52 protein-coding genes, 11 tRNA genes and 1 rRNA gene (1 of these 64 only partly in view) are annotated in these 57671 nt (G+C 40.7%); 10 read left to right on the forward strand and 54 right to left on the reverse strand.

Annotation, left to right across the window (positions count from 1 at the left end):
• Positions 1 to 423: 423 nt before the first annotated feature.
• From B7E07_RS21190 to B7E07_RS21250, 13 genes are all read right to left on the reverse strand, one after another.
• A 16S ribosomal RNA gene (locus B7E07_RS21190) occupies positions 424 to 1973 on the reverse strand.
• A 104-nt stretch (positions 1974 to 2077) separates the two neighbouring features.
• Positions 2078 to 2151, reverse strand: a tRNA-Gly gene (locus B7E07_RS21195).
• A 33-nt stretch (positions 2152 to 2184) separates the two neighbouring features.
• Positions 2185 to 2261, reverse strand: a tRNA-Pro gene (locus tag B7E07_RS21200).
• Between the two features lie 6 nt (positions 2262 to 2267).
• Positions 2268 to 2344: transfer RNA gene (locus tag B7E07_RS21205), tRNA-Arg, on the reverse strand.
• Positions 2345 to 2408: 64 nt separating this feature from the next.
• Positions 2409 to 2495: transfer RNA gene (locus B7E07_RS21210), tRNA-Leu, on the reverse strand.
• Positions 2496 to 2571: 76 nt separating this feature from the next.
• Positions 2572 to 2653: transfer RNA gene (locus tag B7E07_RS21215), tRNA-Leu, on the reverse strand.
• A 15-nt stretch (positions 2654 to 2668) separates the two neighbouring features.
• A tRNA-Lys gene (locus B7E07_RS21220) sits at positions 2669 to 2744 on the reverse strand.
• A 10-nt stretch (positions 2745 to 2754) separates the two neighbouring features.
• Positions 2755 to 2829, reverse strand: a tRNA-Gln gene (locus B7E07_RS21225).
• Between the two features lie 9 nt (positions 2830 to 2838).
• Positions 2839 to 2914: transfer RNA gene (locus tag B7E07_RS21230), tRNA-Asp, on the reverse strand.
• A gap of 25 nt (positions 2915 to 2939) precedes the next feature.
• Positions 2940 to 3011, reverse strand: a tRNA-Glu gene (locus B7E07_RS21235).
• Positions 3012 to 3024: 13 nt separating this feature from the next.
• A tRNA-Ser gene (locus B7E07_RS21240) sits at positions 3025 to 3115 on the reverse strand.
• 4 nt (positions 3116 to 3119) lie between these two features.
• A tRNA-Asn gene (locus B7E07_RS21245) sits at positions 3120 to 3194 on the reverse strand.
• Between the two features lie 99 nt (positions 3195 to 3293).
• Positions 3294 to 3767, reverse strand: coding sequence for a SprT family protein (locus B7E07_RS21250; RefSeq protein WP_080848782.1), 474 nt, complete (start codon positions 3765 to 3767; stop codon positions 3294 to 3296).
• 99 nt (positions 3768 to 3866) lie between these two features.
• On the opposite strand from B7E07_RS21250, the gene cmpA reads away from it, so the two are divergent.
• Positions 3867 to 3977 (forward strand): cortex morphogenetic protein CmpA, encoded by a 111-nt coding sequence (gene cmpA, locus B7E07_RS23425; protein WP_139785680.1) that lies wholly within the window; start codon positions 3867 to 3869, stop codon positions 3975 to 3977.
• A 209-nt stretch (positions 3978 to 4186) separates the two neighbouring features.
• Here cmpA and B7E07_RS21255 read toward each other — a convergent pair whose 3' ends face one another.
• The 14 genes from B7E07_RS21255 to acpS all read right to left on the reverse strand — a co-directional run bounded on the left by B7E07_RS21255 (position 4187) and on the right by acpS (position 16058).
• A complete protein-coding gene (locus B7E07_RS21255; protein ID WP_080848783.1) occupies positions 4187 to 6352 on the reverse strand; it encodes a Tex family protein in 2166 nt (721 codons plus the stop codon).
• 246 nt (positions 6353 to 6598) lie between these two features.
• The gene (locus B7E07_RS21260) at positions 6599 to 7195 is read right to left on the reverse strand and encodes a PP2C family serine/threonine-protein phosphatase (RefSeq protein WP_080848784.1); all 597 of its coding nucleotides are present in this window, start codon (positions 7193 to 7195) and stop codon (positions 6599 to 6601) included.
• The gene (sigB, locus tag B7E07_RS21265; protein ID WP_080848785.1) at positions 7192 to 7986 is read right to left on the reverse strand and encodes an RNA polymerase sigma factor SigB; all 795 of its coding nucleotides are present in this window, start codon (positions 7984 to 7986) and stop codon (positions 7192 to 7194) included. The genes B7E07_RS21260 and sigB overlap by 4 nt, the downstream gene beginning before the upstream one ends.
• Positions 7964 to 8437, reverse strand: coding sequence for an anti-sigma B factor RsbW (rsbW, locus tag B7E07_RS21270; RefSeq protein WP_080848786.1), 474 nt, complete (start codon positions 8435 to 8437; stop codon positions 7964 to 7966). The genes sigB and rsbW overlap by 23 nt, the downstream gene beginning before the upstream one ends.
• Positions 8434 to 8766, reverse strand: a complete 333-nt coding sequence (locus B7E07_RS21275; RefSeq protein ID WP_080848787.1) for an anti-sigma factor antagonist — start codon at positions 8764 to 8766, stop codon at positions 8434 to 8436. The genes rsbW and B7E07_RS21275 overlap by 4 nt, the downstream gene beginning before the upstream one ends.
• Positions 8767 to 8826: 60 nt before the next feature.
• Positions 8827 to 9837, reverse strand: a complete 1011-nt coding sequence (locus B7E07_RS21280; RefSeq protein ID WP_080848788.1) for a PP2C family protein-serine/threonine phosphatase — start codon at positions 9835 to 9837, stop codon at positions 8827 to 8829.
• A gap of 11 nt (positions 9838 to 9848) precedes the next feature.
• On the reverse strand, positions 9849 to 10250 hold the full coding sequence (locus tag B7E07_RS21285; protein WP_080848789.1) for an anti-sigma regulatory factor: 402 nt from the start codon (positions 10248 to 10250) through the stop codon (positions 9849 to 9851).
• 2 nt (positions 10251 to 10252) lie between these two features.
• Positions 10253 to 10618 (reverse strand): STAS domain-containing protein, encoded by a 366-nt coding sequence (locus B7E07_RS21290; RefSeq protein WP_066450646.1) that lies wholly within the window; start codon positions 10616 to 10618, stop codon positions 10253 to 10255.
• Positions 10615 to 11448 carry an RsbT co-antagonist protein RsbRA gene (locus B7E07_RS21295; RefSeq protein ID WP_080848790.1) on the reverse strand — a complete coding sequence of 278 codons (834 nt, stop codon included), beginning with the start codon at positions 11446 to 11448 and terminating at the stop codon, positions 10615 to 10617. Before B7E07_RS21295 ends, B7E07_RS21290 begins: the two co-directional genes overlap by 4 nt.
• 381 nt (positions 11449 to 11829) lie before the next feature.
• A complete protein-coding gene (ndoA, locus tag B7E07_RS21300) occupies positions 11830 to 12180 on the reverse strand; it encodes a type II toxin-antitoxin system endoribonuclease NdoA (protein ID WP_019156408.1) in 351 nt (116 codons plus the stop codon).
• 4 nt (positions 12181 to 12184) lie between these two features.
• A complete protein-coding gene (locus B7E07_RS21305; protein WP_066451796.1) occupies positions 12185 to 12466 on the reverse strand; it encodes a CopG family ribbon-helix-helix protein in 282 nt (93 codons plus the stop codon).
• 158 nt (positions 12467 to 12624) lie between these two features.
• A complete protein-coding gene (gene alr / locus B7E07_RS21310) occupies positions 12625 to 13806 on the reverse strand; it encodes an alanine racemase (protein ID WP_257391512.1) in 1182 nt (393 codons plus the stop codon).
• 690 nt (positions 13807 to 14496) lie between these two features.
• Positions 14497 to 15510: a LolA family protein gene (locus B7E07_RS21315; protein WP_080849325.1), complete on the reverse strand. Its 1014-nt coding sequence runs from the start codon at positions 15508 to 15510 to the stop codon at positions 14497 to 14499.
• Positions 15511 to 15704: 194 nt separating this feature from the next.
• The gene (gene acpS / locus B7E07_RS21320; RefSeq protein ID WP_080848791.1) at positions 15705 to 16058 is read right to left on the reverse strand and encodes a holo-ACP synthase; all 354 of its coding nucleotides are present in this window, start codon (positions 16056 to 16058) and stop codon (positions 15705 to 15707) included.
• Positions 16059 to 16170: 112 nt separating this feature from the next.
• On the opposite strand from acpS, the gene B7E07_RS21325 reads away from it, so the two are divergent.
• Complete coding sequence (locus B7E07_RS21325) at positions 16171 to 16755, forward strand: rhomboid family intramembrane serine protease (RefSeq protein ID WP_080848792.1); 585 nt, start codon at positions 16171 to 16173, stop codon at positions 16753 to 16755.
• A 61-nt stretch (positions 16756 to 16816) separates the two neighbouring features.
• Here B7E07_RS21325 and B7E07_RS21330 read toward each other — a convergent pair whose 3' ends face one another.
• The 11 genes from B7E07_RS21330 to B7E07_RS21385 form a co-directional block, all read right to left on the reverse strand.
• The gene (locus tag B7E07_RS21330) at positions 16817 to 18280 is read right to left on the reverse strand and encodes a PH domain-containing protein (RefSeq protein WP_306807574.1); all 1464 of its coding nucleotides are present in this window, start codon (positions 18278 to 18280) and stop codon (positions 16817 to 16819) included.
• The gene (locus B7E07_RS21335; protein WP_080848793.1) at positions 18270 to 18749 is read right to left on the reverse strand and encodes a PH domain-containing protein; all 480 of its coding nucleotides are present in this window, start codon (positions 18747 to 18749) and stop codon (positions 18270 to 18272) included. Before B7E07_RS21335 ends, B7E07_RS21330 begins: the two co-directional genes overlap by 11 nt.
• A gap of 231 nt (positions 18750 to 18980) precedes the next feature.
• Complete coding sequence (locus B7E07_RS21340) at positions 18981 to 20459, reverse strand: DEAD/DEAH box helicase (protein ID WP_080848794.1); 1479 nt, start codon at positions 20457 to 20459, stop codon at positions 18981 to 18983.
• 507 nt (positions 20460 to 20966) lie between these two features.
• Complete coding sequence (locus tag B7E07_RS21345; protein WP_176215263.1) at positions 20967 to 21677, reverse strand: alpha/beta hydrolase; 711 nt, start codon at positions 21675 to 21677, stop codon at positions 20967 to 20969.
• Positions 21678 to 22286: 609 nt separating this feature from the next.
• Positions 22287 to 23498: an ABC transporter permease gene (locus B7E07_RS21355; protein ID WP_080848797.1), complete on the reverse strand. Its 1212-nt coding sequence runs from the start codon at positions 23496 to 23498 to the stop codon at positions 22287 to 22289.
• On the reverse strand, positions 23491 to 24423 hold the full coding sequence (locus B7E07_RS21360; RefSeq protein ID WP_080848798.1) for an ABC transporter ATP-binding protein: 933 nt from the start codon (positions 24421 to 24423) through the stop codon (positions 23491 to 23493). The genes B7E07_RS21355 and B7E07_RS21360 overlap by 8 nt, the downstream gene beginning before the upstream one ends.
• Positions 24420 to 25283 (reverse strand): ATP-binding cassette domain-containing protein, encoded by an 864-nt coding sequence (locus tag B7E07_RS21365; protein ID WP_080848799.1) that lies wholly within the window; start codon positions 25281 to 25283, stop codon positions 24420 to 24422. Before B7E07_RS21365 ends, B7E07_RS21360 begins: the two co-directional genes overlap by 4 nt.
• Complete coding sequence (locus tag B7E07_RS21370; protein ID WP_080848800.1) at positions 25276 to 25683, reverse strand: GntR family transcriptional regulator; 408 nt, start codon at positions 25681 to 25683, stop codon at positions 25276 to 25278. The genes B7E07_RS21365 and B7E07_RS21370 overlap by 8 nt, the downstream gene beginning before the upstream one ends.
• Before the next feature lie 27 nt (positions 25684 to 25710).
• Positions 25711 to 26433, reverse strand: coding sequence for a hypothetical protein (locus tag B7E07_RS21375; RefSeq protein WP_080848801.1), 723 nt, complete (start codon positions 26431 to 26433; stop codon positions 25711 to 25713).
• Positions 26434 to 26748: 315 nt separating this feature from the next.
• The gene (locus B7E07_RS21380; protein ID WP_080848802.1) at positions 26749 to 28125 is read right to left on the reverse strand and encodes a UDP-N-acetylmuramoyl-tripeptide--D-alanyl-D-alanine ligase; all 1377 of its coding nucleotides are present in this window, start codon (positions 28123 to 28125) and stop codon (positions 26749 to 26751) included.
• Positions 28126 to 28292: 167 nt separating this feature from the next.
• Positions 28293 to 29372: a D-alanine--D-alanine ligase gene (locus B7E07_RS21385; RefSeq protein WP_080848803.1), complete on the reverse strand. Its 1080-nt coding sequence runs from the start codon at positions 29370 to 29372 to the stop codon at positions 28293 to 28295.
• 408 nt (positions 29373 to 29780) lie between these two features.
• Between B7E07_RS21385 and B7E07_RS21390 the strand changes: the two genes are divergently transcribed.
• Complete coding sequence (locus B7E07_RS21390) at positions 29781 to 30971, forward strand: dicarboxylate/amino acid:cation symporter (protein WP_080848804.1); 1191 nt, start codon at positions 29781 to 29783, stop codon at positions 30969 to 30971.
• Between the two features lie 167 nt (positions 30972 to 31138).
• Here B7E07_RS21390 and B7E07_RS21395 read toward each other — a convergent pair whose 3' ends face one another.
• From B7E07_RS21395 to B7E07_RS21420, 6 genes are all read right to left on the reverse strand, one after another.
• Positions 31139 to 32605, reverse strand: a complete 1467-nt coding sequence (locus tag B7E07_RS21395; RefSeq protein WP_080848805.1) for a SulP family inorganic anion transporter — start codon at positions 32603 to 32605, stop codon at positions 31139 to 31141.
• Between the two features lie 812 nt (positions 32606 to 33417).
• Positions 33418 to 33801 carry a VOC family protein gene (locus B7E07_RS21400; RefSeq protein ID WP_080848806.1) on the reverse strand — a complete coding sequence of 128 codons (384 nt, stop codon included), beginning with the start codon at positions 33799 to 33801 and terminating at the stop codon, positions 33418 to 33420.
• A gap of 61 nt (positions 33802 to 33862) precedes the next feature.
• Positions 33863 to 34441 carry a cob(I)yrinic acid a,c-diamide adenosyltransferase gene (locus B7E07_RS21405; RefSeq protein ID WP_080848807.1) on the reverse strand — a complete coding sequence of 193 codons (579 nt, stop codon included), beginning with the start codon at positions 34439 to 34441 and terminating at the stop codon, positions 33863 to 33865.
• Between the two features lie 75 nt (positions 34442 to 34516).
• Positions 34517 to 35917 (reverse strand): ABC transporter ATP-binding protein, encoded by a 1401-nt coding sequence (locus B7E07_RS21410; RefSeq protein WP_080848808.1) that lies wholly within the window; start codon positions 35915 to 35917, stop codon positions 34517 to 34519.
• A 2-nt stretch (positions 35918 to 35919) separates the two neighbouring features.
• Positions 35920 to 36969, reverse strand: coding sequence for a FecCD family ABC transporter permease (locus tag B7E07_RS21415; RefSeq protein WP_080848809.1), 1050 nt, complete (start codon positions 36967 to 36969; stop codon positions 35920 to 35922).
• 232 nt (positions 36970 to 37201) lie between these two features.
• On the reverse strand, positions 37202 to 37981 hold the full coding sequence (locus B7E07_RS21420) for a hypothetical protein (protein WP_080848810.1): 780 nt from the start codon (positions 37979 to 37981) through the stop codon (positions 37202 to 37204).
• A 399-nt stretch (positions 37982 to 38380) separates the two neighbouring features.
• On the opposite strand from B7E07_RS21420, the gene mgtE reads away from it, so the two are divergent.
• Positions 38381 to 39739, forward strand: coding sequence for a magnesium transporter (gene mgtE / locus B7E07_RS21425; protein ID WP_139785681.1), 1359 nt, complete (start codon positions 38381 to 38383; stop codon positions 39737 to 39739).
• A 604-nt stretch (positions 39740 to 40343) separates the two neighbouring features.
• The gene (locus tag B7E07_RS21430; protein ID WP_080848811.1) at positions 40344 to 41519 is read left to right on the forward strand and encodes an FtsW/RodA/SpoVE family cell cycle protein; all 1176 of its coding nucleotides are present in this window, start codon (positions 40344 to 40346) and stop codon (positions 41517 to 41519) included.
• Positions 41520 to 42121: 602 nt separating this feature from the next.
• Here B7E07_RS21430 and B7E07_RS21435 read toward each other — a convergent pair.
• Entirely contained in the window at positions 42122 to 42985 is an 864-nt protein-coding gene (locus tag B7E07_RS21435; RefSeq protein ID WP_080848812.1) for a sulfite exporter TauE/SafE family protein, read from the reverse strand.
• A 112-nt stretch (positions 42986 to 43097) separates the two neighbouring features.
• Here B7E07_RS21435 and B7E07_RS21440 point away from each other — a divergent pair, with 112 nt between their 5' ends.
• The 4 genes from B7E07_RS21440 to B7E07_RS21455 all read left to right on the forward strand — a co-directional run bounded on the left by B7E07_RS21440 (position 43098) and on the right by B7E07_RS21455 (position 46471).
• Positions 43098 to 43694: a YqaA family protein gene (locus B7E07_RS21440; RefSeq protein ID WP_080848813.1), complete on the forward strand. Its 597-nt coding sequence runs from the start codon at positions 43098 to 43100 to the stop codon at positions 43692 to 43694.
• A gap of 128 nt (positions 43695 to 43822) precedes the next feature.
• The gene (locus B7E07_RS21445) at positions 43823 to 44260 is read left to right on the forward strand and encodes a Dps family protein (protein ID WP_066450760.1); all 438 of its coding nucleotides are present in this window, start codon (positions 43823 to 43825) and stop codon (positions 44258 to 44260) included.
• 109 nt (positions 44261 to 44369) lie between these two features.
• Positions 44370 to 44996 (forward strand): pyridoxamine 5'-phosphate oxidase family protein, encoded by a 627-nt coding sequence (locus B7E07_RS21450; protein WP_080848814.1) that lies wholly within the window; start codon positions 44370 to 44372, stop codon positions 44994 to 44996.
• Positions 44997 to 45151: 155 nt separating this feature from the next.
• Positions 45152 to 46471, forward strand: a complete 1320-nt coding sequence (locus tag B7E07_RS21455; protein WP_080848815.1) for a TrkH family potassium uptake protein — start codon at positions 45152 to 45154, stop codon at positions 46469 to 46471.
• A gap of 231 nt (positions 46472 to 46702) precedes the next feature.
• Here the strand turns inward: B7E07_RS21455 and B7E07_RS21460 are convergent, their stop codons facing one another.
• Positions 46703 to 48148, reverse strand: a complete 1446-nt coding sequence (locus tag B7E07_RS21460; RefSeq protein ID WP_218970448.1) for a diguanylate cyclase domain-containing protein — start codon at positions 48146 to 48148, stop codon at positions 46703 to 46705.
• A gap of 263 nt (positions 48149 to 48411) precedes the next feature.
• On the opposite strand from B7E07_RS21460, the gene B7E07_RS21465 reads away from it, so the two are divergent.
• A complete protein-coding gene (locus B7E07_RS21465; RefSeq protein WP_080848817.1) occupies positions 48412 to 49146 on the forward strand; it encodes a YqcI/YcgG family protein in 735 nt (244 codons plus the stop codon).
• Positions 49147 to 49261: 115 nt separating this feature from the next.
• On the opposite strand, the gene B7E07_RS21470 is transcribed toward B7E07_RS21465, so the two are convergent.
• From B7E07_RS21470 to B7E07_RS21505, 8 genes are all read right to left on the reverse strand, one after another.
• A complete protein-coding gene (locus B7E07_RS21470) occupies positions 49262 to 50044 on the reverse strand; it encodes a serine hydrolase (RefSeq protein ID WP_080848818.1) in 783 nt (260 codons plus the stop codon).
• A complete protein-coding gene (locus B7E07_RS21475) occupies positions 50041 to 51051 on the reverse strand; it encodes an ABC transporter ATP-binding protein (protein ID WP_080848819.1) in 1011 nt (336 codons plus the stop codon). Before B7E07_RS21475 ends, B7E07_RS21470 begins: the two co-directional genes overlap by 4 nt.
• Entirely contained in the window at positions 51051 to 51980 is a 930-nt protein-coding gene (locus tag B7E07_RS21480) for a C40 family peptidase (RefSeq protein WP_080848820.1), read from the reverse strand. Before B7E07_RS21480 ends, B7E07_RS21475 begins: the two co-directional genes overlap by 1 nt.
• Positions 51952 to 53073, reverse strand: coding sequence for a dipeptide epimerase (locus B7E07_RS21485; RefSeq protein ID WP_080848821.1), 1122 nt, complete (start codon positions 53071 to 53073; stop codon positions 51952 to 51954). The genes B7E07_RS21480 and B7E07_RS21485 overlap by 29 nt, the downstream gene beginning before the upstream one ends.
• Positions 53074 to 53085: 12 nt before the next feature.
• Positions 53086 to 54027 (reverse strand): S66 peptidase family protein, encoded by a 942-nt coding sequence (locus B7E07_RS21490; RefSeq protein WP_080848822.1) that lies wholly within the window; start codon positions 54025 to 54027, stop codon positions 53086 to 53088.
• Between the two features lie 87 nt (positions 54028 to 54114).
• Complete coding sequence (locus B7E07_RS21495) at positions 54115 to 55743, reverse strand: peptide ABC transporter substrate-binding protein (protein ID WP_080848823.1); 1629 nt, start codon at positions 55741 to 55743, stop codon at positions 54115 to 54117.
• Between the two features lie 67 nt (positions 55744 to 55810).
• Entirely contained in the window at positions 55811 to 56803 is a 993-nt protein-coding gene (locus tag B7E07_RS21500; RefSeq protein ID WP_080848824.1) for an ABC transporter ATP-binding protein, read from the reverse strand.
• A gap of 4 nt (positions 56804 to 56807) precedes the next feature.
• Positions 56808 to 57671, reverse strand: partial view of an ABC transporter permease gene (locus B7E07_RS21505; protein WP_080848825.1) — the 3' portion only. It continues 90 nt past the right edge of the window; only the last 864 of its 954 coding nucleotides appear in the window; the start codon falls outside the window, past its right edge; its stop codon occupies positions 56808 to 56810.

Consider the following 57671-nt stretch of genomic DNA (forward strand, 5'->3'; position numbering starts at 1 on the left):
TGTCACTCTGCTCCTCACGTACGAAGTACGCTCCGGTGCTCGCTCCGTCGCTTCCTTGATCTCCTTGTCGCTCATTACCCTCATGGTTACTGCTCTTACTTCGTTACTAAAGATTAGTTTCTAAATAAGAGAGAAAAAACTAAGATGGCGATTACTTGGTAATCTTCTTCTATATTGCATTATCTAGTTTTCAAGGAACAAGGCCACTGATTTCAATCACATCGTGATTAGCCATCGCAGCTATTCTTCATGCTGCCTTGCGACGAGCTGAGGATTAACTTCCTCGAACTACTGCGGCGCAGGAGCAATGTATTTAAGTTAGTATTCTTTTTCAAAATACTAACCCAGAGAGATTGCTCTCTCAAAACTGAACGAACAAATAAAGACGTCTTTTAATGAAGATAAACTTCATTTCATCCTTAGAAAGGAGGTGATCCAGCCGCACCTTCCGATACGGCTACCTTGTTACGACTTCACCCCAATCATCTGTCCCACCTTAGGCGGCTGGCTCCAAAAGGTTACCCCACCGACTTCGGGTGTTACAAACTCTCGTGGTGTGACGGGCGGTGTGTACAAGGCCCGGGAACGTATTCACCGCGGCATGCTGATCCGCGATTACTAGCGATTCCGGCTTCATGCAGGCGAGTTGCAGCCTGCAATCCGAACTGAGAATGGTTTTATGGGATTGGCTAAACCTCGCGGTCTTGCAGCCCTTTGTACCATCCATTGTAGCACGTGTGTAGCCCAGGTCATAAGGGGCATGATGATTTGACGTCATCCCCACCTTCCTCCGGTTTGTCACCGGCAGTCACCTTAGAGTGCCCAACTGAATGCTGGCAACTAAGATCAAGGGTTGCGCTCGTTGCGGGACTTAACCCAACATCTCACGACACGAGCTGACGACAACCATGCACCACCTGTCACTCTGTCCCCCGAAGGGGAACGTCCTATCTCTAGGAGTGTCAGAGGATGTCAAGACCTGGTAAGGTTCTTCGCGTTGCTTCGAATTAAACCACATGCTCCACCGCTTGTGCGGGCCCCCGTCAATTCCTTTGAGTTTCAGCCTTGCGGCCGTACTCCCCAGGCGGAGTGCTTAATGCGTTTGCTGCAGCACTAAAGGGCGGAAACCCTCTAACACTTAGCACTCATCGTTTACGGCGTGGACTACCAGGGTATCTAATCCTGTTCGCTCCCCACGCTTTCGCGCCTCAGCGTCAGTTACAGACCAGAGAGTCGCCTTCGCCACTGGTGTTCCTCCACATCTCTACGCATTTCACCGCTACACGTGGAATTCCACTCTCCTCTTCTGCACTCAAGTCCCCCAGTTTCCAATGACCCTCCACGGTTGAGCCGTGGGCTTTCACATCAGACTTAAAGGACCGCCTGCGCGCGCTTTACGCCCAATAATTCCGGACAACGCTTGCCACCTACGTATTACCGCGGCTGCTGGCACGTAGTTAGCCGTGGCTTTCTGGTTAGGTACCGTCAAGGTACCGGCAGTTACTCCGGTACTTGTTCTTCCCTAACAACAGAGTTTTACGATCCGAAAACCTTCATCACTCACGCGGCGTTGCTCCGTCAGACTTTCGTCCATTGCGGAAGATTCCCTACTGCTGCCTCCCGTAGGAGTCTGGGCCGTGTCTCAGTCCCAGTGTGGCCGATCACCCTCTCAGGTCGGCTACGCATCGTTGCCTTGGTGAGCCGTTACCTCACCAACTAGCTAATGCGCCGCGGGCCCATCTGTAAGTGATAGCCGAAACCATCTTTCAGCTTAAGGACATGAGTCCAAAAGCATTATCCGGTATTAGCTCCGGTTTCCCGAAGTTATCCCAGTCTTACAGGCAGGTTGCCCACGTGTTACTCACCCGTCCGCCGCTGACTTCAGGGAGCAAGCTCCCATCCGTCCGCTCGACTTGCATGTATTAGGCACGCCGCCAGCGTTCGTCCTGAGCCAGGATCAAACTCTCCAAGAAAGAGTTGATTAGCTCTTGTGTACATAATGTACATTGTTGATTCCGAAGAATCTTTTTTAAACGTTGACGTTTTATTGTTCGTTCAGTTTTCAAAGAGCAATTTTTGGAGCGGGTGAAGGGAATCGAACCCTCATCATCAGCTTGGAAGGCTGAGGTTTTACCACTAAACTACACCCGCATTATAATAATGATATTTTTTAGGAAGACTCGATGGTCGGGAAGACAGGATTCGAACCTGCGACCCCTTGGTCCCAAACCAAGTGCTCTACCAAGCTGAGCTACTCCCCGTATAAATGGCGCGCCCGAAAGGAGTCGAACCCATAACCTTCTGATCCGTAGTCAGACGCTCTATCCAATTGAGCTACGGGCGCACATATTTCTAAAGCAACTTTTATATCTTATCACATCGTATTGTTCTTGTCAACAACTTTTTTTTGGTGCGGCCGAGAGGACTTGAACCTCCACGGGATTAACTCCCACTAGGCCCTCAACCTAGCGCGTCTGCCATTCCGCCACGACCGCTCATTAAGAGCGACAAGATCAATCATAACACAATGTTTTATCCAGCGCAAGCACTTTTTTAAGATTAAAGTAGAAGTGCGGGTGAAGGGAGTCGAACCCCCACGCCTTGCGGCGCCAGATCCTAAGTCTGGTGCGTCTGCCAATTCCGCCACACCCGCATATTAAATTGAAAATGGTGAGCCATGAAGGACTCGAACCTTCGACCCTCTGATTAAAAGTCAGATGCTCTACCGACTGAGCTAATGGCTCAAAAAAATAATGGCTGGGCTAGCAGGATTCGAACCTACGCATGACGGAGTCAAAGTCCGTTGCCTTACCGCTTGGCTATAGCCCATTATTAGAATGGCGGTCCCGACGGGAATCGAACCCGCGATCTCCTGCGTGACAGGCAGGCATGTTAACCGCTACACCACAGGACCATGTGATGCATCCGGTATATTAAAGTGACCCGTACGGGATTCGAACCCGTGTTACCGCCGTGAAAGGGCGGTGTCTTAACCGCTTGACCAACGGGCCAAAAAAAATAAACTGGCGGAGAAGGAGGGATTTGAACCCTCGCGCCGCTTACGCGACCTACACCCTTAGCAGGGGCGCCTCTTCAGCCACTTGAGTACTTCCCCATAATGGCTCCGCAGGCAGGATTCGAACCTGCGACCGTTCGGTTAACAGCCGAATGCTCTACCACTGAGCTACTGCGGAATAACACTAACATCTTATCGACTCTTTACATTATAATGACCGCTATTTTAAAAGTCAAGCATGTTTTCAAGATATTTTCACCTGACTGTTTTCTTAATACTATTGCTCAATTAAAGTAGTTTCCTTAACGAAGCCTAACTTCCCTTTACATTTGCCGCAAACATATTTCCGTGTGTCAATCTTTCGTCTTCTTTCATATAAGTGACCGCAATTCTGACAGCGGTACAAAACTTGCTTTCTGCTTTTGCTAGTATGCACAGGTAAAGTAGAACAAAACCGCGGAGCTCCTACTTTTTTCATCAATGCCCGGAAATCCTGATCTCGATGTTTATAACCTTTGCCTTCTAAATGCAAATGATAATGGCAAAGTTCATGTTTGATAATGCCAATTAATTCTTCGACACCGAATTGTTCTAGATACTTTTTATTTAATTCAATTCGATGATCCTTCAGCATATACCTTCCGCCTGTTGTCCGAAGGCGGTTATTAAAAAAAGCTTTATGCCGAAATGGCTTTTGAAAACTTTCAAGTGATATCGTTTCAACCAGCTTTTGCAATTCTGCTTGTTCCATTTGAAAATCCCCTTTTAAACTTGTAAACATGACAACCTATTATAGCATACATTATAAGACCCCAGAGAACTGCGAATGAAACATATTGGAGGAATCATCATGCCTGTATGGTTTCAAAATCAAATTCAGCGAGCTTTTTATGAAAAAGATCGGTACCAGATAAAGTTATTAAATCAGTGCTGGTACTTTTATCGAAAAAAGTATTTTTAATAGTACCTTGCATTCTTTTGCTATCTCAATTTTACACAGTACTAATAAATCTTAAAATTCATATAAGATAGGTATTCGAAGAGATATTCAAGCTACTAGCTGCGCTTATATCTTTTATCCTTATGTAAGCAAAAACGACAATGCTAATTCATACTATCAGAAAAGAGAGTGATTCTAAGCAAACCTGCCCAGAATCACCCTCTTTTTCATTAAGGCTTAAGCATTGTTAAAGCCACTCTGCCTTTATTTTTATCCACTGAATCAACCCAAACCGTCACAACATCTCCAACAGAAACAACATTGAGCGGATGCTTGACGAACTGTTTGCTGAGCTTTGAGATATGAACAAGCCCATCTTGTTTTACTCCGATATCTACGAACGCCCCAAAATCGACCACATTGCGGACTGTGCCTTGGAGTTCCATTCCTGTTTCCAAATCCTCAAGCTGCAGGACATCCTTTTTTAGTAATGGTTTCGCCAAATCGTCCCTCGGGTCTCTGGCAGGACGTACAAGTGCCTCAATAATATCTTTAAGCGTCGGCACACCAACCCCTAACTCATCAGCCGTTTTTTCTATATCTAATCCCTTTAATTCATCAACAAGTGCCGTTGAACCGAGATCTGCAGTAGAAAAACCTAAACTCTGCAGCAATTTCATTACTTCCGGATACGATTCCGGATGAATACTGGTGCGGTCAAGAGGCTCTGAACCATCTAAGATCCTCAAAAAACCAATCGCCTGCTCATACGTTTTCGCACCAAGACGCGGGATTTTTTTTAGCTGGCTTCGCTGCAGGAACTTCCCTTCTTCTTCTCGTTTTTTAATGATATTGTTTGCCACTGTTTTTGAAAGACCTGCAACATACTGAAGCAATGAAGAAGAGGCTGTATTTACGTTTACACCCACTTGGTTAACGGCTGTCTCAACAACGAATGTTAAAGATTCACTCAATTTCTTTTGTGAAACATCATGCTGATACTGACCTACTCCTACCGATTTCGGATCAATTTTCACCAACTCTGCCAGTGGATCTTGAAGGCGGCGTCCAATGGATACAGCACTTCTTTCTTCTACCTGCAAATTCGGAAATTCTTCCCTCGCAAGATCTGAAGCAGAATAAACACTCGCTCCGGCTTCATTTACAATGAGATAATATATCTCTTCATTTACTTCTTTTAAAATATCGGCAATAAATTGCTCTGTTTCCCTTGAAGCCGTTCCGTTACCAATTGCAACCATTTCTACACGGAATGTCTTTAAGATATCAACGACTTTAGAACTTGCTTCTTTTCTTTTAGAAACAGGCGGATGCGGATAAATGACATCTATTTTTAATACCTTGCCGGTTTCGTCAACCACTGCAAGTTTACATCCTGTCCGATAAGCCGGATCAACCGCCAGGACAACCTTTCCTTTTAGCGGCGGCTGCAGCAGTAACTTGCGAAGATTCTCTGAGAAAATTCGAATTGCCTGCTCTTCTGCTTTCTCTGTTAGCTCCGCACGTATTTCTCTCTCGATGGATGGCTGAATAAATCGTTTATAGCTGTCCTCAACTGCTTCTTTTAGATAAATTGCAGCAGGAGATCGGTCATCAGTTATCCACTTCTTCAATAAATACCCGACAACCACTTCATCATTTGGTTTAATGTTAATTCGCAGCACATCTTCTTTTTCACCACGGTTTAGTGCTAATGTACGATGGGGAACAATCTTGCTGATCGGCTCCCCGTACTCATAGTACATTTCAAACACATTTTTCTCATCGTTTTCCTGATTCTTAAGCTTAGATTCAACTTTTCCGCTTTTTGCCGTTTCCTGTCGGATCCATTTTCTGCTCTCAGCATCGTCCGAAACCCATTCTGCAATAATCTCTTTTGCCCCGGCCAGCACATCTTCAACTGTGTGCAGTTCAAATTCCTCTGACAGAAATTCATTTGCCTTATCTTCAATTTGTACATTCTGCGGCAAATCGGCAAGCCACTTTGCAAATGGCTCTAATCCTTTTTCTTTTGCAATGGTTGCCTTCGTTCTTCTTTTTTGTTTAAACGGGCGATAAAGGTCTTCTACCTCTTGAAGCTTCTCGGCTTTTTGGATCGATTGTGAAAGCTCTTCTGTGAGCTTTCCTTGCTCATCAATTAATCTGATGACCTCTGACTTACGCTGCTGCAGGTTTTGTATGTAATGCCAACGTTCCATAATGTTGCGGATTTGCACCTCATCAAGGGCCCCGGTCATTTCTTTACGGTAACGTGCAATGAAAGGAACTGTATTTCCCTCTTCTAGAAGGGCAATTGTACTGTTGACCTGTTTATTATTTAGTCCTTCTTCTTTTGCAATTTGCTGCAAGATTTCTTGTCGATTTTCCAATTCCATTCCTCCACATTTTGCTTTTAATATTTATTTTAACAAAAGATGAAGTGGATTTCATACATTCCTTCATCGGTATTAAAAGACTCAGCATATGCTTTAAATTCTATTCTCTCAATAGAGAGAGAGAATAGACCAATTGATTAGCCTCTACTCAAACTGCAAGTTTAGTTACACATATACGTTCTTCTAATGAGCAGATGTGTCTATTTCCTCCGTGACTTCCTGAAAATACAAAAAAACCCGCTCCAGTTAGAGCAGGTTGCCAATGATAAAAGTGGCATCATCGTCCATTGTTACACTTTCTTTTTTAATCGTTTCAGCGATATGGCAGAGCGGCACAAATGGTTTAAGTAAATCTTTGACTCCCGTTATATTAATGCCGTCTGAAAATACTAGAAATTTAGAGTTCTCTTCGTATTTAAAACGCTGCGTATTAAAGTTTTGTTTTCTTCCTGACAAATATCCCGTTACTGGCAATGGATACGTAAGCTTCTCTGATTGAGAATATAGAAAAAAGCGGATATTACCTACACAGCTGTATGTAAGTACTTTCTCTGCAAAAGAGAATTTAAAAATAGAAACAGCTGCCCCTCGTTTATGAACAAGAGCCTTATTACACAGATTCATTAATGAATCTATATCCATGTCATGATGTTTCTCTACAATGTCCGTTACAGCTGCAGAGGCTTCATTTGCATATTGTCCGCTCCCTAGCCCATCTGCAAGTACACAAATATAATATTCGTCAGTAGCTATATAAAAATAACTGTCCCCACAATAATCCTTGCCTTTTTTCGCCGTCTGAAACGCCAAGACCTCAACCTTGTCGTTTAACCGATCAATCATGAAAGGCACTCCGAATTATCTGTTTCTGAATGAATTGCTTCTTGAAGCTTTTTAATTGCTCGCCTTTGCAATCTCGATACATGCATTTGTGAAATGCCAAGCTTGTCCCCAGCTTCTTTTTGACTTAAGTTCTCCAAATACGTATATTGAATGATTTGTTTTTCTCGTTCAGATAGAACATGAAGGACTTTTTCAAGAACAAGCATTTGATTAACCTTTTCATATCCATCATCTTCGTTTCCGACAATATCCAGTAATGTAACGGTTCCGCCATCAGAGTCAGCTTCAATAGAATGATCAACTGATAATGCCTGATAGCTTTTCCCCATTTCCATTGCTTCTAATACTTCTTCTTCCGAAACGCCGATATAATCAGCAATTTCATCAACTCTCGGAGAACGCTGCAGCTGTACAGTTAATTCTTCAGCAGTCGTTTTGATTTTCGGGCCAAGCTCCTTAATGCGGCGCGGTACATGTACACTCCAAGTTTTATCTCTTAAAAATCTTTTGATTTCACCAATAATCGTCGGAACCGCAAAAGCTTCAAATGATTTTCCAAAAGATTCATCGTAGCGGCGTATCGCACCAAGCAGACCGATAATACCGACTTGTACGATATCTTCATGGTAAGATCTTCCCTTAGAATACTTTCTGGCAATCGACTCTACTAAATTTTTGTACTGTAATACGAGTGTATTCTGGGCAACTTCATCCTGATATTCTTGATAGGATTTAATTAGCTGATTAATTTCATCTTTTGTTCTGTGATTAGGTTGAGATTGTTTCTGCATCCCTCTCCACCTGCTCTCCCTCTAGGTACTTAGTCATAAAGACCGTCACACCCTCTTTATGATGAATTCGAACTTCATCCATCAATGTTTCAATCAGATATAGGCCCAGTCCCCCTTCACGTAAGAATTCCACTGAATCTGTCTCATGATAAGGGCCGATCCCTTCTCTCGCTTGTTGAAAATCAAAGCTTTTTCCATTATCAGCCACCATAACTTCAAGCTTGTCATTATAGAGGCCAAAACCAATTAGGACTTCACCCTCGTCAGATTGCTTATACGCGTGCTGCACTGCATTGGTGCAGGCTTCACTAGTAGCAATCTTTAAATCTTCTATTTCATCATAAGTAAAGCCTAATCGGCTTGCAATTCCAGACAACGTCAGCCTGATGATCCCAACAAATTCTGGCTTTGCAGGGATTCTCATTTCAATATAATCGAATGGTTCGTTCATTGTACTCCACCTTCAATCTGGCTGTTAATATCAATTATGTCGGCTAAGCCTGTAATTTCAAAAAGTCTTTTAAGCCTTTCTGATAAACCAACGATTTTAAATTCGCCATTATTTGCACGAACGTTCTTAAAAACTCCAACAAAAACACCTAATCCTGTACTGTCCATATAGGAAACATCCGATAAGTTCACAACCATTTGGACGCCTTCCTTTTCAGCGAGGGGAAATAGATTTTCACGAAGCTTCGGTGCCGTATATGCATCAATTTCTCCACTCACTTTTATCTCAACTAGTTTTTCATTTTCCTTTACGTCTATAGAAATATTCATACTAGACCCACCTTTATACATGTCTTCTCCATGTTTTTTATTACCCCGATCTGGGCTGCGTTAAACCTTTCTTTTGAAAATAATTAACGTAAAGTCATCGCGCAGCTGCAAATCCTGCATTTTTTCAAGCTCTTTATAAACGCTGTTAACAATATCCTGCGCATCTAGATGGATGAAAGTTTTAATGAGTTCAAGAAGCGATTCCCTTTCAATAAACCCATCCTCGGTGCGACATTCCGTTACACCGTCAGACATAAGAATGATCATATCTCCAACATCAACTTTTCGCTCATATTGGCTGTACTTCGTCTTCTTTTCAATCCCCAGCAGCAATCCCTTTGCAGGAAGCTCCGTAAACTCAGCGCTTTTGGCATTGTAAAACAAACATGGCTCATGACCAGCTGAAGCATAAGAAAACACGTGGTTTTCCGTATCATATATTCCATAAAACATGGTAATAAACATTGTTAAATCAACATTTTGTTCTACAACGCGATTTAAATTTTCAAGGACATCTTTAGGATTCTTTCTATTTTCAGGCAAACTATCCATCGCATATTTAATCATAGACATACATAATGCAGCAGGAAGACCTTTCCCAATGACATCTGCTATAGCAATACTTACACTATTGTTTTCATCCTGCACGAAATGATGGTAGTCTCCATTCATATGTTTGGCAGGCACACTAATCGCCCCTATATCAAGACAATCAATATCCGGAATGGTTGTACCTAATAACGTTTTCTGTACATTTGCAGCAATCTCCATTTCACTTCTAAGCTCCTGCTGGATATGCTTTAAATTTTGATGCTCCCGAAGCGCAAAGCCATACCCAACCATTACCTCTAAGAGAATATCAAATGAATGAGCAATCTCAGGCTGCATATCTGGAAATAGATCAACGATTAGCTGCTTATGAATACTTATAATTTCCTCAGGCGAAATCATATGTTCAATTGATTTCCGGCTGAATTTTTGACTGCTGTATAATGATTGCTCCGATTGGTCTTTAAGATAATTGACGAGAATATCTCGGTATTTATCCGCAATTATTTCTCGAAAATCCATTTACACTCCCCCTAACGGAGCCATTTGGTTGCTTTTATATCTGTACCTTTTCCAGGTTCTGAGTCAATGACAAATTCATCCATTAACCTCTTTACTCCAGGCAGTCCAGCTCCTAGTCCACCTGAAGTGGAATAACCATCTTCCATTACTTGACGCAAATCACTAATCCCGGGACCGCTGTCCGCTGCCAATATCCGCAACCCTGCTTTTCCCCCGTCAAATATCTTCTCGATGCACACTTGACCTTGGCCGGCATATAAATAAATATTCCGTGCAAGCTCACTAATCGCTGTTGTTATCCTCGCCTGATCGACCGTACCGAAGCCAAGGTCTTTTGCAACATTACGTCCCAGCTGCCTTGCTGCAACGATGTCCCATTCGTTAATGATCTTTACGCAGGATTGGTTTTCCATGGTTACTCCCCCAATTCCTGTTGTAGTTTCTCCAAACCTTTTTCTAGATCTATGGCAGTAAGGACATCATTTAATCCAATACCCAGTTCAATGAGCGTAATAGCTACAGCAGGCTGAATGCCAGTAATAACAACTTTAGCTCCCATCAGTTTGGACATATCTATGACATCGCCAAGGACTTTAGCAATAAAAGAATCTATAAAATCAATGGAGGTTAAATCAATAACAACCCCATTCGCGCTTGTGACATGGATTTTATTCAGTAAATCTTCCTGAAACTGCAGTGCTGTCTTATCATCCAGCTCCCATTGAATGGATACAAGCAGGCAATTATGCAGTTTTAAAATAGGTATTCTCGGACTTCTCACTCTGCTTCCTCCACCTTAACTATTTTTCTTTTTGTTATCTCAAGTGCCGCTTCTACACCTTTTTTTAGCGTATTTTTGGTCGTAATTTGATTTAAGTCAATCCCAAGATTTACGATCGTCTGGGCGATCTCAGGACGGATGCCAACGATCATACACTTTGCACCTACAAGTCTTACTGCATCTGCAGCCTGTATGATATGATGTGCTACCATTGTGTCTACAACAGGCACACCCGTAATATCAATTAACACCACTTCTGAACGGTGCTTAACTGTCCCTTGGAGAAGATTCTCCATAATTTGTTTCGCTCTCTCAGTATCTATCGTTCCAACTAAAGGCATTACCGTTATATTGTCAAATACCGGAATAAGCGGAGCAGATAACTCTTGGAGAGCTATTTTTTGCATTGAAACCGTTCTTTCCCATGTCGAAGAGTACATATTGACCATCTCGTTAACCATTGGGTTCATCCAGCGATCAAATTCAAAAACGGTATCCATTTGATTGTTGTTATTGACTACACCTTCATCCTGCATCTTTTTGAAAACAATTTTCCCAAAAATATTTAAGGCCTTTGTTACGAAGCTGAGCGGCCAGCCAAGACGCACTACTTTTTCCGAAAAATTCGATAGTCTAGAGGTAAATTCCTCCGTCGAGTTTTTTACACTCGCAATAATAACATCTATAAATTCATAGCTGGTTGAATTGAATACTTGATCAGAGACAACTTTTACAACACGTTCGTCGCCATTTTCCTTCAAGGACTCTATCCATTCATTAAAAATCTGGTCTTTGTTTTCTTGAATATAATTTAAGATTACGCTATTCATTATGTCCTCCCTATTTTATCATATAAAGAATATGCACTTTCCCAATACTTGGCATTGTTAAACAAACTCAAAATTTGTAAAAAAACAAACATATATGTAGTTTTTATAGCAAAGTTATTACTTATATTTCGTAAGCAGAAATAAAAAAATGATATTTATGACTTTTTTATATACCCGCTTTACTTATAGGCTAAACCTATTTGGCATAATTTTTTCGTGACGATTTTATTCAAACTGTTTTTGCTCATTCTTCTACTTACATTCTACTGAAATGGTTAAGAAATCTCTAACCATATATTCTTTTCTTCCTATTATAAAACCTTCATTTTTAAATCATTAAAAAAAAAATCGCCCCCTGCTATGGAGCGATCACATTTATAATTAAAATTCGATGAGTCCTAAACTTATTTGCAGGGCTTCATCCACTTTCTCCATCATTTCGTCATCGAGATGGGTAATCTTATCGGTTAAGCGCTGTTTATCAATTGTACGAATCTGTTCCAAGAGGATGACTGAATCCCTTTCAAACCCATAACGCTTCGCATCAATTTCAACGTGAGTAGGCAGCTTTGCTTTTTGGATCTGGGCCGTTATTGCTGCAATAATTACTGTGGGACTAAACCGATTCCCGATGTCGTTTTGGATGACCAATACTGGACGTACGCCGCCTTGTTCGGAACCAACAACTGGGGATAGGTCTGCAAAATAAACGTCACCACGTTTGACAATCAATTTATTAGCCTCCGCTTACAAGACGTTCAACTGTGTGTTCTGCCTCATATTCCGCTTGAAATGCTTCAGATGCAATCGTCAAATTTATTTTTGCCATTTCCATATAGCCGCGTCTCATGGATTCGCGAATCTGTCTTTTTTTCCGTTCACGCAAATACATTTTGGTCGCTTGATAAATGAGTTCACTCCGATTAACGTTTTCCTGCTTTACGAAGCCGTCTAACTCGGTCAAAAGCTGCTGCGGCAGCTCCACCATAATCTCTGTTGTTGTGCTGGACTCAGACACAAACATACACCTCCACCATCGCTACACCATTTTATATCTACCATTTCTAATAGTACCATTATTCCGGGCAGTTGCAAAGACTATTCATCAATTCTACTGTATTATCGGCTAAAAAAATAAGTTTTTATTCAAGAAAAACAAAAAATAACCGACACTCTCTACATTAAAATGTCATTTCTAATTTCTATGATGCTACCTTCCCGCTTATACACTCTTGGTATTCTTCTTGAGATTAAGCAAGTAACTTCATAGTTAATGGTTTCAAGTTTTGCAGCAATTTCATTGACTGAAATCACTTCATTTCCTTGTTTCCCAATTAACGTGACCGTGGTGCCAACTTTCATTCCATACGGTAGCCTCACCATACATTGGTCCATGCAAATCCTGCCTACAATTGGCACTCTAATTCCATTCACGAGCACCTCTTGCCCCTGCAATTTCCGAATCCAGCCATCTGCATAGCCAATTGGCAAAGTGCCGATCCATTCATCCTGCTCTGCTGTGTAAGTTGCTCCGTAACTTACTTTTTCCCCTTTTTGCAGCCTTTTCACGTGTATGATTTTGGTGTGCAGAGAAAATGCTTCTTTTAAAGGATATGGCAGCACCTTTTCCATTTCTATTGAAGGTGTTAACCCATACATGGCAATGCCCAATCTGGCCACATTAAAATGAGCCCGTGCAAATCTTAATCCTGCGGCACTATTACTAGAATGAATAAGTGGCGGCAGATGCTGCATCCACGAGAGCATCTTTTCAAATTGCAGGAGCTGCTTTGTGAAATACTCTGTCTCAAGTTCATCTGCCGTGGCAAAATGCGTGAAAGCTCCTTCAAAAATAAACTCATTATGTTTCAGTAAATGCTCAATCTCTGTCCATTCCTCCCTTGAACGAATGCCAATTCGCCCCATCCCCGTATCAAACTTGACATGCACCCGAAGAGAAGGACAATCAAGCAAAAAGGCTTTTGCTTCTTGCAGCCATTCACTTTGAAAAATGGTAAGAGCAATCTTTTCCTTTGCTGCTAGAGGTGCATACTCTGGTCTGGCTGCACCCATTACAAGAATCGGAGCAGTGATTCCCGATTTTCTAAGAGCAAACGCCTCATCTAACGCTGCGACAGCCAAATACTCAGCACCTGCCTGCAAGGCGGTTCTGGCAACAGCCAAATCGCCATGCCCATAAGCATTTGCCTTAACAACCGCCATAACTTTCGTACCACTTTGAACATGCTCCTTCATTGCCTCTACATTATATGTTATATCATCGAGATTTATTTCTGCCCATGTATCTCTGAAGAAATGATTCATATTCATCTCTGCACCTTCACTTCCTTCATTCATTGCAGTGAAATATTATGTTAAATTATCAGTCTCCTCAGAGTAAAATGTCAAGAAATAATAAGGGGCAACTGCAGCTGGCCATAATACGAACAGGCTGCTCTTTCACTTAAGCACTATCCAATGCAGGAACTTTGCTATTACTCTTCGACACAGCCATTGACATTTATAAGAAAAGGCGATTAGGCAAGCAATATACCATTGTCCAATCATTTTTTATAGTTATAGAAGAGAAAGATAACTTCACAACACTTGGAAAATAAGCGGACAAATTTCCTCTATTTTAGGAAAAGCTGATTTTCCAGCAAAATAAGCGGAGATTTTTTCTCCTTATTTGAGGAAAATGATTAAATTTATCTATATTTTGGGAAGTTAACCGGTATTCCTTCTCCTCCTATTTGTTCCAATCACTCCGCGAAATATACAACACTAAACATATAACAGAGCCTTTTCTTCAATCCGAAACCGATCTGCCACATCCCACCAATCCCCTCATATAACTCGATCTATAGAATAGGTGCAAACAACGGCAAAGCCTTAATATCAAAAATAAAGATGCAGCCCAATTCCCAGCTGAAATGGACTGCATCTTTGTTTGCTACCAGTTTACATAATGAAAAACGGATCTGCCCTGCTTTAAAACAGCCTGTTCACTCCTGACTGCTAAGCTAAAGGTAAGCCTGACATTCTTTCCTATTTGACTACGTCACCCTGAACGGATTGGGCAACAGATAGCATTTCTTCTTCCGTTAGGTCATTGGAAGCAAGCATATATTCAACTCCCTGATATGTCCAGGAGATGGTATTATCTGTCATCGCACCAATTGTAAAGCCTAAATCAACTGGCTCTCCGCTTACTGAAGTCGCTAAGCTGGATGTCTCCATAGCAACTGCTCTTTCTTGAATGAGTGTATATGACTTCTCGCCTTTATAAGATAGAATAATTCGTTTTCCATCCTCCGTGTCAACTTCAGTTTCCTGCATCTCGACACCTGGCAGTTCATATTCAGGATACATCACAGAAAATTCATCCGATTGATTCTCTGCTAAAACAGGTATGTTTCCAAGCTGTGCAGTAGTCATATTCTTCTTCATATCAAAGTCGCCTTTTTCTAATTTTTCATTGAACTTCATTTCTGTGAAATCAACGGTTACAAGTGCATTCCCTTCTGTATCCTTCACTTTAACACTTACAGGAGAGAGATCTGACTTTTTCAATGTAATTTCCTGCGTCGGAAGCATTTGACTGTTTTGATATCTTGTTTTTGTTTCAAAAACATATTGATCTTCTTTAGCTGTAAATTTAGCTTCTTGATCCTCTAAAATATCCTTCACAAGCGACTCATATAAATAAGCCTGGCTGCTGTTTTCTGGCCACTCACTTTGGAACTTAAAGCTTTTATTTAATGCAGGAGTTAAGACAAATACCCCTTCATCATTGCGAAGAATCATTTGGCTTTGTTCTTTTTGCGCATTTACTAGGTTTACTCGATAATAAGTTGGATCTTTATGCCAGACTTCGATGTCATATGTTTGCGGATCTGTACCCATCTGCAGTGTCATCTTCGCTTTAGCCTTATAGCTTTCAGCCTCTTCCACTTTTTTGCTAAGTTCTTTTGTAACATCCTCCTGTGATTTCGTGCCACAGGCTGCTAAAGTCAAAACAATACCTAGACCGGCAAGCAGCAGCAACAACCTCTTCTTCATTCCTTCAACCCCTTTTGTCTCGATTCGGCTTTTCGCCATATGCGTTTCCTTGGCCTTGTCTCTTCTACGCACTACGAATATATGAGACAACCTTAGGAAATATGCTAGGAGGAATGACAAGCTTTTATTTTTTCATAAAAAGAATGACAAATGAACATATCATTAAAAGGAGTTAGCATAAAGCCTTGTTTTCTTTATAAATTTTCAATAATAACTTGTGCAACAGCATACTCTTTACTATGAGAGATCGAAAGGTGGACACCTTTTTGGAGGGGTTTCATTATAGATGGCTTTCCTCTCTCATCTTTCATTATTTCTATATCCTGAAAAGAGAGATCTGTGCCGATCCCTGTCCCCATGGCTTTAGAATAGGCTTCTTTGGCAGCAAATCTTCCTGCAAGAAATTCAACTTGACGTTCACCGTGCAGCTGCTCAAATTGCTGATATTCTGAGACTGTCAGTATTCTCAGCGCGAATTTTTGATGCTTGTCTGCCAGCTTTTGAATTCTATGCAGTTCCACAATATCAATGCCGATTCCTATGATCATATTATTTCCTCCTCATCGAAATATGCAAATTAGGTGCTGAATTACCCGATTAGGGCTATTATGGTACTAAATCAATTAACGGACTCATAATGAATTTTTTAAGGGGGCTATTATGTTTGTCAGAACCGAAAGCTTTAAAGAGTTTATCCGCTACTATCCTGTCATCTCAACTATTATTGCCATTCACATTATACTGTATCTGCTGACGGCATTGCCGTTATTGCCATCCGGCTGGCTGATGGAACGTTTTGCAGGTGTAAACCTTTATATTGTAAACGGCGAGTATTGGCGTCTTTTTACGCCGATTTTTATGCATAGCGGCTTTGGTCATGTCCTTTTTAATAGCTTTTCTCTTGTACTGTTCGGACCAGTATTAGAAAGAATGCTGGGCAAAGGAAAGTTTGTGCTCTTATATTTGGCAGCAGGGCTCGCAGCCAATATTGCCACATTGCTGATTGAGCCTTTAACGTATATACATGTTGGTGCGAGCGGTGCAATTTTTGGCTTATTTGGCTTTTTCGCATCGATTATTGTATTTCGGAAGGACCTTCTCTCAAATGAAAATAAACAGCTGATTATCACCATCACTGTCATTGCCGTTATTATGACGTTTATGCAGTCAAACATTAATATAACGGCTCATTTATTCGGTTTACTTGCAGGATTCCTTATTGGAGCCGCCACTCTAAAAAAATAATAATAGTATAAAAAAAGCGCTTTTTATAGCGCTTTTTTTACTGTTTGCATAAGAACTTAGGTTACGACGAATCTTCAGTCTTTCTTAACCTCTTGTCTGTATATGAGTACCATTCATACATTTGTTGCACATCGCTCTTTTCCAGGTCAGCGACAGTACCGCCGCTCCCGCCAAATCCGGACATCACAGCCCCATCGACTGTAGCGAGATCAGCTCTTATCTGAAAATAACTTTGTTCCATCGAAAGCTTCTGAATACGATTCTTCTTCATGAATACCGTATTTTTCAGCAATCCGCGGTATCGCAAAGTTAATTGCTGCCCATCAATCCCCCATCCTGCATCTTTATATTTTAAATAAGATAGAAGAAGAGAAAACGGCAATAGGAGAAGGGCAAAGTACCCCCATGGCCGTGAAAAAAGAATCGGGAGCACGATTGGTAAAATTGAGGTCAAGAACCCTCGAAATAAGTAACGTAAACAGGATCTGCGGGGTGCCGGTCTTAATAGAGGTTCAAACGAGTAACCCTTTATGTACGGTTTGAGAATGTCTGCAATGCGGCTCTTCTTTGTTATAGGCAGCAGCAGTACACTTGAACTGCTTACATCCTGCAGTGAACCTCCCGCACTTTCCACATATACACTGGCAAATCCAAACGGCTGCCGCAATAAATTTTCCGTTATCTTAACCGCTTGTATCCGGTTAAATGGAATCGTAAATTGCCGTTTCTCCAGCAAACCTCTCGTAATAATTAAATCATTATCTACCTTTTTGACCGTAAAATCAGCATATTTAAGTAGGGAGCCAATCAGTGCAATAAGCCATGCAATAAAAAAAATAATAAAAACAATGATGCTTATAAATAAGATCCCGCTTTTAATAAAACTTTCAAATTGAGCAAAAATCCGTTCATACGGAAGAACTTCATCAAGCTGCAGAAGAAAAGCTACTACTGCGGATATAACAACACCCGCACCCCCGGAAGTGGAAGAAAGAAGCAGCAGCTCCCCAGGTGAAATTTTGTATACGATATCTGCTTTAGGCTCGATCGCCAGCTCCTCATTACCATCCTGCAAAGCTTGACCTTTGGAATGGAGAAGTGCTTGCTGGATCATCGATGCTTCCTGTTTATTAATGGCAGTTAAGATCGCTTCCGCATCTCCTTTGCCACTTGAACCAGCTGTCTCAACCTTCATTTTCACCAAGTTAAAGGGACGCTGAAGAATTCCTTCTGAAAGATCCAAGCTTTGAATCCTTTCAAAAGGGATATACCTTTTTTTGCGCACAAAAACCCCTGACTCAATGCGCAGTTCACCTTCTTCAATTCTATAGGTGAACCGCAGCCATCTCACAATGCCGGATATCAGCAGCAGGAGAATGATAAGCCCAGAAGCAATGAATTGAAAGAATACCCCTTCACCGCCAAATATGATGAGAACAAAGACGGGCAGCAGCAATTCCTTTAGGCTTTGTAAAAAATTTGCTACCGCTGCGACAGGATGAAGTCTTTTAGGTTCAGACATCATCAACCGCCACCCTTGCTAAGTTCGAAATAAAAAACCGCAGCTGCTCTGCTTCATCAACATCAAGAGCAGGAATCTCATGTACAGTCGCTGCTGTTGAAATAGCCACGGTTGCTAATCGGTATTTGCGCAAGATAGGTCCTTGTTGTGTATCCACATGCTGTACACGAATCATCGGGATCAGTGTACTCTTAATGACAAAAACACCATGCTGAATTTCTATCTCATTTTCTCTCACCTCATAGCGCCAGCGTTTCCACCTCAGGCTCGGGATTAACAGAATAAATGTATAAGCATAGGCAGCGAAAAAAATTAATGCTGCTCCAATAATCCAAAACGGCCATTCAAATATAATGGTTAAGGCAATTGCTCCCCAAGACGCGAGAAAAGCAATGACCGAATGGATGGCGCCCGCAATTCGCCATACCTTTAAACCTCTCTTTGAAATCCGTTTTTGCGGCTTTGTAATCATGCGGTACCTCCTGAAAGTCTTATCATTGATACATTTAGTATACATGACATATAAGTTCGTTGTATTCCTTTAGTGGAATTTCTTTAATGTTTATTATTATACTCATAATGGACAGAATGATCACTTATTACTGCCTTAGCTGTAACATCCCCTGCATGGCAGAATACTCGCTGCATTTCAAACTTTTAAAAATCCCCCCAAAAAAAAGAGAGCCTTATGGCTCTCCTCTTTTTAACGATACGTATTTGAATTTGTTTTATTATTACTGTTATTGTAATTAGATCTTTTGCCTGTATGTCCTTGGCGCGGTTTGTATTGTCCATTTGAACGATTTCTTTGTCCGCCATTATAACTTTTGCTGCGGTCATAAGGCTTTCTGTCGCGTTTCGTTGGAAGCGGCTTTTCTTCTGTCAATTTAACAGGAGTTGTGTCCGGTTCCTTCGTCAGCATCTTAAGCATAGCTTGAACAACTGCAACAGCATCCTGATCTGCCAGTAATTCTTCTGCTGTTTGCTTGTAATAAGAAAGATTGTTTTCTTCAATTGTTTGCGCCACTTTTTCAACGACAGCCTTTTGCTGGCCTTCTAATGCTTCATCAAGCGTCGGAGCATCCATACGTTCCATTTTACGTTTGGTTGTGCGCTCAACTACATGCAAATAGGATTTTTCACGCGGGTTGATGAATGTCATTGCGACACCTTCTTTACCCGCACGCCCTGTACGACCTATACGGTGGACATAACTTTCCGGATCTTGCGGAATATCAAAGTTATAAACATGCGTAACACCTGAGATATCCAGTCCGCGTGCAGCTACATCTGTAGCAACTAAAACATCAATGGAACCTTCTTTAAACTTGCGTAAAACCGAAATGCGTTTCGCTTGGCTTAAATCTCCGTGAATTCCTTCAGCCATATATCCTCTTAACGTTAACGCCTCTGCAAGCTCATCAACCCGGCGCTTTGTCCGTCCAAAAACAATCGCAAGCTCTGGTGACTGGATATCAAACAGTCGTGTCAGCACATCAAATTTATTCTTCTCTTGTACTTCAATGTAATATTGATCGATGAGTGATACTGTCATTTCCTTTGCTTTTACACGTACAATTTGCGGTTCTTTCATGAAGCGAGCTGCCATTTTGCGGATCGGCTCTGGCATTGTAGCTGAGAATAGAAGTGTTTGACGTTCTTCTGGAATGCTGGAAAGGATCGCTTCAATATCGTCAATAAAGCCCATATTCAGCATTTCGTCCGCTTCATCAAGGATTGCCGTGTGAACATTGTCTAAACGAATTGTTTTGCGCTTAATATGGTCTAAAATACGGCCAGGTGTTCCAACAATGATATGAGGCTTATTTTTTAAAGCGCGGATCTGTCTATTAATATCTTGACCACCATAAATAGATAGAACTCTTGTGCGTTTACCAAAACCAATTTTATATAGCTCTTCAGATACTTGAATCGCCAGCTCGCGAGTCGGAGCAATAACAATTCCTTGGATGACATTTTTTTCGTAATCAATTTTATCAATCATCGGAATTCCAAATGCTGCCGTTTTCCCGGTACCCGTTTGAGCTTGACCGATTAAATCTTTATTCTCTAAACTAAGCGGAATGGTTTGCGCTTGAATGGGCGTCGCCTCTTCAAATCCCATTCTTTTTAAAGACTTCATTGTAGCCGGGCTTATGCCCAAATCTTGAAACTTTGTCACTATATTCATTCTCCTTCTATCAATTGAAAAATATTTTCTGTGATGCACGCAGGATGAACACTCATTAAAACAGCTGCTCCCATGTGGATGCTGCCGATCACTGAAACCCGCTTGAGGAAGGATGAGAAAACGAAGGTCCTTTCAATTTATGCAGAAAGCACATTTATCAAAGTTGTTATTGTTAAAGAAAACTTGCCGACCGGCAAGCCTCCAATGCGAAGACAAAGGCTTAGTTGCACTTAAACCTTACTCCAAGTTAGCAACTGCGTCGAATTTTCTTCAGCGCTGATAATTTATACTTTCTTAAAGTATTAAAAATCGGATCTTACCGACCTTTTTATCTCCTAACGTATAACAAGAAGACGTTTGTCATCCTAGACCGTTATTCATGAAAAAAGACATTCTCCTAGTGCTGGAGTATGTCCGGGTTTCTGAGAAGTCCTGTGAAAACTATAACTTTAATCTTATCACCGATAATGGTTCATTGCAATGTTATGATCGCACGACTCAGGAGGTTTTAACATCCTCTCCCTTGTTCTCTAAGAACTCTAATACTTCTTTAAATAATTTCTCATTTTCACTGCAATGACAGATAAGGTGCTTTGAATCTTTAATATAAATTAATTTTTTTATTTCTGTACCAATATGACGATAAAGGAATTCAGCACTTTTTGGAGGAACAACACCGTCGCTTTCTCCTTGAGCAATTAAGGTAGGAACATGCACTTGATTCAAGATCGGTCTTACCGCTCCAACAAGACGGCGGAACTGAAGCGTAGCAGTGATCGGTGTGGCTTTGATTTTCCTTGTGTAGCGGACGAACATTTCATTTTCAAACAGTTTTCCCTGAAAAGCATCTGTCAGCATCTCCCGAACGTCCTTCAAGAGCTGCCGAGGGTTTACATAGTAAGCAGCAGCACTAAGCAGGATCAGACGGTCCACTTTATGATTCACCGCCAGATAACTGGCTATTAATCCACCCATAGAAAAACCTACCACATACACCTTTTCGCATTTAGCACTCAATCTTTCTAGTTCATTTTCAGCATGCTGAATCCATTTATTATATTCAATGCCTTTAAGCTTTAGGCTTTCCCCATGCCCAGGCAAAGTTGGAACAGCAATCTCCCAATCCGTATGCTCTCTTAAGTAAGCAGCAAGCGGTTCTACCTCGAATGGGGCACCTGTAAATCCATGTATACACATACATCCAATCACCTTAGCCACCTGCCTATTTCCATAATTGTTATTATTGTATCTCTTTCCTCCATTTCTTACTACTGAAACCCATTTAAGTTGGCAAGTGATTTCCACTCCATGGTACTCGCTTTCCGCGGGGCGGGTGCTGAGCCTCCTCGTCGCCCTTCGCTCCTGTGGGGTCTCACCTTCCCACTCCTCCCGCAGGAGTCTCGCACCATTCCGTTCCAATCAATATTTTTTTTTTGCAAGGATCCATTGTAAATAAAAAGGCAGCACACGATTGAACTTTTCACAAAAAAAGAGGCTGAGACAAAACGAAATTAATCTTTCTAAAACACGAATATTCACTATCTTGGTTTGGGTGTTTAAACAAGTCCGTTCCACCTGCGCTGCGGACCCTCGCTTTCCGTGGGGAGGAAGCTGAGCCTCCTCGAAGCAAAGCTTCTGCGGGGTCTCACCTTTTCCTCTATTGCCCACAGGAGTCGAGGATCCTCCGCTCCATTTCACTCATGTTCATAAAATATATTTTATAATCATAAACAAAAAACCGAATGATTAGAAAGGTAACTTCCTAACCATTCGGTTCTATGGGTATGTTAAATACTTATGTCCCAGCCTCTTTTGGAGCTAGTATTTTAACCACTTAATAATTTCTTTTGGTGATGCATTTTTGCCATAGATCAGAATTCCGATCGAGAAGATCTTTCCTGCTAACTTCATGCAAATCCAAATGCTTGCGGCTAAGATGGCAAGCGAGATGCCAATCTCGATCCATGGCCAGCTATCTAGCATGGATAGTCTCATAAGCAATACACCTGGAGATGAAAGCGGGAAGTATGTTCCAATTTGCGCAATGATTCCGCTTGGATCTGATAGGACAGGACCGATAAAGAGAAGCGGAACAAATGGCAGCATAAAAACAAAGCCTTGGAAATTACTAGTCGTATCTACATCTTCAAATGTCGCACCTATACCTGCGAAAATGGCTGCAAACAGCAAGTAGCCCAGAATAGAGATGAATACGAAAAACAGTGTTTCTGGAACAAATAAATAATCAGCAATCGGGAAATCTGAATTCCACAGCAAGAATGGCAGAATAATAATCACCCATACCAGTACCTGAGACATGCCAACTGCGAAATAACCAATGATTTTTCCTTGCATAAGCTCAGTAGGCATTAAAGAGGAAAGAATAATTTCTGCTACCTTCTCCTTCTTTTCTTGTGAAGCACTTTGGAAGACCATCATTCCTGTCATAACGATCGAAAACAGGATAACTCCTCCAAATATTCCTGGCACTAAACGCGTCAGAGGATCTGTTCCCTCTTCTGTATTTTGGCTCATTTCGGTTTGATTAATGGATAGATCTCTTGCAATATAAGCTGCTTCTTCATCAGATAAATTTAACTGACTAATCCGAAACTGCTGCAGAGGCTGAAGCAGAATATTTACTTCCTGGCTGAATTCCCCCTCCATGCTTTCGTTGGAATAAACCTTCAGTAAACCTTCTTCTAAAGCTTGTTCATCGAACACAATATAGGCTGTATTTTCGTTATCTCTAACTTCATCCAGAATCGTTTCCTGGTTTTCGGAGGTGATTTCAGTGTCCCATTCAATCCCTTGTGTCTCAACAAATGCACCCACACTCTCCCAAATCTGCAAATCATCCTGAATGTAAACAGTTGGTGCCTCTGGTTCTGATTCAAAGGAGTCTAATAAGGTTGGAAATGAGTAGAACAAGATAAACATAAGCGGAGTAATCAGTAAGGAAATGATAAAGGATTTATTTTTAACATTCTTTTTAAACTCCCATTTCGCTACTTTCATACTGTTACGCATGGTCATCATTCCTTTCTATAATATTTTTATCTGTTGCAATATCAATAAAGATTTCATGAAGAGACGTGCGGCTAATGGATAACTCCTGAATATTTAAGCTTTCCGGCAATTCCCGCAGCCACTGAGCCGGATTAATATCCTGCTGCAAATAAAGTGTGAAAGCTTCTCCATTTTGTTCAACTCTGTGAACTTGAGGCAGCTGTTCTAGACTTTCGATTCTGTTTTGGCCCCGTAATGTACACTTATAGCTGCCGAATTGTGCTTTCACTTCATCAAGCTTGCCATACACAACTTTTTCACCGCGGTGAATCATGAAAAGCCGATCACATAATTCCTCTACCACATTCATCTGGTGAGCAGACAGCAATATGGCCGTACCAGCTTGAGCTAATTCTTTAATTTCATTTTTCATAACATCTTGGCTGACCGGGTCAAGACCGGAGAATGGTTCATCGAGGATCAGCAATTCTGGTTCATGGATAATGGATGCAATAAATTGAACCTTCTGACCCATCCCCTTTGAAAATTCCTCAATCGTGCTTTTCTCTTTCCCTTCCAAACCTAGTTTTTTCAGATAATATAATGCTCTCTCTCTAGCTTTCTTCTTCGGATAATCCTTCAATTCAGCAAAATAAAGAATAATATCCATAATCGGCACTTTTTTATAAAGGCCCCGTTCCTCTGGCAAATAGCCAATCTTATTTTTAGGAATCTCTCCAGATTTCAATCCATGAAAAGTAACAGAACCTTCATCAGGGAACATAATGCCCATAATGCTTCTGATGGTCGTAGATTTACCAGCACCATTTGGTCCGAGAATAGCAAGGATCTCCCCTTTTCTCACTTCAAAAGAAATATCCTTAATAATACGTTTGTCTTTAAACGACTTCCCGACACCTTCAACTCTTAATGTTTCTGTCGTCACTTTGAATCCGCCTCCTCTGAGAGTATATATGAAATAATTTCTTCTATATCAAGTGGTTCTGATTGCAGCCATTTGATTCCCTTTGCCATCAAATATTGTTCAGCTGACTCCGGATCGCTGACACATATAACTCTATCATTCTCGCGATTAACTTCACCCGGCAAATAGCTGCTGATCGGCTCTTCAAGCCAGTATCGTCTATACGAGCCATCCAATTCATCCTTTACATAATGACCGATCAGCTGGCCATTTTTCATCACCGCTATATAATCGGCCAGCTTTCGGATATCCTCTGTCTGATGACTGGAAATAATCATTACCTTGTCTCCACGATCCATCCATTCAATAAAAAAGTTCAGCAGGATTCTTTTTGCAGGAATATCAATATGTGCGGTTGGTTCATCCAAAATAATAAATTTTGTATCGCGTGCAAGAGCAAGAGCAAGACAAAGTTTTTGCTGCACCCCTTGCGAAAGCTTCGCAAACTTTTTATCCAGCGGAAGTTTCAAAGACCTTGCAATTCTGTCAAAAAAATTCTGATCCCAGCTTGGATAAAGTCCTGACATTAGAGTAACAAGCTCTCTTCCTCGGAAAAAGTCCCATCCTATTACTGTTTGGGGCTGATATGTGATCAGCTGCTTCCACTCTTCATTTTCAAAGCTAACAACCTGCCCGCCGATTTCAATCGTACCGCTATCAGCTGGCGCTAAGTTCATCAGCATTTTTAATAGCGTACTTTTGCCTGCTCCATTGTCACCTGCAACCACTGTAATCGTTCCTGTTTCAAATTGAAGATCAATGGGTCCAAGCTGAAAATCTTCTATTATTTTTGTTGCGGAACTCACCCTTATGTCATTCATGCTTGCTTCCTCCTTTCTCTTTCAGGGAAGCTATAACTTCCTTAAATACTTCCTCAATCTGTTCTAATGTATAATCATGACGAAGTGCTGTTTCAACACTATTCTCAATTGCTTTATACACGGCAGAAACCTTAACCTCCTCTTTAATGGATGCAGAAACATCTGCTACAAATGTCCCTTTTCCTTGTGATGTTTGAATAAAGCCTCCATGCTCCAGATTTAAATAGGCTCTTCTTGTTGTGATCACACTGATTTCAAGATCTTTTGACAAGGCTCGTATTGAGGGAAGCGGTGTACCCGCAGGCAGCTGGCCGCCAGCAATTAACGCTTTCACCTGCTCCTCAATTTGATGATAGATCGGTGTTTTGGAGTCTTTTGAAAGACGAATTGGCAATTGCACGTCTTCGCCTCCTTCCATAGACATTCATTATTTTAAGTAATTCATTTTTCTAATTTGCTTTTCAGCATACTTTTTACAATATTTAACCGTTATGATTGAAAGGACCACACTGCTGATAATAGAAACTGCTGGCCACTTTTGAGCTGCTTCTATACTCAAGAACACAACGCCCTTTCCAGCCCAAAAATGAACACCGAAAATAGCACCAAGCAGAATACCAAAGAATAAGATTGTATAGATTGCATAAAACCATTTATTCTTTGTTGTTGTATCTCCAACATCACTTGCCGGAAAAAGAGCTCCTCCTATAATCCCGAAACTCAGCCATATGACAAAAAATGCTGCTGCTGAAACTCCTTGCAATTCAGCTTTATAAAAGTCTGAGAAGACAAGCATAATGGTTAGAACAATCATATTAAACGGGATTGCAAAAATGAAATAAACCAAATATCGGCTGATAATCAATGCTTCTCTTTTTACTGCGAGCTGATTAAGCATTAAGAAGTAAGGCGAAGCATAGACACCTTCATCCACTTTCTGAAACTGAATCTCTTTCGGTCTCATCCAATAGGTCATACACCAGAAACAAATTATAAAAAACAGGTCATACAAAAAGCTCATCTCTTCCTCAATTGCTACCGTGAAAAAGAATCCAAATATGATTGCAAAAGGCAACATGAGCCAAATTCGTTTTACCGTTTCTTTCACTTCAAACTTTGCGAGCCACCACGCTTGCTTAATCTCTGCCAATCAAAAAACCTCCTTGCTTTAACTGTTATACTGTTTATATCTATATACACAGTATATGAAAAATAATAACAGTAAGCAACCCCTTTTTGATATTTTTGGTAAACAAGAAAACACTGGTCGGACTAGGAAGTAAGCTCTAAAATAAATAAGATGTTCTTAAACAAAAGAGTCAATAGAACAAAAACTACCCTGTTTCACATGAAACAGGGTAGTTTTTCCAGTAGAACAGATTATTCAATTATCCTTTTAAATTAAAGCATTCTCATATCCACTTAACATCTGTGGCTATATTTTATTAAAAATAATCAGTACAGCTTATTCTTGCAAACCTGCTACGACATCTTCTAATTTCATGCCTCTTGATGCTTTTACCAGTACAATCGTCTCCTTGTTCACTAGCTTTTGCAATTGTTCAATGAGCGGCTGCTTTTCCTTAAATGAGTATACTCTATTTTCCGGAAAGACGCGGCCTGCACCTTCTGCAATGTATTGTCCAAGTTCTCCATATGTGAATACAGCACTAATTTTATCAGGATTAATAGACTCGCCAACCTTGATATGATATTCCTTTTCCTCTTCGCCCAATTCCAGCATATCGCCAAGGACAAGAATTTTATTTTGATATCCAGGAAGGTTCGCAATCAATTCAATCGCTGCATTCGTGGATGTTGGGCTTGCGTTATAAGCATCATTGATGATTCGCTCGCCTTTCTTTCCTTGTAAAAGTTCCATTCTCATATTGGTCAGCTTAATTTTAGATAGCCCTTCATTCATATCCTCAAAGGAAATATCATAAAAAGAGGCTGCCGTCATGGCTGCAAGAGCATTAAGAACATTATGAGTACCCAGCACCGGGAGCTGGAATTCCCTATCTGAGATATTCACCTTAAAGCAGCTTCCATCATCGCTTTGACTGATATGTGTCGGATATAAATCGTTGGAAGTGTTTGAACCAAAGGTTTTCAGCATTGCTCCGCCATTATACTGTTCAAAGTGCTGCTGCAGGAGCGGCTCATCCCCATAATAGATAATACATCCATCACTTTTTAGACCATTGATGATTTCAAGTTTCGCTTGTGCAATCCCTTCTTTGGATCCTAAATCCTGCAGATGAGCTTCACCGATATTTGTAATCATGACAACCTCAGGCAGTGCAAGACGGCTGAGGAAGTCAATCTCCCCTTTACCGCTCATACCCATTTCTAACACAGCCAGTTCAGTATCTTCTTCCAGATTCAGAATCGTTAAGGGAAGACCAATATGATTATTATAATTCCCTTCCGTCTTTTGTACTTTGTATTTTAGCGATAAGAGACTTGCCGTCATATCCTTTGTCGTGGTTTTTCCATTGCTGCCCGTTATGCCGATCGTTTTGACATCCAACTGCTTCCTATAGCTGCGGGCTAGTTCCTGCAGAGCCACAAGTGTGTTTTCCACTATAATGATTGGCAAGTGCAGCGGCGGATTTGGAACGTCATTTTGCCATAATGCCGCAGCTGCTCCTTGTTTTAAAGCTTCCTCTACAAAAGCATGCCCATCAGCACGCTCTCCTTTAAAGGGAACAAATAAATTTCCATCTGTAATCTTTCTTGTATCTATCGTTACTCCGGTAATATGCACGTTCGAATGTTCGGATTGAAAATCATCCACACCGATCATAGCGGCTACCTCTTTTAAGTTTCTTGCAATCATGGCCTGCCTCCTATTTTCACTAGTACATCTAATTTGTCTATGTCTATCAAGTGAACATATGTAGAAAGCATAACGCCTTGTTCACCGGTCTATAGTCATGCAGACAGTTTTTAGGGAGGCGTAATGCTCACTATTTAGCTCTTTGACTTTTTAAAAATAATGACAGATTACATCGTGTGCTTAATCTGCTGTTTTTCCTCATGTCTTTCCACCGCGAGCTGAACAAGACGTTCAATCAGCTCTGGATATTCTACACCTGAATGCTTCCATAATAGCGGGAACATACTAAAAGGAGTAAATCCAGGCATTGTGTTTACTTCATTAATATAAAATTGACCGTCTTTTGTTAAGAAAAAGTCTGCTCTGACTAATCCTGAGCAATCAAGTGCTTTAAAAGCTGTTATGGCCATTTCCTTTAGTGCAGCATATTCCGAATCAGTAATCTCAGCCGGAATCATCATAGCAGTATCTCCATCCTGGTACTTCGCTTTATAATCATAAAAAGATGCTTTCGGAATAATTTCACCTGCTACAGAGCATTCTGGATCATCATTACCCATAACTCCTGCTTCAATTTCACGAGCTGTTACACCTTCTTCAATAATAATTTTCCGATCAAATTGAAACGCTTCCTTAAAGGCCGCTGAAAGTTCTTCTCTGTTTTCACACTTGCTGATTCCTACGCTTGAACCAAGGTTAGCAGGTTTAACAAAACAAGGATATCCGATTTCTGTTTCTACCTTCTCATATGCAGCTGCCTCTGCTTTTTTCCACTCGCTGCGAATAAACCAAACATATTTTACTTGCGGCAATCCCGCTTGAGCAAAAATGTTTTTCATAATTACTTTATCCATTCCAGCAGATGAAGCAAGCACTCCGTTGCCTACATACGGAAGATTCAGCAGTTCAAGCATTCCTTGGACAGTTCCATCTTCTCCATTTGGCCCATGTAAAAGTGGAAAAATCACATCAAAAGGTCCTGCATCTTCATCAGATGATTTAAACAAGGTTGGTGCCAACGCTGTGGGAGACAATGCTTCTCCCTGCTCAAACGCAAGCTCCTTCACACTTTCAACAGGACCAATTAACTCGTTCCCTTTGACCCAGCGCCCTTCTTCGGTTATATAAATTGGATGAATTGTAAATTTATCTGAATTTAAAGCTTTAATGACAGCCATTGCCGTTTGCATGGACACTTGATGCTCCGCAGATTTGCCGCCATATAACAAGCCGATTTTAGTTTTCATTTGTTGAACCTCCATTTTTAAATCACACGTAATCATTTTACACTTTTGAGCGTAAAAGTTCCATCTGCTACCTGCTGTTACAAAGGATCAGAAGTACATTCATATTACAGCAGGTCAGCCATATATATTCCCTCAATAGTAAAAAGTAAATCATAGCCTATACGTATATGTATGAATAAGAAATACAAATGTAGCTTTTCTTAATGATTTTATTTCATTTCATCCTATTAAACCATGACAACATTAAAGAAAAGTTACATTCCGCCTATTTTTCCATTACATTTTATTATACTGAATATACGGAATAATTATATTATTCTAAAATAATTTATTTCTATTAACTTTTTGTAAAACATACGTTATAATCCTCCTATTAAAAACAATTGTATTTTATAGGAGGACATAAGAATGAGGAAATTTGGCTTATTGCCGCGTATTATTATTGCTATCATTTTAGGTATAATCGCAGGAACCTTTTTACCAGAATTCATAATAAGAGTGTTTGCCACATTTAACAGTCTGTTCGGCAACTTTCTTGGTTTTGCCATCCCGCTTATTATTATAGGTTTTATTGCTCCTGGAATTGGTTCTATGGGCAAAGGAGCAGGAAAAATGCTTGGGATTACGACTGGTCTCGCCTACATCTCAACGATCGCAGCAGGGATTATAGCTTTTCTCGCAGCAAGTCTCCTTTATCCCGTGATGTTAAAAAATCAGAGCTTCACACAATTCGGCAACCCTGAAGAGGCTTTGCTTGAGGCATACTTCACAGTTGAGATGGCACCAGTAATGGGCGTGATGACTGCCCTCTTAATTGCTTTCACCCTTGGATTAGGTCTTACAGCGATTAAAGGAAGCACTTTACAAAATGCATTAAATGATTTTCAGGCCATTGTACAAAAACTAATCGAAAAAATCATCATCCCATTATTGCCGTTCCACATTTTTGGAATCTTCTCAAACATGACCCAGGGCGGACAAATTGGAACCATTCTGAGTGTTTTTGCAAAAGTTTTTATCATGATTATTGCTCTTCATCTTATTATATTACTCATTCAGTACACAGCTGCCGGAATTGCAGCAAACAGAAATCCATTCTATATGATCAAACAGATGATTCCCGCCTATTTTACTGCACTTGGCACTCAATCATCCGCTTCAACAATCCCAGTCACTTTAAAGCAAGTGAAAAAGATAGGTGCCCGAGAACAAACAGCTGACTTTTCTGTTCCATTACTGGCAACGATTCACCTTTCAGGGAGCACAATCACAATTGTCAGCTGTGCCATTGCTGTCATCATGCTTCAAGGACAAAGTATTTCCTTTATAGAGGTTCTCCCTTTCATTCTTATGCTGGGTGTTACCATGATTGCTGCACCTGGAGTCCCAGGTGGTGCTGTTATGGCGGCAATTGGATTGCTCGAATCGATGCTCGGTTTTGATGCAACAATGCTTGCCCTCATGATTGCTCTTTATTTAACACAAGATAGCTTCGGTACAGCATGTAATGTTACTGGGGACGGAGCATTAACTGTGCTCGCAGATAAACTAGGAGGAAAATCTGCCGCGAAACACACTTCTAATTCACAGAGTGCTTAACGCTATTCACTTAAAGAGGCGTAAGGAATGATCCAGATTCTTACGCCTTTTCAATTGGACATATTCAAGATTTACACAGGTGGTCGCTAAGAACAACAACGTGTTATTTACTGACTTAATTTTTCTACTGTTAAACAGCAAAAAAAAAACACGCTAAGACGCGTGTTTTAATGTCCAGATAACTTAGCACCTGGGTTATGCTGAATAGAAAGTCGCTCCATTAACTTCATGCTTGGAGAGTTCAAGCCGGTTAATTGCACTTGTTTTCCATTCTCCCGCAGTTTAATGACAATTTTATCAATCGCAGCAACTGCAGAATCATCCCAAATATGAGCACCGCTGAAGTTAATTTCGACTTCTTTATGATCATCATATAAATCAAAGGACCCAACAAGTTCATCAACGGAGGCAAAGAATACCTGACCCGTTACAGTGTACAATTTCTTCGTCCCCTGTGTTGTGGAGGTTACCTGCACCTTTGAAATTTTCGCTACAAAGAAAATCGCACTGAGAACAATACCAGCTAAGACCCCTTTAGAAAGGTCATGTGTAACCACCGTCGTGACAGTTGTTGTTACCATGACAATCGAGTCCGTGACCGGCACCTTCGTAAGTCCTTTAATAGAAGCCCAGTCAAAGGTTCCAATGGAAACCATAAACATTACGCCTACCAGAGCCGCCATTGGGATTTGGACAACAATATCACCTAGAACAAGAATTAAAAACATTAAAAACAAACCGGCAACAAGAGCAGATAATCTTCCTCTTCCGCCTGATTTAACATTGATTACGGATTGGCCAATCATTGCACAGCCAGCCATGCCCCCGAAAAAGCCTGTAATAATGTTGGCAATTCCCTGCCCACGGCTTTCACGATTTTTATCACTTGCTGTATCTGTCATATCATCAACGATTGATGCTGTCAGAAGAGATTCCAGCAACCCTACAATTGCCAAAGCAATCGAATACGGGAAAATAATCTGCAGTGTTTCAAAAGTAAACGGCACATCTGGAATCAGAAATCCAGGAAGCGAAGATGTGATTGCTCCCATATCACCAACTGTACGTACACCACTATTAGTCATAAGTGCAATAATGGTAATCACTATGATTGCCACTAGCGGAGATGGTATAGCAGTTGTGATTCTTGGGAAAAGATAAATAATGGCTAATGCTCCTGCAACCATAGCATACATCACCCAAGTTGCATCGACGAATTGGTCAAGCTGCGCCATAAAAATCAAAATTGCTAAGGCATTTACAAAACCAATCATGACAGAACGGGGAATGAACTTCATAAACCGCGAAAGTTTAAATACCCCAAACAGAATTTGCAGAACACCTGTTAAAATCGTTGCCGCAAATAAATATTGCAAACCATGATCAGCAACAAGTGTTACCATTAACAAAGCCATTGCTCCGGTAGCAGCTGAGATCATCCCTGGTCTGCCTCCAACAATAGCGATCGTGACAGCGATACAGAAGGAAGCGTACAAACCAACCATTGGGTCAACACCCGCAATAATTGAAAAGGCGATTGCTTCTGGAATTAGGGCAAGCGCCACAACAATTCCGGACAGAATATCACCTCGCACATTTCCAAGCCATTGTTCTTTCATTGATAATACTCTCAATATTCCACCTCATTTTTTATTTGTAAGTGTATAAAAGAAGAGCACAAAAAAGCGAACAGACAAAATAACAACACCTTTCATAGATGAAAAAAGTGCTGCACCCTTTATTCGCAAACTCAGTGTTAGATTAGCTGTTATAATAAGGATCACGGCATTTAAGTCCAGTTAAAAGCACTCTTTTTGCTTCTAAACATTGAACATAAAGACTAGCCTGCTAGGCAAGGATTAGCTTTGCCATTATACTTTCTGAAAGTATAACAATAGATAAGTTCCTTAAAATAGTGCTTCTCAAATACACTTACTTTTTATTTAGTTGACGTCGAACTCTCATCGACGTCGGGGCCGTTAAAAACATATGTATCATATCATACAATTAATAATTTACAAGTTCCGTGTAAGCGGTTAAATATATTATTCTCTTCTTTTATTGCAGTTTTTCTCTAATATTCTATCAAACAATATAAACAACTTAATTTTGACAATATAAATAAAAAAGAGACTGGGACAAAACAAAAATAAATTTCTAAAACACGAACATTCATAGTCATGGTTTGCGAGTTTACATAAGCCCGTTCCATTGCGCTGCGGACCCCCGCTTTCCGTGGGGAGGAAGCTGAGCCTCCTCGAAGCAAAACTTCTGCGGCGGCTCACCCTTTCCTATATTGCCCACAGGAGTCGAGGATTCTCCGCTCCATTTCACTCATGTTAATAAAATTATTTTATAATTATAAATAAAAAACCGAATGATTAGAAAGATGGACTTCCTAACCATTCGGTTCCAAAAGTGTGTTAAATACTTATGTCACAGCCTCTTAGCCTACTGGCGTACATATTTCGATGTAGTGACCATCTGGGTCTTCCACATAAGCAACCTTTTGCCCCCACGGCTTTTCAACTGGTTCAAGAAGGACCGGTACACCTGCAGCTCTTAATTTTTCAATCATCATCTCTACATTTTCTGTCACAAATCCAAGTTCAAACGTTTGCTCTTTTCTCAGCTCATCAGGTATCGGGAGTTTTGTGATGGCACGGCCATCTTCACGGGTGTTAAAGGCTAAAATCGTATTTCCTGTTTCAAACTCAATATAAGTACCAATTTCATTTCTTAATGTTAAACCAAGCAGCTCTTGATAAAAATGTTTTGTTTTACTTAGATCTAAGCTATATAAAATAACATATCCAAGTTTTAAATTCATTTTGACCGCTCCTTTAATCACTTTATAATGAAGAAGACGTTTTTTGGAATGGTTTTATTGATTAATTATTTCTTGTTTTACCCTTAAATACATTTGCACTGCGGGCATACTCAACATCCTTAACGTTCAGTCGAAAATTCACTACCCGCGCAAGAGCAAAGAAATAATCAGATAATCGATTTATATAGGGTAATGCTGCAGGAGAAATTTCCGGATCTGCTTTTGCCAGCGTGACAACAAGGCGCTCGGCTCTTCTTGTTACTGTGCGGGCGATATGTATGGTTGCGGAAGCAGGCGAGCCGCCAGGCAATATGAATTTTTCCAGTGTTGGCGCTTCTTCGATAAACTGATCAATTCTGCCTTCAAGATATTCGACTGCTGCAGCATCAAGCTTAGACTCTTTATTTACTGTTACATTAGCTAAATCTCCGCCACAATCAAACAACTCATGCTGAATTTTTTCAAGATCATCTAGAACATCGCGAAAAAGAGAATCATCAAGCTGTGTCATTGCTTGTCCAACAAAACAGTTTACTTCATCAACAGTACCATATGCCTCAACGCGTATATCATCCTTTTCCACTCTGCCGCCAATAACACTTGTTTTTCCTTTGTCACCCGTTTTCGTATATAGAAGCATCCCTTTATCCCCTTTATATTCATTATTTTTTATTTAACTTCCTGCAGCTGGTAAGTCGAACCACTAGATTGTTCTTCAACAGAAAGGGCCATTTATCCTCTTTAAACTTTTCATCATCGCATCAGTTGTGCATTCATAAATTCCTTGGCTGATTAACTTGCCCAGAGGAGAGATCCGCGCTGCTGAAGTTAGTGTCTCTCCCTGCTGAGTGCCTGCAATTAAAATGCTTTCATTCGTCAAATCAAATTCTTGGAATTGTTCAAGCGCTTTTACCTTCGCTTCTGTTGCTGTTATAATACTTTGAATATAAACTTCGTCTGAAAACATTCCGTTTATAAAAATCCATGTATTTATACCATACTCAATAGACACATCTGCTATTACCACTGTAAAGACCGAAAAACCTTCCCCTTCAAATAATGCATAGCTGGCATCCTCCGGTTTACCAGCTGAAATCATTCCGATCGTTTCTCCCGCTTCAAAGCCCTTGGTTATTATATAGTCTTCCATTTCAGCCGAACATTTTATTGGGGATTGTTTTGTATGCCAATTGACAAAGGAGCGGTTCCAGCCGATTCCAGAGCCCGACACACCAGATGCTAAGGTTTTAAGATAGAAAGGCGATTGTAATGAGAACTGGCCTTGTTCAATCGTTAAATGCTCTGCTCCTATCTTTCTTGAACTCCTTTCATCCTGCATTCCTTCCGACAACAGAACCATCTGGGGTGCAGGGACAAACGGATGTGGCTGTTTTTTTATTTCCGTCTCATAAACGGAGGAAATGACCTCTTCTCTCAACACTCCATATGGCACATCATCCTTCAGCAGCTGGCCAGCATCCATCAGCAATAACCGATCACAATAAAGGCCAGATAAATTAAGATCGTGGAATATTGAAATGACTGTTAAGCCCTGTTTTTTTGTTAAAACTTGCAGCAGATCCAATAAATCTTTTTGGAAGGATAGATCCAGGTGATTGGTTGGTTCATCAAGCAATAAAATCTCCGGCTCCTGCGCTAATGCCTGTGCCAAAAACACACGCTGACGTTCCCCTCCTGAAAGATGCTGCAATTGCTCATCCGCATAACGGCTTATGCCTGTCAGGTCCATTGCCTCAGCCACAATCTGTTCATCCTTATCAGTTAATGCTTGGAACCAGCCCTTTTGATGAGCGTAGCGCCCGAGGGAAACTGTCTCTTTAACTGAGTAGGAAAAGTGATCTTCGGAGTGCTGAGATAACACAGCAATCACTTTGGCCAGCTCTTTAGGACTAAAAGATTCAAGGCTTTTCCCTTTTATAAAAATATCTCCAGCTGCGACTTTATGTACTCCACTTAACATTTTCAAAAGCGTCGTTTTTCCGCTTCCATTCGGCCCAATGATGCCAAGCAATTCACCTTTTTCGACTTCAAAGCTAATATTCTGAACTAAGAACTGATTGGCATACCCGCCTGTAACGCTTCGAACACTAATCACATCTATCCTCTTCTTTCAGATCGTCTTTTCATTAAAATAACTGCAAACACAGGGGCACCAATTAATGCCGTAATCACACCAATCGGCAGTTCCGCAGGAGAAATAATTGTTCGTGCAAGCAAATCTGCAAGAATTAAAAAGCCGCTGCCTGTCAGCATGGATAAAAGCAGCAAATGGCGATGATCCGGCCCCCAAATGAGCCTAGTCAAATGCGGAATTACCAGACCTACAAATCCAATTGTTCCTGAAACTGCTACAGCACCACCCGTTAAGATTGAGCCTCCGATTAAAATGAGCATCTTCTTTCTCTGTACATTTACTCCGATATGAAAAGCACGCTCTTCTCCAAATGACATCGCATTGAGCTCATGGCTGCTACTTAATAAGATCGCTGAGCCTATGATCAAAAAAGGCAGCAGAATCAATACATAATCCCAGCCCCTCATAGAAACGCTGCCAAGCAGCCAGCCGATGATTTGGCGAAGCTCGTCACCTGTTAACGCAATCATCAGCGAAATCATTGCCCCTAAAAATGAGCTAAAAATAATGCCAGTTAAGATAATGGTCTCCACCCTCATTGCACGGTCTATTTGCCGGGCAAACATAAGCACAAATAAGATGGTGATAAAAGCAAACCCAATGCTTAATATCGGCAATGTAAAAAGCCCTGCTGCAGGTATTGTTATTCCAAAAAACAAAGTCATCACAGCACCGACAGAAGCCCCAGAAGATACCCCTAATGTATAAGGGTCTGCCAATGGGTTTCTTAATAAACCTTGAAATGCCGCTCCCGCTATGGCAAGTGAGGCACCTACCAGCCCGGCCAGCACCACGCGAGGCAGGCGGATATTCATGACGATATTCTCAAACAAGGGATTGACACCGTCTGGCTTATAATGAAAGATCTCTGCTCCGATGATCTGCACAATTTGCAGGATCGGCACTGAAACACTGCCAATGGAAACACCAAGCAGGATTGAAACTATCAAAAACGACGCAGCCAGTAAATAGGCCAGTCCCTTATTTCTTAAAAACTTTCGAATGGATAGCATGCGTACCTCTCTCTGCCTTTTTGAAAGCTTGTTAGGAATGAAAAAAACACCTCCGCAGCTATTCCGGAGATGTCAGTATACAGATATGGTTCTCCATAAACTGCTTGCCGCAATTGTGCTTAAGCATTGTAGAGAATTAAGCAGCGCTCTAATGCCGTCACATTTCATGAAATGAATAATATCCATAGCATCTCATTATTTCCTCAGTAAGACAAGTTAAGTGAGCTAACGATTAACTGCTATAGATTCGCCATTCTCTCGTCTTCTTGTCAATTACAAGCTTGGCTTCACATTTTCTCTTTTTTGAAGCTTCTTCATATTCATCCATCATATTGTCCATATTAACAAAGTCACCAATTACCCATATAGGCACTTCGATACGAGTCCGATTTTGTGCCATATCTTTAATTGATAAGACAATGCCTTCTTTCATCAAAGGTCTTAAATCCTTTAAGACCTCGCGCGGGATAACCGGATATGTTTTTTTCCGCTTAAATCCAAGCAGGGTTTTCTCAATTTTAATTTGTTCTAGTTTTCCTGGCAGACAATCACCAAGCATGTTATAGAAGTTTTGCATATCACGATAATATGTTTTGTTAAGCCAGCCATCATCATGCGCCAAATAAACAAAACGATTGCTTAAGATATTATAAAATGGCTGTCTCAGGTGCTCCTTTGTATGTCCAAGGTATAGAAGCTCTGCTAACACTTGACCCGGCAGCTCGTTTAAGGCTTCTACCTCTTCAAAATCAATCCAGCAAAAATCACCATATGAATACACATCATCATTTACTAATTTTGAAAGCTTTTCTTTCGTGACAAAATCCAGCATCGTATGCACGTGGAATTCACCATGATCAAAGTTGTGTTTTAAAAGCAAAAGGTGATTAAAGGAATCGGATAATGACTGTGAGAATTCGGCAAATTCAATTCCATATGTCATCACATATTGCTCTTGTTCATTTAACAAAATATAAACGAGATCCCGAATATCCTGATTTTTCTTCTTCATACATGTAACCCCCGGGTAAATAAAAATACGAATAGCTCTCTGTATTCATAGTGGCAAAATGATAGATTTCAAACACCAAGCTTCAGCAGCCTTCTAAATGGGTATATTTAAAACAGGTCACATACATATGATCGCACTACTTCTATTTATGAGCATACAATACACATAAGAAACTTGTTTAAATTTGGAAATACCATATTTTAATTATCTTCATTTTAGCAAAAAGGCACAAAAATTGCTTATTAAAAAAATATTACAATTCAGATTTAAAATTCTTTTTTAGGTAAGCGGTTGCCGCCATTCCATATAACTCTTTTATTTCTTATAATGTAAACAGAATATAAGCAGGCGAAGATATGTTATACTCTAATAATTTCTGCAGAAAGGGGCGTGACGATTTTGATCCAAAATATGACCGAAAATCAAATCACACTTTACATTATTAAAACGTTAAAAGAAAACAAAAAGAAGGATTTCGACGTAATTCTTGATGAACTGCAGCCGTATGACATTGCTCAGCTCTACGAAAACCTTCCCGAAAAGCACCAGCCTCGTTTCCTATTGTTCTTATCCGTCGACAGGCTAGCTGATTTGCTGGAAGAACTGAATAAGGAAAAGCAGCTGGAGGTACTGAATAAGATAGGAAAAGAGCGGACAGGTAAAGTACTTGACGAGATGGACAACGATGACCTTGCATTGTTGCTTGACGAGTTATCACCTGAAAAAATCGCTTCGCTTCTTTCCGGCATGAAAAAAAGCGAGTCTCAAATTGTACAAGACATCATGAATTACCCGCCAGAAACCGCCGGCCGGATCATGACAAACCGTTTTGTTTGGATCCGCGATTACTATAGTGTGAAAGAAGCCGTCGAAAAACTGAAGATTTTTGCTGAATATGCGGAAACGATTAACTACCTCTATGTTATAGATCAGCACCGCAAGCTTGTTGGTGTTGTGTCATACCGTGATTTATTGATTGCTGAACCACATGAAAAAATTAGCGATGTCATGTATGAGCGTGTGATTGCCGCTACCGTCACAACCGATCAGGAAGAGGTTGCACGGATGGTTGAGAGATATGACTTCCTTGCTATTCCAGTCGTAAATGAAGAAAATGTTCTAATGGGAATTGCGACGGTCGATGACTTAATCGACGTTGTGATCCAGGAAGCGAATGAAGACATTGAAAAGCTTTCCGCCTCTGGTAAATCGATTGACTTTGATACGAAAGCATTTGTTGCTGCCTATCGGCGGTTACCATGGCTGATCCTGCTTCTTTTTATTGGCATTCTATCCGGCGGAATTATTAGCGGCTATGAACAAACACTTGAGCAGGTAGTTGCATTAACCTTTTTTATGCCGATGATATCAGGCATGACAGGGAACACCGGTACACAGTCACTTGCAGTTGTTGTTCGCGGACTTATTTCAAATGATATTAATAAAAAAGTTGTCACAAAGCTTATCCTTCGTGAATTTTTTGTCGGTCTTTTAATTGGACTAACCTGCGGTATTTTAATTTCCCTTATCGCTTATTTTTGGCAAGGTAATGCGGTATTAGGCCTTGTGGTTGGTGTTTCTTTATTCTTAACTCTCATTATTGGAACATTAGCCGGTGCCGTTATTCCGCTAATCCTTTATCGCCTTAACATCGATCCAGCGATCGCATCTGGTCCGCTGATCACCACATTAAATGACATCTTTTCACTAATTACGTATTTTGGCATTGCCACCATGTTTATTAGCTATTTAACGTAAAACATATCCCCTTGATATCAAGGGGTTTTTTCTTTATTTGAACAATCCCCTATCCCTGCTGGTCTAAACCTCTAATAGCATGGTTTGCTTAGACACTTTAACAGTTTGGGGTTATACGGTGACTCAACTTCCCTAAATAGAGGCACTCTCGCGATCGGAATGACTCAGCGGTTCTATTTCCCCAAACTGACACTCGCCTTCTCTTTCGGGAATTACTTTGCCGTTCTATTTCCTCAAACCGACACTCACCCTCTCTTTCGGGAATTACTTTGCCGTTCTATTTCCCCAAACTGACACTCGCCTTCTCTTTCGGGAGTTACTTTGCCGTTCTATTTCCCCAAACCCTCACCCGGCCTATCGTTCGGGAATTCCCCCGTCTACCTTATACCTGTTTTAAACCATTTTGTCATTTCTATTTAAAAAGGAAACTATCCTAACCCCATTTTCGTCTATACTGATAGATTATTATTTTGGATGCTGCGAAGATTGTATTGAATGACATTCTCTGCTTTGATAGTCTAAAGGAAAATAATGTTTAATTCAGACTGCTACCATCGAAATAATCATAGAGATGTAGAGATGATAAAGAAACTGGGTGTTATAAATGAATCGGCAAAACAGAATGACAGAACGTTTTGATTGGAATTTAAGCTTGCTGCTGTTTTTATTTTTTATCATTAGTTGTGTTGCTATATACAGCGGGCAATCAACTTCTCAATATAATGTCAATTTCGCTCTCGCCCAAATTAAAAATTATGTTGCCGGGACCGTCATCTTAGCCATTGTGATGTACTTTGATACAGAACAGGTAAAGAAGCTTGCCTGGTATTTGTTTGGACTTGGGTTCATTCTGCAGGCTGGTTTGTTCGTTGCTCCAGAATGGCTTGCTGAGGAGAGAAAAGGAGCAACACTCTGGTACCAAATAAAATTCTTAGGTTCTGTCCAGCCTTCTGAATTCTTTAAAATCTTTTTAATTATTGCTCTGGCTAAAATAACCGTGGGTCATCATAAAAAGTATGTGGCCAAAACGTTTCAAACGGATTTGTTGCTCCTTTTAAAAATCGGCGGTTTGACCTTTATTCCATTTGCATTAATTGTGGTCGAGGATTTAGGGACAGCGCTTGTAATTTTGGCGATCATGACTGGAATTATTCTTGTTTCCGGAATCACGTGGAAGCTGATTCTTCCAATTATCACTCTTGGAAGCGCAGCTGTTGCCGGTATTCTATATCTTGTGATTCGGGCGCCACAGTATCTTGAGAAATACGTTGATACGTATCAGATGTACCGTATTTATGCTTGGTTAGACCCTGTTGGCCACCGTCAGGGAGATGGCTTGCAATTATATAATTCCTTGCATGCAATTGGCTCTGGTCTTCTATCTGGAAAAGGCTTTTATGATCGGCAAGTGTATATCCCCGATGTTCATACCGATTTTATTTTTAGTGTCATCGGAGAAGAATATGGTTTTGTCGGCGCCAGTATCGTCATTGGATTGTTCTTCTTGCTGATCTATCATTTAACGAAGACAGCCCTAGAAACTGCCGATCCTTTTAATACGTATATTTGTGTCGGCATTATTGGCATGATCACCTTTCATGTCTTCCAAAATATCGGCATGACCATCCAAGTGCTGCCGATTACGGGGATTCCACTTCCTTTTATCAGTTACGGCGGAAGTTCGATTATGGGGAATATGATGGCAATGGGACTTGTCTTTGGGATGAGATTTCATCAGAAGAATTACATGTTCTCATCTGGGAAAAATTATGTTGACTAAATTTTACGGTTTTTAATTTTCGGCTTTTTTCTCGGCAAGGCTATCACTACAAAGAGAAAAGCTATGTACCGATCGGACATTTTCTCCTCGCCCTTCAGATGAAGGAGTCACTGAAAAATAAGCGGAGATTTTACCCTTATTTCCAGATTTGAGCTATTTTCGGGCGAAATAAGGGGAGATTTTCCGGCTATTTTGAAATAAAATCGCCCATTTGCACGTTTTTTGGTTATTTAGACGGAATTTCTCCGTCTATTTAAGCACATTTTAAGTGATTTTACGAAATAAGCGGAATTCTTCCGCTTATTTCTGAGATTTGTCATTGTGGATTTCTAGGAAAATCTGTTACTATGCGAAATGATAGTCATGCTCAGCACCCGCCCGCCGGAAAGTGAGTACTCTGAGTACATTTAAGTAATAAAAATTAAGTTTTCAAACACAGTCTATGTTAAAAGAAGAATTACTTTAAGAAGGCTTCCCTTATGCTTGATTACAAGAAAATATTTCGTTCTGCCTCCATCCAGACTTGCCCTTGTCAAAGCCGTTACCCTTACTCTTCCAACGGCATGAGCATCTTTTGGATGGAAGCTTCACATAAAATGCAATTACTGCTCTTCTGCAGTTTTTTTCTTGCTGCGCATTCTCACAAAGGCAATCACAAAAAAGCTCAGCACGAAAAGTGCGGTAATCGCCAAACCTGCTGTATTGAAGTTTACTAGCTTCATGATGACACTAATAACAGTAGATATATACAATACTCCTAATAGGCGCGTAATTTCCCCGTTTGCAAAGAAATTGGTTAAACGGGCTCCAAATTGTGAGCCGATTAGACCGCCTGCTACTAAGATTAAACCTACGAGCAAGTCTATCTGAACATCAAAGGAATACGAGATAAAACCGGATGAAACAATGAATAACACGGCAAATAAACTGGTGCCCACCGCTTTTTTAGACGGAAATCCAAGGAAGGCAACACTTAATGGAACAATGATAAAGCCTCCCCCTACACCGAGGGTTGTAGAAACTAAGCCTGCTCCAAAACCAATGATTAATACTTTTCCAATTCCAGGTGAACGTTTCTGCATCCCCTTTTGAACTGCTTTCTCTTTTTTCAGCATTTGTACGGAGAAATAGGAAAGCATGACAATATACAGCATTGGGATGACCCATTCATCATAGCCGCGTTCCTCAAGAAACAGAACGAATGGCTTAGCAATCTGTGTTGCCAGCATGCCACTAATTCCCAGCAGCAAACCTTCCTTCCAATAGATATTTTTCATCCTTAAATGGGCAACGATCCCCGAAAGAGAGCTTCCTATCGTAAATAACAAGCTCGTCGTTATCGCTTCAACTGGTTCATAACCAATCAGCATTAAAAACGGTGTTAAAATAAACCCCCCGCCGATCCCAAAAAAGCCCGACATGACACTTACTAAAACACCTAATAAAAAAAAGAAAAAGTATTCCACGATATCACCCTCTGCTTAGAAACATATACTCCCAACATTGTACACCTGCCAAAAAGACATGTCTAACCTCGTTTGAACAAGCATATGATGATCATGAAAGGAGCATTGGAATATGCCTGCGTTTATACATAGTATTGAAGTTTGGTTAATGGAGTATGGTGTCTTTAGTTTATTGTTTATCTCCTTTGCAGATTCTTCTTTTTTTCCGATTCCACCTGACGTTCTCTTAATTCCTCTTGGGATCGCCAATCCGGACAAAGTTTTTGCTTATGCATTGTTAACCACTGCAGCATCCGTGCTTGGCGCTGCATTTGGCTGGGTAATAGGTAAAAGACTTGGAAGGCCAGTTTTGAAATTCATTATTTCGGAAAGCAAGATTAACAAAGTAGAAGAATATTTTGCTAAATACGGAGCCATGGCAATATTAATCTCTGCATTTACACCATTCCCTTTTAAAATTTTCACCATTTTTGCTGGGATTTCAAATGTTAAATTAAACGTATTGATTATTTGGTCTATTATTGGCAGAGGTGCACGATTCTTTTTAGAGGCAGCGATCATCCTCTACCTTGGTGCCAAGGCGGGACCTTATATTCAGGAACACTTTACACAGATTACACTGATTGGCGGAGGCGCCGTTGTTACTGCTTATTTGCTTTACCTGGTGATAAAAAATAGAACGAAACCTATTAACATAACAAAGCGCTGACATTATCAAGATGTCAGCGCTTTTTTTATTTATTATCAATATTAATTTAAAATAATTATAATTTAATATTGATTTTATTTTTATACTTGTTATAATCAATTTATAAGATCAATGAGGAGGCTTTTATAATGGAAAAATTATATTCAGCACTTAACGTACAAATCTCTAACTGGAGTGTTCTATACACAAAATTGCATCGCTATCACTGGTATGTAAAAGGCCCTAACTTCTTTGCACTGCATGCTAAATTTGAAGAATTATATAATGAAGCTGCTAACGTTGTGGATGAAGCTGCTGAGCGTTTACTTGCAATCGGAGGTAAACCAGTTTCGACTATGCAGGAATATCTAAACACTTCCACATTAACGGAGGACACAGCTCCAGCTACAGCAAGCGAGATGGTTGCAAACTTAGCAGCAGATTATACTCAGTTAAAGAAAGAACTGGAAGACTTAGCTGCACTTGCAGCAGATCAAAACGATGATTTAACAAACGACTTCGCAGTAGGCTTAATGGCTACACTAGATACACATATCTGGATGTTTAACGCTTACTTAGGAGAATAATAGAGATTGCTAAAGAAGTCAGTGATGATTATCACTGACTTCTTTTTTGCCCAATTTCCGTCTTAAGCATGTTACTATTTAAGTAAGAACATGTTAGGGGGAGAATACCATCAAGTTTAATCAGGTTGTAAAGTCAATTGAAGAGCTTCATAGTATTGCAGGAACACCAGGAATAACCGTGTTAAATAAAACGATCTCCTTTTTAGATGATCATTGCAGAAATTTTATGGATCAATCACCATTTGTGTTTATCTCTACATCTGATTCTACTGGACGCTGTGACTGCTCACCTCGCGGGGATGCGCCAGGCTTTGTGTATGTGCTTGATGAGAAACATTTAGTTATTCCAGAAAGACCCGGGAACCGAAAAATGGACTCGCTTATCAATATCCTCTCAAACCCAAATATTGGACTCATTTTTGTCATTCCTGGATTAGGAGAAACACTTCGCATTAATGGACGTGCAACCATTATTCAAGATGCTGAAATACTTGAAAAGATGGCTGTTAATGGTAAATCTCCTCAGCTCGGAATTGTTGTTGAAGTAGAAGAATGCTATATTCATTGTGCTAAAGCTTTTAAGCGCTCTCAATTATGGGAGCCATCCTCTTGGAGCACAAAGGAACAGCTGCCGCAGCCTGCTAAAATGCTTGCTGCACATATCAATATGGAAGATCTTGATAGCGAAAAGATTCAAACTTCCTTAGATCTGAGTTACAAGCATAATTTATACTAAACAGATTAAGACATAAACCGTTATTCGGTTTGTGTCTTTTTTTGTTGTCATGTTCCTGCAAAATTCATATTGACAATATTTAGTGACGGGCGTATTTTTAATATCAAATAAACCTCAATACACGCTTTAAAATGGGGAGATAGAAGGGTTAAGCAATGAATATTAAATACTGGACATTCAATCCTGCCCAGTTGATTGTTTCTGTTTTTGCTCTATTTGCAGTGATGGGCACGGTCCTCTTGAAGCTGCCTATTGCAACGGAGGAGGGCGTATCATGGATGGATGCTGCCTTTATATCGACCTCTGCCATTACAGTGACTGGTCTGGCATCCGTTGATCCCGGCTCAACCTTTACTCTCTTCGGGGAAATTGTACTGATGTTCCTCATGCAGATTGGCGGAATTGGGGTTATGTGCTATGCGGTTTTAATTTATGTCCTCATCGGCAAAAAAATCAAATTTAAAGAAAGACTGTTAATACAGCAAGCGTTGAATCAAAATTCACTCGGAGGTGTGATCAGGCTAGCCCGCAGTGTTCTGATTTACTCTTTCGTTATCGAGGCTGCAGCTGCGCTTTTACTCAGCATTCGCCTTGTTCCGGAATATGGGTTTGGCAAAGGGCTTTATTATAGCCTGTTTCATTCGATTTCCGCCTTTAATAATGCAGGATTGGCCTTATGGTCTGATGGTTTAACCGGATTTGTTGGTGACCCGGTCATGAATATTGTTATTACAATGTTATTTATCTTTGGAGGTCTTGGCTTTACGGTCATTGGAGACCTTGTTTATGCCAAGCGATTCAGGCAATTAACGCTTCATTCCAAAATGATGATTACGGGCACTTTTGTAATAAATTTGTTTGCCATGTTCGTCATTTTTTTCTTGGAATTTAATAATGAAGGCACACTCGGTCCTCTCTCATTATGGGAAAAAGCAGCTGCATCTTATTTTCAGGCTGTCACTCCAAGAACAGCAGGCTTTAACACCGTTGATATTTCCAGTATTGAGGATCCTACTGCCTTCTTTATGATGCTGTTGATGTTCATCGGTGCAGGAAGCACCTCTACAGGCGGCGGCATTAAATTAACCACCTTCCTAATCCTGCTATTAGCTGCCATCACTTTTATTCGCGGCAAAAAGGATACGGTCATTTTTAGAAGAAGATTACAAGAAACGACCATCATGAAAGCACTGGCGATTGCTGTTACCAGTCTCCTATTTATTTGTATGGCGATATTTTTACTGACCATTTTTGAAGAGAGAGATTTTCTGCCGCTTGCCTTTGAAGTGATTTCAGCATTTGGCACTGTCGGTCTTTCAATGGGGGTTACACCTGAGTTATCGGTAATCGGAAAACTTATTATTATGTTTATTATGTTTTTAGGAAATATCGGCCCGCTAACACTGGCATATACCCTGGCAAAACCGGACCAGCAGAAGATCCGCTATCCACAGGAAGATGTATTGACAGGCTGATTACTATAGAGAATGGGACTGCACTATGCAGTTTGTGGTGTATTATGGACGATTATAAATTAATCGCGACTCTATTATCCAGTTTTTTGGTGTTCCGTGGCGTGATTACAGCTTTCCTCATAGTTTTTAATAAAATTGGTCCACACAACAAGCATATAACTGCTCGGCTTTTGACTTGACACACTACAAAAAAGGCAGCATGGGATCCACCCTTCCCATACTGCCTTTTTCTTATTTCAAGCTTTCATAAATCACGGACTTATTTTTATACATAGCATCATCTGCATACTTCAGCATCTCTTCAATGGTCAGTTTAGAATTGGGCTCATACTGATAATAGCCAATACTGGCTGATACCTTATACGGCCGATGATCACGCTGGTCCAATTCTGCAAATTTCTGTTCAGCCTGCTTCCATATGCGTTCTGCCTCAAACAGATCTTTGTTTGAAAACACTAGTACAAATTCATCTCCGCCATATCTGAAAAGCAAATCCTCCTCATGAATAACTTCCTGGATGCTTTGGCAAATAGACTTGATTAAATCGTCTCCTTCTAAATGACCATAGTGGTCATTTACCATTTTAAGCTTGTTGATATCAATGAAGCCTATTACCATAGTGCTATTTGAATCATCAGCCCGATCAATTTCCAGCTGAAGGTGATTTAGTCCGTATTTGCGGTTCATCAGTCCTGTTAAAGAATCAATAGAAGCATTTTGCATCAATTCATTCTCCAGCTTTTTCATATGAGTTATATCAGTAATTCCCGTTAATATACACTCTTGATCTCCATAAGTCACTTTCTCACAAAAAATAAGTGCCCACACAGTTCTTCCATCTGATCCCTTCAATTCAAGCGTGCGTTGAACACTTCCCCGCTCCTTTACCTCTCTTATAAGATGCTCTCTTTCCGAAGGATCATTGTAGATACTGAGGGTACCAAGAAGATGAATATCTTCAACTAAGCTTTGAAAATAAAGTGAAGCCTTTTTATTGGTTAAGATCGGTTTCCCCTCAAAACTCGTCAATACGAGCGGATAGGGATTAACCTCAAACATCTTCCTGAAGTTTTGCTCATTTTCTTTCAGCTTCCCTACTTGTGCATAATCTCTTTTAATATATATAAAAATTCCTCCTGCAAGTAATAAGGCATAAATTAAAGCCGCAGTAGAGTTAAAAGCTTTTGTGAGAAACTCATACTGATTTTCTGCATAAAGAAACAATCCTGCTAAAAACAAGAGATGATTGACCATTAAGATCATGGATATATTTCCAAATTTCAGCGGAAGAAAAGCACCTATTGTATGGATGATAATAACATATGAATCTATATTCCCAGTCAGCCTCTGACTATTAATAGAAGAAACGGATCCGACCGCAGCATAGAAGGCAGCATAGATATGTACAATGTTATTTAACGTTTTTGGTGATAAAATAATGGCTCTTTTTTTTCGGTAATAATGAAATAGGAGAAACAAAGCGGATAGGACAAATACTAAGAAATGAAAGGTTCGCAAAACAAATAGATAAGTTTGGTCGTCCACATCTCCCATCATCACAAATCCAAAATATAGGAGTGCAGCATATGTAATGACAACAAGCCATGAAATCGCCTTAAGTCTTTTATAGGCAATATTATTTAAGTTTGTTAATAAATCTTGAGATACAGAAAGCATTGACAAAGAATCATAAGCACTTTTAAAAGATGGCAAATTCAACTGACATCATATCCCTTTTAATTTTCATTCAAATTATTTTACCATATGTTTCAATTTGCATACATATAAATTTTTATTCTGTCAGACTTGAAAACTCCGATTCCTGCAGCATATATTATCGAGTTTTTCACGTTAGTTTTATAGCAGCGGAGGGTATAAAAAAAGAGTGTGAATTGAACTTGCTAATAAAAATATATATGTATTTATTTCGGAGGTGCACAATGAAAACAGCGCAAAAGTTTTTACTGACAAAAGAAGATATGACAGATGAACAAATGGTCCCTGAATGGGTTATTCGGGAATATGAAACGTTCAGAGATACAGTAACGGACCGAACATTCCCTTGTTATTTCGGGATGAGCGCTGAAAAAAAAGGCGAACTTCGCTATGCTTATATTTCTCAGGACGACTGGTCTTCGTTGCCTAAAGCGATTGAGGAATTTATTAAACTATTTGATGCCCCAAAACTAACACGCCATGGCTTATTCGTATTTGTGGAGCCTGAATTGGAAGAAAAGAGCATCGAACACTATCGTCAATACTTCTGGAATATTCTTCAATACTTGCATGATCAAGATCAAAAGCCTTGGCCAGCGGATTACCCGACAGATCCTGACCACCACTTATGGGCATTTTCTTTTGCTGGCGAGCCGTTCTTTGCATTTGGCAATGCACCAGCCTATAAGCAAAGAAAGACACGTGATCTTGGCAACAGTCTTGTCCTCGGTTTTCAGCCTCGCAGAATCTTTGAAGGGCTTGAAGGAACATCTAAGGGCGGAATAATGTCACGGGAAAAAGTAAGAGAACGTGTGGAAAAATGGGATGGACTTCCGAAGCATCCAGACATCAGCCATTATGGGGATCCAAATCATAGAGAATGGAAACAGTATTTTATAGGAGATGACATTGAACCGATTACAGGAAAATGTCCATTTCATCATAAAAGTGATCAATAGCAGCGCAATCTTGATGACTGCGTTAATGCTAAGAATAAAAGACCAAATCAATATGATTTGGTCTTTTCTCACGCTCAAGCTACTTCGGCAAGGGTCCTAATCTCCTTGATGAATTTCAACTATTAGACATATATTGCTCAATCAGCCGTCCTAAGCGGCTGAAATAAATAAGGGCTTCTTCTGCTTGGGTGAAACCATCCATTAATACCACGGCATAAAGCAAATGATGATCCTTTTTCACTATTACACAATCGTGGCTGACACCGGGCAGCTCTCCAGTTTTTCCGTAAACTGTTATCTTGCTGCCGTTTACTGAATAAGCCAGCTTACGGAATTGCTGCCTCCCCATCATTTCCAAAGCCAATGCTCGGCTTTCTTCCTTTAATAGTCCGTCTTCTATTAAAAATTTCAAACAGATTCCCAGGTCATAAGCGGATGTGGTGTTTTCGAAGCCTCTCCTTCCTGCTTCAATATCCATCATTTTTCTCTGCAATTTTGTTTCTTGTAAGTTCATGACTTTTAAACATTGTACAATTTGGTTCTGCCCGAGCAGATCAATGAGAATGTTTGTGGCTGAGTTATCGGACACAACGATCATCAAAGACAATAAATCAACCAGCTTCATCTCAGCTGGAAGAGATAGTGATTGCAATATTCCTGCACCGCCAGTTATATGAGCAGAAGAAATGGATATAGGTTGCTTGAGATCAAGCCTTCCAGACTCAGCCTGCCGCAGAGCCTCTATTAAAATAGGGATTTTTATCGTACTTGCTGCTCGATATAACGCATGATGATCTATTTCTATTACACCTTTATCTGACTCTATAAAAAGGCTCACCCTGCCATGCGCGGCAGAAGTAAGCCTTTGAACGTCTCTATTAAATTGATCCCAATTCATCGCGATGCCGCTACCTGGGACCAATCATGATCACCTGTTTTACTAGGATCATATAAATGACAGGCCACATAATGCTGATCTTCAATTTCCTGCCATTCCGGTTTTTCTGCCGTACACACCTCCATTGCATGCGGACAGCGTGTTCGAAACACACAGCCGGAAGGCGGATTCATAGGGCTAGGCAGTTCACCCTCCAAAATCATCCTTTCCCTTTTGTCCTCAACATCAGGATCAGGAATCGGAATAGCTGATAATAAGGCTTGGGTATAAGGATGGAGCGGATTATGATACAGCTTTTTACTTTGTGTTAACTCAATTAGATGACCTAAATACATGACACCGATTCGATCGCTGATATGCTTTACCATTGATAGATCATGTGCAATAAATAAGTATGTGAGACCCTTTTTCTTCTGCAGCCCCTTTAATAAGTTAACTACCTGTGCCTGTACAGAAACATCGAGTGCCGAGATCGGTTCATCAGCAATAATAAATTCAGGGTCTAAGGATAATGCCCGTGCAATTCCAATTCTCTGACGCTGTCCGCCGCTAAACTCATGCGGGTAGCGGTTAGCGTGATCCCGGTTCAGTCCAACATCTTCTAACAACTGGTATACACGCTCTTGTCTTTCCTTTTTATCTTTATATAAGCCTTGCACTTCCATTGGTTCAGAAATAATTTCTTGAACGGTAGACCGCGGATTTAAGGATGCATATGGATCCTGAAAAATCATCTGCATTTTGCGGTGAAAAGAAAAGCGTTCCTTTTCATTCATTTCATGTACATTTTTTCCATCATACAACACTTCACCATCTGTTTGATCGTATAACCCAATGATCGTTCGCCCTGCCGTTGATTTTCCACAGCCAGATTCACCGACAATTCCAAATGTTTCTCCTCTTTTTATCGCAAAAGAAACATCATCAACTGCCTTTAGCATCACACCTTTATCCATCTGAAAGTACTTCTTTAAATTTTTCACTTCCAAGAGAGTGTCATTTGCCATTATGATTCCTCCGTCTCTAGCCAGTAGCGCCGTGCTGCACAAAGCTCTTTTTCATATATGGTGTTCTGCAGCTCAATTACTTCGATTGTTTTTCCTGTTTTCGGTGAATGAAGCAATTTGCCTTCTCCATAATAAATACCAACATGGTGGATCTTTCCCTTGCCTTCTTCATAAGCAAAAAATAGTAAATCCCCCGGCTGGATTTGATCTAGATCCACATTTAATCCTGCCTGCGCCTGGTCAGATGCATCGCGGGGGATATCATAGCCATTCGCCCGGCATGCTGCATAAGCAAAGCCAGAGCAGTCATACCCATAGCTGCTCATTCCTCCCCATAAATAGGGCAGACCGATAAATTTCTCTCCAGCTTGAACGATCATCGCTCCATTACCAAAACACCGCTGGTGAACAGACTCGAAAATGCTGACATCTTTCTTTTGCAAGTAAGCACTGCTGCCTGGGGTACTGACTTTAATTACTTCCTTTTCCTCACTAATGACAGGCAGTATCGTCATATAGCTTAGCTCCATAAGCAAGTCATTTTCCTCTGAAAAAAGACCTGCCTGCTTATTCGTAATCACAGCAACAGAATCAGATTCTAACTCTGTGATTTCCTTCGTGATTTGTGCCAATGGTATCCACCCTGGATACCCTCTTTCATCTTTAGAAGAAGGCTGATCAGGAACGATTACCAAAGCCCAATCCCCTTCAATCCTGTCGATTAGCACTTCCCCGCCATACAAAACCTGCGATTGAACAAGATTGCTGCTGCAAAGTTCCAGACTGTTTTCATATGAAAACCCATTGAGCCAGCCTGTTATGTCTGCTGGCGAGCCAATTGCTTTTTGATCGAGATCCCGCGGTGATTGAGGATTTGTCCAAACGGTTGCAACTGGTACATTAATTCGCCATTTTGCTTTGTTTGACATTTGCCGCACCTCCCTCATTCTGTACATTGCTTATACCAAGACCAAATGAATCTGGAAGCGTAATTTTCCTCCCATTATAAACAATGCCGCCCTCTACAACATCTTGTGCCAGCATAAGCGGCGCGTCAAAGTCAAACCGGGTAATATTTTTTTTACTTGCCGCAAAATGGGCTGCAGCTGAAATGCCAATGCGTGTTTCAATCATGCTGCCAACCATACATTCCATCCCATTAATCTCGGCAAGCTGGTTAATCATTTGCGCTTGATAAATGCCGCCTGACTTCATTAATTTTATATTGATTAAATCTGCACTTCTTGTTTTGATCACTTCAAAGGCCTGCTTGGGTGTGAAAACACTCTCATCTGCCATGATTGGTGTTTCAACATGATCTGTGACCTGCTTTAGCCCTTCAATATCCCATGCTTTTACAGGCTGCTCTACCAGTTCAATGTTTAAATCCAAGTCTTCCATTTTTTGAATAGCCCTTACCGCTTCTTTCGCCTTCCAGCCTTGGTTGGCATCAAGCCTAATTTTAATATGATTGCCGATTCTCCTGCGTATCTCCTGAATTCTTTCAATATCGGTTTCGATTAAGTCTTTGCCTACCTTTACCTTTAAAACATGAAATCCTTGCCGTACATATGAAACGGCATCCTCACCCATCTCTTTTGGGTCGTTTACACTTACTGTATAATTGGTTTCAATCTCGTTTTTATGTCCGCCGAGATATTGATAGAGAGGCAATTTGCATTGCTGAGCGATACAATCGTATAATGCCATATCAATAGCAGCCTTCGCGCTCGTATTTCCAACAAGCAATGTATGAATTCCTTGAAAGATCGTTTCATAGTGGTTTAAATCTTGCTGAATTAGAAACGGTTTTAATACTTGATGAATGGCAGCTTCAATACTGTCCATTCCTTCCCCAGTAATAACGACGGTTGGAGGAGCTTCACCCCAGCCAACAACTCCGTTATCACAGGAAATTTTCACCACAACTGCATATGCTGTTTCTACAGTTCTCAAAGCGGTTTTAAACGGCTTAATAAGCGGAACGGCTAGCCGGTATGTCTCTAATTTTGCAATCCTCATTTTCTCCCACCCTTATATCACACCGTTTTCAATGATGAATTCCTTTTGATCAGCATGTAAAACTGCCTTCACTCCAAGCGGAACAGAGAAGTGAGGGGAACAGTGGCCAATTTTAAAACCCTTCACTGCCGGTTTATTCGTTTTTTGTATATAGTAGTCAATTACTTCGTCAAGTGTTAGCGATGCTTCCCTTTTGGGTTCACAGTCGTTAAAATCTCCTATTATAAATCCAGCGGCATCATCCAGCTTTCCGGCCATTTCCAGCTGGTTTAGCATGCGGTCGACATTGCGCGGTTCCTCATGAATATCTTCTATCAGCAGCAGCCTTCCTTTTGTATCAACTTCAAAAGCAGTCCCTAGTGTGCTTGTTAATAAACAAAGATTGCCGCCGATTAATTCACCCTCCGCGGTCCCTGAGACAATGGTTACCAGTTTGGAGAGATACTCTGGATAACGCAATTCCTGCGGTTCAAACAGCTGACTGACATATTGCTTTGACAATTCGTTTGCAGACTCTTTTCCCAAGTCCGATGCAAGCATCGGTCCATGGAATGTAATCAATCCTGTCTTCTGTCTAATCGCCGTATGCAGGAACGTAATATCACTATAGCCCCAAAAGATCTTCGGATTTTTTCTAATAAGCTCATAATCTATTTGAGCAGCAATTCTGGCAGTACCATAACCGCCGCCCGCACAGAAAATAGCTTTCACATCCTGGTCAAAAAACATCTCATGCAAATCTGCCAGCCTATCTTCGTCTTCTCCAGCCAAATAACCGTTCTGAGCATACACATGCTTTCCGACCTTATACTTTAGTCCGAGCTGCTCCAGAAAAGAAAAAGATCGCTCTAAATTCTTTACATCAGGAGGACTGGCAGGTGAAATAATCCCAATCGTATCTCCTTTTTCCAGCCTTTGCGGTTTGATTTCTTTCATTGCTGTCACATCCTTCATTCGCTGTGTTAATCCCATTTAGAAGGGTTGAATACAGTAAGCAGACAGAGGGATGTTCAGCAGAACATCCCTACCCGTCCTTTAACATTAATTCTTATCTGCCCATTTCAACTCCATATAGCCAACTGGATGACGGACAATTCCAGACACACCCTCATTTTGCATAAACACTTGGTTATAGAAATGTATTGGAATGATTGGCATTTCATCCATTAAAATCGTTTCTGCTTCATACATCATGTCGTAGCGTGCTGCTTCATCTGCTTCATTCTTTGCATCTTGGATAAGCTGATCATATTCGGCGTTCGACCAGCCTGTTCGGTTCATTGAATGTCCTGTTTGGAAGTTTTCAAGGAAATTAATCGGATCTGCATAATCAGCAAGGAATGAACTGCGCGACAGCTGGAACTTCAAGGCAGATTGTTCCTCTGCAAAAACATTCCATTCCATATTCGCAAGCTGAACGTCTACTCCAAGATTATCTTTAAACATCTGCTGAAGGGTCTCTGCTATCTTTTTATGCGCATCACTTGTGCTATATGTCAGTGTTACTTCAGGAAGCGTGTCATAGCCTTCCTCTTCCATTCCTTGTGCAAGAAGCTTTTTCGCTTCCTCTGCATCTGTCTTCACAAGGTCTCCTGCAGTTTCACGGAAATCGTTGCCGGAAGGATCCGTAAATCCATATGAAACGAATCCATAAGCTGGCTTTTCCTGTCCTTTTGTCACGAAATCAACGATTTGCTTTTGATCAACTGCCATGGCAAATGCTTTACGAATGTTTTCATTTTGAAAAGGTTCCTTCGTTACATTAAAGCGATAGAAATAATCTCCCGCCTGATCCACAACCTCAACCTTTCCTTCACCAAAAAGCTGTTCACTTAAATCTGCTGGCACATCTGATGTGTCAAGGTCACCAGCCTGGAACATCTGGTATTCTGTGTTCGTATCATCAACCATTGCCCAATGTACTTTATCAAGCTTCACATTTTCTGCATCCCAATATTGATCGTTTTTCTCCATTAAGAAATGACTGTCATGGTCCCACTCCGCTAAGTTAAAGGGACCGTTCCCGACAAATGTTTCAGCTTCTGCAAACCATTCCGGATTTTCGGTAGCCACTTTTTCATTGACCGGGAAAAATGCCGGATTCGAGATCACGCTCAGGAAATATTCCTGTGGACTGATTAGTGTCACTTCGAAGGTTTTCTCATCAACTGCTTTCACAGCTACATCATCTGCTGAGCCTTCTCCATTATTAAATGCCTCTCCGCCTTCGATAAAGTAGCCAAGAAATGCGGCAGGAGAACCTGTTTCAGGATTTAAAAGTCTTTTCCATGCAAAAACAAAATCTCCGGCTGTAACATCATCGCCGTTTGACCATTTTGCATTTTCGCGAATATGAAATGTATACGTTTTTCCATCATCGGAAAGATCCCATTTTTCAGCAATTGCAGCTTCTGGTTCATGGTTCTTTCCGAGTCGTGTCAAACCTTCCATTAAGTTATTTAGCGCCTGCCATGAAACAGAGTCAAAACCAATAGGTGGATCAAACGAAGTAGGCTCCTGGCCGTTATTTAAATACAATACTTTTTCAGCCGTTTCAGTGTCCTCTCCGTCAGGCTGTTCTGTTTCATTACCTGCATTTTCATTGGCTGTACACGCAGCGAGCACAAATACCAGCAAACCCATTAAAAATAAAGACAACAGCTTTTTCATTCTTTTTCCCCCTTAATTGGCACCATTTTTTATTCCTTATATAGAACTCTCACTTTTGTGAAAGAAGCTATCTTGCCATTAGCGTTTTTGCTCTTGCATCCTGCAGCCAGCATTCCACATGATGCTCCTGTGTCAGCCTTGTCTGGAAAGGATATGCTCTGCTGCACACCTCCATTGCATGTTCACAGCGGGCTGTAAATGGACAGCCTGCTGGAGGTGAAAATAAATCCGGTGGAGAACCCATGATGGGAATCAGTTCATCATCCTCCAGATCAAGACGCGGAACAGACTTGAGCAGACCTTTTGTATACGGATGCTGCGGTTTGTAAAAAATTTCTCTGCGGGTGCCAGCTTCAACGATTTTGCCGGCATACATGACCGCAACTCGATCCGCAACTTGTGCAACTACGCCTAAGTCATGAGTAATCAAGATAATGGAGACACCTGTTTTCGCTTGAATATCCTTAAACAAGTCTAATATCTGCGCCTGAATGGTCACATCCAGAGCAGTCGTCGGTTCATCGGCTATCAGCACTTCCGGCTCACAAACAAGCGCCATTGCAATCATAATTCTTTGTCTCATCCCTCCGCTGAACTGATGAGGATAATGCTTAAGTCGTTCAGTCGGATTCGGAATGCCAACAAGCTTTAACATTTTTAATGTGTGATCTTTTGCTTTTTTTCGCGATATTCCTTCGTGCTGTATAATCGCTTCAATAATTTGCTCTCCTACCGTAATGGTTGGGTTTAATGCCGTCATTGGATCCTGAAAGATCATGGATATATCAGCACCCCGAAGTTCCCTCATTTCAGATTCCTTCACCTTTGTTAAATCTCTGCCCTTAAACAAAACCGACCCATTTGTGATTTTTCCTGGAGGACTTGGAATTAATCGCATAATACTTTGTGAAGTAACACTCTTTCCGCACCCTGATTCTCCAACAATCGCCAGAATCTCTCCCTTATATAAATCAAAAGAAACTCCTCTGACTGCTTTTATTTCTCCCCCATAGGTTGAGAATGCGACATGAAGATCCTTTACCTCTAATGTTTTTTCCATCTGTCTACCCCCTCAGCCTTGGATCAAGAGCATCCCGAAGTCCATCACCAAGCACATTGAATGAAAACATGGTTAAAGAAATAAATAATGCCGGGAAAAATAACCGCCACCAATGCCCAGATAAAATAGCGGACAATCCATCATTCGCCATAGAACCCCAGCTTGCTAATGGCGGCTGTATGCCTAGACCTAGAAAGCTAAGAAATGCTTCAGCAAAAATCGCTGAGGGAACAGTTAAAGTCATTTGAACAATGATTGGCCCCATTGTATTCGGCAGCAGGTTTTTCCGGATTATTCTAGGCGTTTTTGTGCCAAATGTTTTTGAAGCAAGGACAAATTCATGATTCTTCAGCTGTAAAACCTGTCCCCTAACAATTCGCGCCATTCCAACCCAGCCTGTAACAGATAAAGCGAAAATTATGGTGAACAAGCCTGGACCCATCACCACACTAATGAGAATGACAACAAGCAAATAAGGCAAACCATATAAAATTTCAATAAACCGCATCATTAAATGGTCTGTTCTTCCGCCTTTGTAGCCCGAAACACCTCCATAAATAACGCCAATGATGAAATCAATTAAAGCAGCTACAATCCCAACGAACAGGGAAATTCTTGCTCCATACCATGTCCGTGCAAAAATATCACGGCCTAACTCATCTGTTCCAAACCAGTATTCGGATGATGGAGGCAGGTTTTGATTCATTAAAATCCCCTGTGATACATCATGCGGAGAAATCATCGGTCCAATGACTGCCATAATCGCCAACAGTGCTAAAAATAAGCTTCCTGCCATGGCCAGCTTATTCTTCAGTAATCTGCGCCACGCATCTTTCCAATAAGAGAGACTAGGACGAACAACTGCTTC

This window comes from Cytobacillus gottheilii, assembly GCF_900166665.1.
Taxonomy (GTDB): domain Bacteria; phylum Bacillota; class Bacilli; order Bacillales; family Cytobacillaceae; genus Cytobacillus; species Cytobacillus gottheilii_A.

Excerpts from the sequence above, each read along its gene's own strand:
- B7E07_RS21255 (WP_080848783.1), bottom strand. The coding sequence starts at position 6,352 with ATGGAATTGGAAAATCGACAAGAAATCTTGCAGCAAATTGCAAAAGAA.
- B7E07_RS21470 (WP_080848818.1), bottom strand. The coding sequence starts at position 50,044 with ATGAATTGGGATCAATTTAATAGAGACGTTCAAAGGCTTACTTCTGCC.
- B7E07_RS21365 (WP_080848799.1), bottom strand. The coding sequence starts at position 25,283 with ATGAATGACATAAGGGTGAGTTCCGCAACAAAAATAATAGAAGATTTT.
- cmpA (WP_139785680.1), top strand. The coding sequence starts at position 3,867 with ATGCCTGTATGGTTTCAAAATCAAATTCAGCGAGCTTTTTATGAAAAA.
- B7E07_RS21500 (WP_080848824.1), bottom strand. The coding sequence starts at position 56,803 with ATGGAAAAAACATTAGAGGTAAAGGATCTTCATGTCGCATTCTCAACC.
- B7E07_RS21475 (WP_080848819.1), bottom strand. The coding sequence starts at position 51,051 with ATGGCAAATGACACTCTCTTGGAAGTGAAAAATTTAAAGAAGTACTTT.
- B7E07_RS21445 (WP_066450760.1), top strand. The coding sequence starts at position 43,823 with ATGGAAAAATTATATTCAGCACTTAACGTACAAATCTCTAACTGGAGT.
- B7E07_RS21400 (WP_080848806.1), bottom strand. The coding sequence starts at position 33,801 with ATGAATTTAAAACTTGGATATGTTATTTTATATAGCTTAGATCTAAGT.
- B7E07_RS21295 (WP_080848790.1), bottom strand. The coding sequence starts at position 11,448 with ATGAATAGCGTAATCTTAAATTATATTCAAGAAAACAAAGACCAGATT.
- B7E07_RS21485 (WP_080848821.1), bottom strand. The coding sequence starts at position 53,073 with ATGAGGATTGCAAAATTAGAGACATACCGGCTAGCCGTTCCGCTTATT.
- B7E07_RS21280 (WP_080848788.1), bottom strand. The coding sequence starts at position 9,837 with ATGGATTTTCGAGAAATAATTGCGGATAAATACCGAGATATTCTCGTC.
- acpS (WP_080848791.1), bottom strand. The coding sequence starts at position 16,058 with ATGATCATAGGAATCGGCATTGATATTGTGGAACTGCATAGAATTCAA.
- B7E07_RS21495 (WP_080848823.1), bottom strand. The coding sequence starts at position 55,743 with ATGAAAAAGCTGTTGTCTTTATTTTTAATGGGTTTGCTGGTATTTGTG.
- B7E07_RS21390 (WP_080848804.1), top strand. The coding sequence starts at position 29,781 with ATGAGGAAATTTGGCTTATTGCCGCGTATTATTATTGCTATCATTTTA.
- B7E07_RS21380 (WP_080848802.1), bottom strand. The coding sequence starts at position 28,125 with ATGATTGCAAGAAACTTAAAAGAGGTAGCCGCTATGATCGGTGTGGAT.
- B7E07_RS21480 (WP_080848820.1), bottom strand. The coding sequence starts at position 51,980 with ATGTCAAACAAAGCAAAATGGCGAATTAATGTACCAGTTGCAACCGTT.
- B7E07_RS21405 (WP_080848807.1), bottom strand. The coding sequence starts at position 34,441 with ATGCTTCTATATACGAAAACGGGTGACAAAGGAAAAACAAGTGTTATT.
- B7E07_RS21275 (WP_080848787.1), bottom strand. The coding sequence starts at position 8,766 with ATGAATATTTCTATAGACGTAAAGGAAAATGAAAAACTAGTTGAGATA.
- B7E07_RS21490 (WP_080848822.1), bottom strand. The coding sequence starts at position 54,027 with ATGAAGGATGTGACAGCAATGAAAGAAATCAAACCGCAAAGGCTGGAA.
- alr (WP_257391512.1), bottom strand. The coding sequence starts at position 13,806 with ATGAATGAAGGAAGTGAAGGTGCAGAGATGAATATGAATCATTTCTTC.
- B7E07_RS21415 (WP_080848809.1), bottom strand. The coding sequence starts at position 36,969 with ATGCTATCCATTCGAAAGTTTTTAAGAAATAAGGGACTGGCCTATTTA.
- B7E07_RS21455 (WP_080848815.1), top strand. The coding sequence starts at position 45,152 with ATGAATATTAAATACTGGACATTCAATCCTGCCCAGTTGATTGTTTCT.
- B7E07_RS21460 (WP_218970448.1), bottom strand. The coding sequence starts at position 48,148 with ATGCTTTCTGTATCTCAAGATTTATTAACAAACTTAAATAATATTGCC.
- B7E07_RS21430 (WP_080848811.1), top strand. The coding sequence starts at position 40,344 with ATGAATCGGCAAAACAGAATGACAGAACGTTTTGATTGGAATTTAAGC.
- B7E07_RS21285 (WP_080848789.1), bottom strand. The coding sequence starts at position 10,250 with ATGGAAAACCAATCCTGCGTAAAGATCATTAACGAATGGGACATCGTT.
- B7E07_RS21315 (WP_080849325.1), bottom strand. The coding sequence starts at position 15,510 with ATGAAGAAGAGGTTGTTGCTGCTGCTTGCCGGTCTAGGTATTGTTTTG.
- B7E07_RS21440 (WP_080848813.1), top strand. The coding sequence starts at position 43,098 with ATGCCTGCGTTTATACATAGTATTGAAGTTTGGTTAATGGAGTATGGT.
- B7E07_RS21355 (WP_080848797.1), bottom strand. The coding sequence starts at position 23,498 with ATGCGTAACAGTATGAAAGTAGCGAAATGGGAGTTTAAAAAGAATGTT.
- B7E07_RS21260 (WP_080848784.1), bottom strand. The coding sequence starts at position 7,195 with ATGATTGATCGGTTAAACGACAAGGTTGAGGTCTTGGCGTTTCAGACG.
- B7E07_RS21465 (WP_080848817.1), top strand. The coding sequence starts at position 48,412 with ATGAAAACAGCGCAAAAGTTTTTACTGACAAAAGAAGATATGACAGAT.
- B7E07_RS21335 (WP_080848793.1), bottom strand. The coding sequence starts at position 18,749 with ATGATTACAAAGCCGCAAAAACGGATTTCAAAGAGAGGTTTAAAGGTA.
- B7E07_RS21325 (WP_080848792.1), top strand. The coding sequence starts at position 16,171 with ATGTTTGTCAGAACCGAAAGCTTTAAAGAGTTTATCCGCTACTATCCT.
- rsbW (WP_080848786.1), bottom strand. The coding sequence starts at position 8,437 with ATGAACGAACCATTCGATTATATTGAAATGAGAATCCCTGCAAAGCCA.
- B7E07_RS21250 (WP_080848782.1), bottom strand. The coding sequence starts at position 3,767 with ATGGAACAAGCAGAATTGCAAAAGCTGGTTGAAACGATATCACTTGAA.
- B7E07_RS21420 (WP_080848810.1), bottom strand. The coding sequence starts at position 37,981 with ATGAAGAAGAAAAATCAGGATATTCGGGATCTCGTTTATATTTTGTTA.
- B7E07_RS21385 (WP_080848803.1), bottom strand. The coding sequence starts at position 29,372 with ATGAAAACTAAAATCGGCTTGTTATATGGCGGCAAATCTGCGGAGCAT.
- sigB (WP_080848785.1), bottom strand. The coding sequence starts at position 7,986 with ATGCAGAAACAATCTCAACCTAATCACAGAACAAAAGATGAAATTAAT.
- B7E07_RS21330 (WP_306807574.1), bottom strand. The coding sequence starts at position 18,280 with ATGATGTCTGAACCTAAAAGACTTCATCCTGTCGCAGCGGTAGCAAAT.